The organism is Microbacterium sp. AC026 (assembly GCF_979258475.1).
Window position 1 is genome coordinate 3,277,404 of record NZ_OZ409857.1, and the last position, 54,232, is coordinate 3,331,635.

Sequence of the window (54,232 nt, forward strand, 5' to 3'; positions counted from 1 at the left end):
TTCGCACGCGGCCCCTTTCGTCTTCGTCGGTGGGTGTCAGGCGCCCTGCTGCCCGAGGACGTAGTCGAGAGAGCGGGCGAGCTGTCGGATGTCGTCCGGTTCGATCGAGACGAAGGTCGCGACGCGCAGCTGGTTGCGACCGAGCTTGCGGTACGGCTCGGTGTCGACGATGCCGTTGGCGCGCAGGGTCTTGGCGACCGCCGCCGCATCGATGCTGTCGTCGAAGTCGATGGTCACGACGACCGGTGACCGGTGCGCCGCGTCCGTGACGAACGGGGTCGCCACCGTGGACGCCGCCGCCCAGTCGTAGAGGATGCCGGACGACTCCGCCGTGCGGGCGCCGGCCCAGGCGAGGCCGCCGTTCGACAGGATCCAGCTGAGCTGGCTGTCGAGCAGGTGCAGCGTCGTCAGTGCGGGAGTGTTCAGCGTCTGGTTGAGTCGGGAGTTGTCGACGGCGTTCTTCAAGCTGAGGAACTCCGGGATGTACCGACCCGAAGCGGCGATGCGCTCGATGCGGTCGACGGCGGCGGGCGACACCGCGGCGAACCACAGGCCCCCGTCGGAGCCGAGGTTCTTCTGCGGCGCGAAGTAGTAGACGTCCGCCTGAGAGGCGTCGAAGTCGATGCCACCGGCCGCGCTGGTCGCGTCGATGACGGTCAGAGCGCCGTCGGCGACCACGCGCTCGATCGGTGCCGAGACGCCGGTCGACGTCTCGTTGTGCGGCCAGGCGTAGACGTCGATGCCGTCGACGACCTCTGCAGCGGTGCGCGAGCCCGGCTCGGACTTGCGCACATCCGGCGCCTCGAGCCACGGTGCGGCAGCGGCTGCGGCGAACTTGCCGCCGAACTCGCCGAACACCAGATTCTGGCTGCGGCGCTCGATCAGGCCGAAGGCGGCGGCGTCCCAGAACGCCGTCGAGCCGCCGTTGCCGACGATGATCTCGTATCCCTCGGGAAGGCGGAAGAGTGCTGCGAGCTGCTCGCGGACGCTGCCCACCAGGTTCTTGACGGGTGCCTGTCGGTGCGAGGTGCCGAGCAACGTCGGACCTGCGGCGAGCAGCGCATCGAGCTGCTCGGTGCGCACCTTCGAGGGACCGCAGCCGAAGCGGCCGTCAGCGGGCAGGAGGTCACGGGGAATCTCGATCGCCATGCGTTGATTCTACGGCGTGGGCCCCCGGTGCCTTCACCGCATGACGCCCTGATGTCCGCGCGGGAATGTAGGCTTGCCTAAGAAGACCCGGAGGGCCACATGACGGACTTGATCGACACCACGGAGATGTACCTCCGCACCATCCTCGAACTCGAGGAGGAGAACATCGTGCCGCTGCGTGCGCGTATCTCCGAGCGGCTCGGCCACTCGGGTCCGACGGTCTCGCAGACGGTCGGGCGCATGGAGCGCGACGGCCTCGTCGTCGTCTCCGAAGACCGCACCCTCGAACTCACCGACGCCGGTCGTCGCAAGGCGGTCAACGTCATGCGCAAGCACCGCCTCGCCGAGCGCCTCCTCTCCGACGTGATCGGCCTCGACTGGGCGTTCGTCCACGAAGAGGCGTGCCGCTGGGAGCACGTGATGAGCGAGCAGGTCGAGCGTCGTCTCGTCGAGCTGCTCGGCCACCCCACGGAGTCCCCGTACGGCAACCCGATCCCGGGCCTCGACCAGCTCGGCGACGCGCCTGCGCGCACGTTCGACGAGGGCGTCATCGGGCTCGTGCAGAAGCTGAACGCCGCTGGCGCTCCGATCGATGGCACCGTCCGCCGTCTCGCCGAGCCCGCTCAGGTCGACCCGGAGCTGCTCGAGCAGCTGCGAGACGCAGGCGTGGTTCCCGGTGCGAAGGGCGACTATCGCTTCAACGAGGGCTACGTGCTCATCCAGATGGAGGGCAAGGAAGACGGTCTGGAGCTCCCCGTCGAACTCGCCTCGCACATCTTCCTGGTCGGCGAGCCCGCCTGAACTTCGAGGCCGAAGGGCCCGACATCCGCGTGATTCCGCCTCTCCGAGGATTGCCAGGTTCGCAGGGTGACAGGATCGTTATCTTCCGGTAACCTCGGACGAGTCGTCGAAGAAGCCCGCTGACGACACCCGAGAGGATTCGCCTTCCAGGCTCGTCGACCTCCCGGTCAGACCGCACAACGTACCCGAGCTACATACGTGCCACGAGAGCAGAGTGCCGACGAGCCAGCGCTTCCCGAGCGTGCAGGCGCAGGAGGACTAAGTTTTGGCCAAAGACATCGAATCGCCCGAGAAGACAACTGAAGATCGAGCAGTCGCCCGCAGCTCTCGCAGCCGCGTCGACGCTCGCAAGGTCGTTAAGCCCTTGCGTTCGATCGCCATCTTCGGGGCCGTCGGTGCTCTCGTCGCTGCTGTCGCTCTTCCCGCCTACGCCGCATCGAAGCCGGCAGAGACCGCGGCGACCGTCCAGCAGCTCGCTGCTGTCGACGCCCAGTCTCTGGTCGTCGCGTCCGACGCGACCGCCGCTCCGCTGAGTCGCGGTACCTTCAGCGCCACGACTCCGGACGAGATCGAGAAGAAGAAGGCCGAAGAGGCCGCAAAGGCCCGCGCGGCCGCTGCTGCAGCCTCCGTCGCCTCTGCGTCGAACACCAGCTTCGACATCGGTCGCTACGCGCTGGTGTCGCCCGGTTCCGGCGAGGTCCGGTACCCGCTTCCTCAGGGTTCCTACAACGTCAGCCGCACCGTCGGCGGCGCTCACCAGGGCGCCGACATGCTCGCCCCGGCCGGCACCCCGATCTACGCTGCGGCTGCGGGCGTCGTCCGTGCCTCTGCCGAGAGCATCGGCGGATACGGCGTCGCCGTCATGCTCGACAGCGTCGTGGGCGGTCAGCGCGTGCAGACGACCTATGGTCACATGATCTACGGTTCGCGTCAGGTCCAGGCGGGGCAGACCGTCGCCGCCGGACAGCTCATCGGCTTCGTCGGCAGCACCGGACGCTCGACGGCCAACCACCTGCACTTCGAGGTCTGGGTCAACGGCGGCCTCATGGAGCCGATCGCCTGGCTCGGCGCCAACGCGGGCTGATCGCTCGCACCTTCATCTTTCCCTCGCGGACACGCCTTCGTGCGTTCACCCGCAGTTTGACCCTCCTGTGCTGCTGATGGGTTAGCCTGAACCCGTTGTCGCATAGTCGGGAGAAGCTGATGGAGCGAATACCGAACATCCGAACCATGGATGCCCTCGGTCGTCACGTCCTTCTGCATCGTCCGCAGGGACGCCACGGTCTTGCCGTGCGCATGAGGCGCTGTCTGTAGACAGCGCCTTTTTCATCCCCGCGAACGCTTCCGTCCTGTGCGGCTTCGTGTGAGTCGAGAGTGCCGGGAAGCCGTCCCGGCGGATCGAGAGGATGACGATGCGCACACTTGTACTGAACGCAGGATACGAACCGCTCGCGATCGTGTCGTTCAAGAGAGCCCTGGTCCTGGTCATGAACGACAAGGCGACGGTCATCGAACGTGTCGAGGACGACCCCGTCTGGGGCAGTCACGGCGTCTACGACCGTCCTGCCGTCATCGTCCTCTCGCGGTATGTGCGCATTCCGATCAGCAGACGGGTCCCGGTCACACGGCGGGGCGTCCTCCGCCGTGACAACCACCGCTGCGGCTACTGCGGCAAGGCCGCCTCGACCATCGACCACGTGATGCCGCGTTCGCGGGGAGGGGCTGATTCGTGGGAGAACCTCGTCGCGTGCTGCCTGCGCTGCAACAACACCAAGAGCGACCGCACGCCGCAGGAGATGCGCTGGGAACTGAGGTTCGCGCCTCGTCCTCCGCACGGGACGGCGTGGACGGTCCGCGGCACGGAGCGGAGCGACCCGCGATGGGAGCCGTACCTGGCCCTCGCCGCGTGAACGGAAGGCGGGGGCGGGGCTTCCTCTAGAATGGAATCCTCGCCCCCGTAGCTCAGCAGGATAGAGCAGCCCTCTCCTAAAGGGCAGGTCGCTGGTTCGAATCCAGTCGAGGGCACATCTCAGTCACGGCCGTTGCGCCACAGCTTCGACGGCCACCAGATCACTCGACCCAGGTCGTAGGCGAGTGCCGGCACGAGCAGCGAGCGCACCACGAAGGTGTCGAGCAGCACCCCGAACGCGACGATGAACGCGAGCTGCGCGAGGAACAGGATCGGGATCACCGACAGGGCGGCGAAGGTCGCTGCGAGCACGAGACCCGCAGACGTGATCACGCCGCCGGTGATCGAGAGTCCGCGAAGCACGCCTTCGCGTGTGCCGTGCTCGAGCGACTCCTCGCGCACCCTCGTCATCAGGAAGATGTTGTAGTCGATGCCGAGTGCCACGAGGAACACGAATCCGTAGAGCGGAACCGCAGGATCGGCACCGGGGAAGTCGAACACTCCGTTGAAGACCAGTGCCGAGACGCCCATCGCCGTGCCGAACGACAGCACCGTGGTGATGATGAGCAGCACCGGCGCGAGGATCGACCGCAGCAGCAGCATCAGGATCAGCATGATCACGAGCAGGACGACCGGGATGATCAGGTTGCGGTCATGGATCGAGGCGTCGTTCGTGTCGATCGCGGTCGCCGTCACTCCGCCGACCAGAGCATCGAGCTCGTCCAGCTGGGTGCGCAGGTCCCGCACCGTCGCGGCAGCCGCGTCAGAGTCGGCCGCGTCGGTCAGAGTGCCCTGAAGAAGAACGTCTCCGTCGACGACGGTGGGCTCGGGCACCGGGGTCCCGGGAGGGCCGACGGCGACCAGGCCGTCTTCCGTGACCGGCGCCGAACCGCTCGGCGAGTCAGCGGCCGTGACAGAGACCCCGTCGATTCCATCGTCGGCCAGCAGCACGTCGGCGGCATCCTGCAGCTCGTCCTCCGCGACGACCACGTACACGGGACTGCCGGAGCCGCCGGGGAAGTGCTCGCCCAGAGCCACCTGACCGTCGCGCGCCTCGGACGCGCCGAGCACGAGATCGGACTGGGGCACGCCGACGGCGTTCAGCTGCAGGACGCCCGAAGCACCGGCGAGCAGCACCAGGGTCGTCACGATCCAGATGACGCGAGGGCGGCGGGTGATGAGGTTCGCGAGCCGTGCCCACAGGCCCGTCTTGCGCATGCCGTGCTCGTCAGCGACGACCTCGGGCTCGAACTTCGGGCGACGGGGCCAGAACACCGCGCGGCCGAACAACAGCAGGAGAGCCGGCAGCAGTGTGAGCGCGGCGAGCATCGCGAACACGATGCCGATGGCGGCCACCGGACCGAGGGTGCTGTTCGACTTGAGGTCGCTGAGCAGCAGACAGAGCAGTCCGGCGATGACAGTCCCGCCGGAGGCCACGATCGGCTCGAAGGAGCCCTTCCAGGCCGCCAGCACGGCGGCCCCCTTGTCTCGGGTGACGCGCAGCTCTTCGCGGAACCGCGCCACGAAGAGCAGCGCGTAGTCGGTGGCCGCTCCGATGACCAGGATGAAGAGGATGCCCTGGGTCTGGCCGCTGAGCAGCAGCACCTCGAACTTCGCCAGCCACCAGACCACGAGGAGCGCGACGCAGAGTGCGAAGAGGCTCGTCGAGAGCACGACGATCGGCAGCAGGAACGAGCGGTAGACCAGCACGAGGATGACGAGCACCGCGAGCAGGGCCACGCCCAGGAGGAGGCCGTCGATGCCGGCGAACCCGGCGACGAGGTCGGCGCTGAATCCTGCGGGACCCGTGATGTAGACGGTGACGCCGTCAGGCGCGGCATCCCGCAGCTGAGTGCCGAGTGCATCGATCGCGTCGGCGAGTTCCGCGTCGCCCTCGATCGGGATGAACGCCTGGACGGCCTTGCCGTCGTCCGACGTCAGAGCGGGAGAGACGTCTTCGCTCACGCCCTCGACGGAGGGCGCGTCGGCCACCGCATCCGAGATGGTCTGGAGGTCTGACTCCGACAGCTCGTCATCGGCGACGAACACCGCGATCGCCGGAATGGCATCGCTGTCGTTGAACTCGCCGAGGAGCTTCTGCACCTGCGTCGCATCGGCCGACTCAGGCAGGTAGCTCGTCTGATCGTTCGATGAGACCTCGTCGACCTTGCCGAACAGCGGGCCGCCGAGCCCTGCGCCCACCAGCCAGATGAGGATGAGGGCGACGGGGATGAAGACGCGCGCCCAGGAGTGCCGACGCGTGCGCTCTCGGGTCGGCGGGGTGGGCGCGTGCTCAGGGGTGGACATCAGATTCCTCTCGGAAGGTGCAGGGGATCGGGGTGCGTCAGGAGACCCAGGCGAGGATGAGGATCATCGTCGCGAGGAACCCGGCGAAGTAGTTGAGGAAGATGAAGCGCCGCCACGCGCGGTTGGTCCCCGCCGATGTGTCGTCGGTGACGTTCCACCAGGGTGCGGCGTTGACGATGTACGGCAGCGCGAGGGCGGCGCCCAAGGGCGCCGGCCAGGACGTGAACAGCATGGCGATGCCGGCGAGTGCCCACAGCGCGATCGACAGCCGTACGGTCGCCCGTGCTCCGATCACGGTCGCGATCGAGCCGATGCCCCCTTCGCGGTCGGGTCCGATGTCTTGCACCGCTCCGAAGGCATGCGCGGCCATGCCCCACAGGAAGAACGCGAGCAGCACGATGACCGCTGTCGAGGTGACGGCGCCCTCGGCAAGGGTCAGCCCCACGATCGCCGGAGTGACGAAGTGCAGGCTCGAGGTCGTCGAATCCAGGAACGGCCGCTCTTTGAACCGGAGCCCGGGTGCGGAGTAGGCGATCACCGCGAACACGCTGATCGCGAGCCAGAGCCAGGATGCGGGATTCCCGACCGCCACGAGGTAGACCAGGAACGGGACGTTCGTCACGACCGCCGCCCACAGGGTCGCGCGGTGTATGCGGGGGGCGAGCAGCGCGCCCTCGATACCGCCCTTGCGCGGGTTGGCGAGGTCGGACGCGTAATCGAACACGTCGTTGATGCCGTACATGGCCAGGTTGTACGGCACGAGGAAGTAGAGGGTGCCGATGATCAGCGTCAGGTCGATCTCGCGCGTGCTGAGGAGGTAGGCGGCTGCGAAGGGGAATGCCGTGTTGATCCAGCTGATGGGGCGGGAGGAGAGGACGATCTGCCGGGCGTCGCGACCGGTGGATCCGCGGGTCGAGGAGCTCACGAGGGATCCTCCTCGGCGCTTCGGAGGCCGGCGCGCGCGCGTCGACGCGCGCGCAGCGCTGCCCACAGGGTCGGCAGCAGCACGGCCCCTGCGAGCGGATAGGCGAAGTCCTCGAGCGGTGCGAGACCGATGTGCACCCCGAGGAGGTGGTCGGGGGAGTAGTGGAACAGACCGGTGGCGATCATGACGGTGTCGAAGACGGCGGTGAGGAGGAAGAGCACGACGACGGTCGCGGCGATCGCGCCGAGATGGGCTCTGTTCCGACCAGCGACCACGGAGAGAACGACGGCCGCCACGACGGCGACGCCGACGAACCATGCGGAGAGCTCGATGTAGGTCACGATGCGACCTCCACCGGGCGTCGGCGCAGTCGGGTGAGGATCCGCACAGCCCCGGTGTAGACGACCATGGTGCAGACGACGAGGAAGAGCAGGAAGACAGGCTCTTCGATGGGGAGCTCGGGGGCGAGGACGATCCCCGTCGCGACGGCGGCCTCGCCCCGGAAGAAGATCCCTCCGACGATGCCGGCGACGTCCCACGCGAGGAAGAAGGCGAATCCGATCGCCGTGACGATCGCCGCGGTCACCGCGTCGCTCCAGAAGAAGAGCCGGAACCGCCGGTCGAGCAGCAGCATGCAGCCGAGCGTGATGAGCAGGAGCGCGAGGTACAGGAAGCCCATCAGGATTCCCCGCGGGTGGACCCTGCCGGGGCCGCGACATCGAGAGGGCCGCTGGAATGGTCGCCGCGGATGCGCTTGAGAACGATCTCCGCGCTGATGAGGCACATCGGCACCCCCACGCCCGGCGCGGTCGTGGCACCCGCGTAGTACAGGCCCGACACCTGGCGCGACTCGTTCTGAGCACGGAACATCGCGCTCTGGGACAGGATGTGCGCCGGCCCCAGCATCCCGCCGCGCCACGAGTTGTAGTCCTCGAGGAAGTCCGCGGGGCCCTTGGTCTCGCGCACCACGATGCGCTCACGCAGGTCGTGGATGCCGGCCCAGCTCGCGATCTGGTCGATCGCCGCATCTGCGGCCTGCTCGATCGCCGCGGAGCCGGCACCGTCGGAGCCGCCCGCTCCCAACGCCGTGTCGGCGGGGATCGGCACGAGCACGAAGAGGTTCTCGTGGCCCTCGGGGGCCACGGTGCGGTCGGTCGCGCTCGGACGGCAGACATAGATCGATGCGGGTGAGGGGATCTCGGGGTCGTCGCCGAAGATCGCGTCGAAGTTCGCATCCCAGTCCTCCGTGAAGAACAGGGAATGATGCGGCAGCTCGGGCACGGAACCACGGATGCCGAGCATCACCAGCACGGCGCCGGGACCGCTCGTGCGCTGCTGCCACCAGGAATCGGGGTAGGTGCGCAGGTGCGGCGGCAGCAGCGCCGTCTCGGTGTGATGGAGATCGGCGCCGGACACCACGATGTCCGCCTCGGCCCGGTGCGCGATTCCGTCGGCGTCGCGCCACTCGATGCCCGTGACGGTCGGAGCACCCGACCGGACGCCGGTGCTGATCGCCGTGACATCGGCATCCAGCACGATCTCGGCTCCGGCCGCCTCCGCGAGCTCCGCGATGCGCTCGACGACGCGCCAGAATCCGCCCTGGGGGTAGCTGACGCCCTCATCGAGGTCGAGAGCGCTCATGAGGTGGTACATCGCCGGTGCGGTGCGGGGGTCCGTGCCGAGGAACACGGCGGGGTACCCGAGCAGCTGCCGGATGACCGGGTCACGGAAACGCCGCGCCGCGAACGACTGCAGGCGCGTGCCCAGCAGGCTGAAGAGACGGGGAGTGCCCGCAGCACCTCCGGTGTCATCAGCGTGCGCAGCCTCGTGAACGGGTTGTAGAGGAAATAGCGCTCGGCCATCACACGGGCGTCGTGCGCCGAGTCGAGGTAGGCATCCAGGGCCTGTGCGGCGCCGGGCTCGCGTGACTCGAAGAGGCGCGCGACCGCGTCACGACCGGTGGGAACCGTGACGGACGGCGCCGTGCACCCGTCCGCGAGCGGCGCCCGGAATACGCGATACCCGGGATCGAGGAGGGTCAGATCGAGCTGCTCGTGGGTCGAGGTGCCCATCATCTCGAAGAAGTGATCGAACACCTCGGGCATGAGGTACCACGAGGGCCCGGAGTCGAAGCGGAAGCCGTCGCGCTCGATGGTGCCTGCACGACCACCGACACGGCCGTTCTTCTCATAGACGGTCACATCGTGGCCGTCACGGGCGAGCAGCCCGGCGACGGCGAGACCGGCGACGCCTGCGCCGATGACCGCTACCCGGCTCATCGGCTCCGCTCCATCGCGGTCACGAGCACCGAGCGCGCGGCCAGCATCGCCTTCACCGGATCGGGTACGCGCACCCGCTGCTCGTAGAGACTCGAGGCCGGAGTCTTCGCGACCCGGCGCGTGAGAGCGGCGAACAGCGCGAGTGCGCTGCGGACCGCGGCGCGAGAGTCCTTGGGCAGCAGCGGGATCGAGCGCGCCGCATCATCGAGCTGCGCCGTGATCGTGCGCACCCACTCGTCCCGATCGCCGTCGGTGAGGCGGCCGCCGTCGCCGAGGTAACCGCGCTGCAGTCGATCCGTGTCATCCGCGAGGTCGCGCAGGAAGTTCACGTTCTGAAATGCCGCACCGAGCTGCCGTGCTCCGTGCGTCAGGGTCTCGAGCTCTCTGTCGGTGCGCTGCTCGTCCCGCAGGAAGACGCGCAGGCACATCAAGCCGACCACCTCGGCAGAGCCGTAGACGTAGCGCTCATGAGCCGCCGCGTCGTAGGACGTGAAGTGCGACTCCGCGGCGATGTCGGCGGCCATCGAGTCGAAGAACGGCTGCGTGAGATCTTCGCCGATCCCGCACTCCCTCGCCGTTCGCGCGAAGGCGTGCAGGACGAGGTCCGTGCTGTACCCGACGCTCATCGCCCGGTGCGTCTCCGAGACGTACGACGCGAGCGCTCCGCTCTGCGCCGACTCGTCGAGCCCCGCCTGGGCGGCGACTCCGTCGACGATCTCGTCCGCGATGCGCACCATCGCGTAGATGTTGCGCACGTGCTGACGGTGTCTCTCGCCGAGCAGGCGCGTCGCGAGTCCGAAGGATGTCGAATATGTGCGGATGACCTCGGTGGATGCGGTGTCGGCGGCGCGGTTGAACCGCCCCAGACTCGCACCCGATGCGTCGTGAGGGTTCGGGGTCATGCGTGACGCCCTTCGAGGCGGGAGGTGGAGACGAGGATCGAGCGTGCGGCATCCGAGCTGATCTCGCCGGCGAGCTCCGCCTCGGACAGCAGCGCGTAGACCGCGTCGAGTTGATCGCCGATGAGGCCGATCACGAATCGCTCCGCTCCGCACTCGCGCAGCAGATCGCGCATCGAGGTGGCGTCCTGCAGGCTGAGGTCCGCCGAACCGAACCGCGGTTCGATGTCGTGCCAGGCGCTCGTCGACCGCGCGAAGGCGATGATGGCCGTCTCCTTGCCCTCTCTCAGGTCGGAGAAGGGGTCCTTGCCGTGCGTCCGGTGGTCGCCGAAGATGCAGAGCAGGTCGTCCTGAAGCTGATAGGCGAGACCCAGGTGGCGGCCGACGGCCTGCAGCGTCTTCTCGGCCGAGGTGGAGGAGTCGGCGAGGAGCGCCGCGGCGCGCAGCGGGAGCGAGAACGAATAGGTGGCCGTCTTGTAGACGCTCATCGACAGGACGGTGTCGACGTCGGAGGCGATGATCCCGTGGCTCAATGCGACGTCGGTGTGCTCGCCGGCCACCGTCTCGAGGATCGTCTGCTCGACCAGGTCGAGGAGGCGTCCTCGTGTGTGCGCCGGCACATCCGCCCGGGCGAAGCCCATGATCGCGGTCGAGAGCATCAGATCGCCCATCAGGATCGCGCTGGACCTGGCCCAGTGCAGCGCGTCCTGCTCGGAGGCGCCGGGTGTGCCGGCGGCGAGCTGCCCGATCAGGTTGGGTCGCTTGCGGCGGGTCAGGTCTCCGTCGATGACGTCGTCGTGAAGGAGGAAGGCATAGTGAAGGAGCTCGATATGGGTCGCTATGTCGACGGCCCCGATCATCGCGTCCTCGCCTGCGGTCGGGACGAGCGCGCGGTGGATGTCGAGCAGCAGCCGCGGGCGCACGAGCTTGCCGCCGAGAGCGTGGTCGGCGGTCGCGCGCCAGAGGGCGGCGAACTCGGCTCCGTACACCTCGGCGTTCTCGCAGTGAATGGCGAAGCGCTGTCGGAGCACCTCTTCGACACGGGTGCTCATGTCCTCTCGCGGCGCGGTCTGCGTCACGGTCGCGGTCATGATCACACCACCCCGAGGTCGCGCAGCCGGGGCAGCTGCTCCACGAGCCAGGGGCTGTACGCGAAGGGGGCGCCGATGACGGCGTCGGCGAACTCGGCCGGATCGACCCAGGCCCACTCGGCGACCTCGTCGGGATCGGGGGAGAGGGGGCCGTCTGCGATGGCGACGTGCACGGGGCAGATCTCGTTCTCGACGATCCCGCTCGCGTCGACCGCGCGATAGCGGTAGTCAGGCAGCACCAGGGAGATGTCGGTGAGACGGAGTCCGAGCTCGTCCTGCGCGCGTCGATGCACTGCCTGTGTCATGTCCTCACCCGGGCGGGGGTGACCGCAGAAGCTGTTGGTCCAGACGCCGGGCCAGGTGCGCTTCGTCAGCGCTCGCCGCGTGACGAGAAGACGCCCCTGCCGGTCGAAGACATGGCAGGAGAAGGCCAGGTGAAGAGGAGTATCGGTGGTGTGTACCGCGTCTTTCGCGCACACGCCTATCGCGACTCCGTCTGCAGAGAGGAGGGTGACCTCATCCAACGGGGAACCTCCTCGATTTTCGCTAGCTTAGCTAATAATCAACATAACACGAAACAATCGTGTGTAGCATGATGGCATGCACGACGGACCGGACGCCACCCCCGCGGAAGCGGTGCGTCCGATGTGCTGTCTCGCAAGGACCCGATCTCTCCGGATGGCCTCGCGCACGCGGCGATCTACGACGTCGAGTCGGCGGATCCGCGGAGCACTCTGATCGATCGATCAGGTGTCGACCCCGAGGACCTGCGCCAGATCGCGCTCGTCATGGGCGCCCTCGGTGAGCTCCGCGACGCGGAGCAGAAGCTGTCACTCGCCTCACGGCGCTACATGCGCCTGAACGACACGGACATGCGCGCACTGCATTACCTGATCGTGTGCGCGAACCGCGGGGCCACGGCCACTCCCGGGGGATCGCGACGCACCTCGGCATATCGACGGCGTCGACGACGAAGCTGCTCGACCGCCTCGAGAAGGGCGGACATATCCGGCGGGCGCCGCATCCGACGGACCGGCGCGCTCTCGCGATCACCATCACGCCGGAGACGCGGCAGGCGGCCATGGAGACGGTGGGTCGTCAGCAGGCCAAGCGCTTCTACTCGGCGGCGCGACTCACTCCGGACGAGCGTGACGTCGTCATCCGGTTCCTGTCCGACATGGCCCAGGAGATCACGCTCCGGGATGAGCCGTGGGCTCAACCCGGAGTCGCGACCTCAGACTGAGTCAGTGCGCGGCGTTGTACGCCTCGACGACCGGGGCGGGAATGCGGCCCCGCTCTGAGAGCGTGTAGCCGTTGTCGTTCGCCCAGGCGCGGATCGCCGCGACCTCGGGATTGCGACCCGCGCGCTTCCGGGGTGCTGCCGACCGCGACGAGGCCGCCGAGCCGGCCCGTCGTCCAGCCGAGATATACGGTTCCAATGCCGCGCGCAGTTCTTCTGCGTGCGCGGAATTCAGATCGATCTCGTAAGAAGTGCCATTCAGCGAGAAATGGACCGTTTCGCCTTCGCCCACTTCCAGGATGCTTCCGTCGATGTCGTCAACCAGCTGGTGCACAATTCTTCTTGCCATGGGAATACAGTACTGCCGAATATCCGAGCCCGCAGTGCTATTCGTGACCAGGGTCGATCAATTTCAGGCCGACGATGCAGCCGACGAGGCCGAGGAGCAGCAGAATCCGCGGCCAGGAGATGTCGCTGTCGCCGGTGATCATCGCCCACACCACTGTCAGAGTCGCGCCGATGCCGACCCACACCGCATAGGCGGTGCCGGTGGCGATATCACGCATGGCGAATGCGAGCCCGAGCATCGAGAGGATCAGACCGCCCGCGAATATGATGCTCGGCCACAGCTTGGTGAATCCCTCGGATTTGCCGAGCGCAGTCGCCCATACAGCTTCGAGGACTCCGGAGACGATAAGCACGATCCACGACATGACGGTCCTTTCGGACCAGTCTTTTCGCTCACCGGGTACTGGTCTGCCTCGTCCGGGGCCGGGGTTCACCGACCAGTATCCACGATAGCCCTGAGCGCTGGGCAGGGCCTGTGCAGCGCTGTGCCGCGGAGCGCCGCGCGACTCAGGGGAGCAGTCCGGCCCGCCGCGCCTTGGCCACGGCGGCATGGCGGGTCGAGGCGTCGAGCTTGGACATCGCCGTGCCGAGATACGCCTTGACGGTGCCCTCGCGAAGGCCGAGCTGCCCGCCGATCTCCGCATTCGTCGCGCCGAGGGCGGCGCAGGCGAGCACATCGGTCTCGCGGCGGGAGAGATGAACCGTCGGGATCGGCCCGGTGCCGGTGGAGACCGCGTCGTCCGCGAGCATCACGAGGCGCTGCTCCACCTGTGCGATGCGCGCCCGAAGATCCGCATCATCGACGGATGCCGCGATGCTGCGAAGCTCGGCGAAGCTCTCCCGCAGCTCTTCGCGATGGCGCGGGGGACGGATGCGGACGACGGCGTGACCGAGCGAAGGCGACGTTCCACCTCGTCGCGAACTCGGAGCTCCTCTGCGACGGACTGTGCGACCTGCATCGCCGGCGCCGTGGTCACGCCGCCGACGGGTGTCCGGTCCCAGGCCCCCGCGTACAGGACTCCTCGGGGACGGCCGCTCACGACGATCGGCAGGGCCAGCAGAGTCCTGAGGCCCTCGCCGAGCACGAACACGTCGTAGTCGTGCGTGATCTGCTGCGATGACCCGTAGTCGCTCGTCATGCGAGGGCGCAGCTCCATCATCGCCCGTCCGCCGAGACCGCGTTCGGGTCTGACGCGCAACCCGTCGAGGCTGTGCGTGCGGTTTCCGACGATGCTGGTGACGCTGACCACGCCCTCGTCGATCAGGCCGCCGAAGGCGACCGGGAACCGGGTGCGCTGCGCGAGCTCGCGCACTGCTCTGGCGACGAGCTCGGTCTCTGATTCCATCTCGCTCGATGTGCTCACGACTACCTACTTTCGGGGGTGACGGCGCTGTGTCCCCGTTTCGTAGCGTCGACCCTATCATTCGCCTGGCAATGCGGGGCGAGCCGCAGAACATGAGGCAAGGAGGCCCCATGACCGACCATCCGACGGCAGATTCGCCGGGAGCGATCGACTACATCGCTGTCGAGGAATCACCACGATTCCGCGAACTGAAGAAGACGCAGCGCTCATTCATCTTCCCGCTCGCGGCATTCTTCCTCATCTGGTATTTCGTCTACGTCCTGCTCGCCGCCTTCGCGACCGAATTCATGTCTCAGAGAGTGTGGGGAGATATCACCGTCGGGCTGCTCATGGGGTTGGGACAATTCGTCACCACCTTCGCGATCACGATGGGGTACGTCGCATTCGCGAACCGGAGACTCGATCCGATAGCGACCGAGATCCGCGAAGAGCTCGAGAAGGCGCAGGCTGACGCATGAACCGCATTCACGCCGCCGCGGGGGAGATCGCGGTGGAGAGCAATCCTGTTCTCAACATCTCGATCTTCGTCGCCTTCGTGGCGGTGACACTGTTCATCGTCATCCGTGCGAGCCGGAACAACAAGACGGCGGCGGACTACTACGCCGCGGGCCGCTCGTTCACGGGGCCGCAGAACGGTTTCGCGATCGCCGGCGACTATCTGTCTGCGGCATCCTTCCTCGGAATCTGCGGTGCGATCGCGATCAACGGCTACGACGGATTCCTGTATTCGATCGGATTCCTCGTCGCCTGGCTCGTCGCACTGCTTCTCGTCGCCGAGCTGATGCGCAACACCGGCAAGTTCACGATGGCCGACGTCCTGTCGTTCCGACTGAAGCAGCGGCCAGTGCGCATGGCGGCCGCGATCACCACGCTCGCAGTGTGCTTCTTCTACCTGCTCGCCCAGATGGCGGGAGCCGGCGGGCTGGTCTCCCTGCTGCTCGGAATCGACGGCCGACTCGGTCAGTCGATCGTGATCGCCGTCGTCGGCGTGCTGATGATCGTCTACGTCCTCATCGGCGGCATGAAGGGCACGACCTGGGTGCAGATCGTCAAGGCGTTCCTGCTCATCGGCGGTGCGATCGCGATGACGATCTGGGTGCTGGCGATCAACGGATTCAGCCTCAACACGCTGCTCGAGGCGGCTGTGGCGAATTCCGACAAGGGCGACGCGATCCTCGCGCCGGGACTGCAGTACGGAGCGAACCCCTGGGACTTCGTCTCTCTCGGCATGGCTCTCGTGCTCGGAACGGCGGGGCTCCCGCACGTGCTGATGCGCTTCTACACGGTCCCCACCGCCAAGGAGGCTCGTCGTTCGGTGGTGTGGGCGATCTGGCTGATCGGCGGCTTCTACCTGCTGACACTGGTGCTCGGCTACGGAGCAGGCGCGCTCGTCGGCGCGGACGTGATCGCGGCGGCACCCGGCGGGCCGAACTCGGCGGCGCCGCTGCTCGCCCTGTATCTCGGCGGGCCGGTCCTCCTCGGGTTCATCTCGGCCGTCGCCTTCGCGACCATCCTCGCGGTGGTGGCCGGACTCACGATCACGGCAGCAGCCTCGTTCGCGCACGACATCTATGCGAACGTGATCCAGAAGGGGAAGAAGGACTCGGCCGGAAACCCCGTCGAGCCGGATCCCAACGGCGAGGTGCGCGTCGCACGCCGAACGGTGGTCGTGATCGGCATCCTCGCGATCGTCGGTGGCATCGGTGCGCAGGGGCAGAACATCGCCTTCCTGGTGGCGCTCGCGTTCGCGGTCGCCGCCTCGGCGAATCTGCCGACGATCCTCTACTCGCTGTTCTGGCGACGGTTCAACACCCGCGGTGCAGTCTGGAGCATGTACGGCGGCCTCGCCGCGGCGATCATCCTGATCATCCTGTCGCCGGTGTTCTCCGGGTCGCCGACCTCGATGATCCCCGGGATCGACATCGTGCTGTGGCCGATGAACAATCCGGGAATCGTGTCGATCCCGCTCGGCTTCTTCCTCGGCTGGCTCGGGACGGTCACGAGCCGGACCAAGGAGTCGCCGCTCCTGGCGGCCGAGATGGAAGTGCGCTCGCTCACCGGTTTCGGGGCCGAGAAGGCCGTCGACCACTGAGCGGCCGATGACGCGAACGGGGACCCCGACGGCCTACTCGTCGGGGTCCCCGTGTGCGGTCAGCCGTGCGACTCGAGGTCGAGAAGGAACCTCTTGCGCTCGGGATGCGCGCCGTACTGACCCGTCGTGCCATCCGACCGCACCACGCGGTGGACGGGGACGACGATGGAGAAGGGACTGAGACGGCAGGCGGTGCCGACGGCCCGCGCGGCACCGGGGCGCCCGGCCAGCACCGCGACCTCCCCGTAGCTGATCGTCTCTCCCCATTCGATGGTGGTGATGGTCTGCAGCGCCGTGCGCGCGAACCCGTCGATGAGGCGCCAGTCGAGCGCCAGGTGATCGTGGAATAGCACCGGCGATCCACCGAAGTACGCGTCGAGGAGTTCGGTGACCTCGTCTGCCGCACCGGGGTCGGGTTCCGGGACGGCCCGGAGCTGGCTCGCGACGTTCTCGAGGAGCCAGGGAACCGATGGATCATTCGACTCCGAGAGGTCGAATCGGACGAGCCCCTCGTCGGAGAACACCGCGAGGGCGTCGCCGAACGGAGTCGGTGCGAAGTCATAGCGGAAGGTCATGCCTCCATACTGACCGGAGCGGGGGTGCGGGGGCGTCCCCACGAGCGCGACCGGGGAGACCGCACCGACTCGTCGCTCGGGTGCAGAAGCAGTCCGCAGGGTCGTCGCTCCGCCCTCGAGCGGGCGGAAATACGGTGAAACCCGCCCGGGATACCGCCTGCGGGGCGAGGCGCGCTTAGTGTGTGAGGTGTGTGGCGACGTGAAGGCAAGGCTGCGGATGACGCAGCGACCGATGCCGCAGTGACCCTCGGCGAATCGCACGAGCCGGTCTCCGGTATCGGCATCGCGCATGCGGCAGAGGCCGAGCGCACTCGGCTGCGTGCGGAAGCTGCTGACCTCGGCGGTTCATCGCCGCTCGTGAACTTCCGCGACACGGTCGAATCCAGCATCGACATCTCGAAGGCCCACCCCGGCAGTCTTCCCCAGTTCATCACCGGCAAATCGACCCTGCTGTCGAATCTCTATCGCGACGAGGTCGGTCTGCGCACTGCGAGGCTCGCCGCCGAGCGGATCACGGCGAAGAACACCGAGCTGCGCACCGTTCGCGGCATCGAGACGGTGCACCTCGCAGTCGGCGTCGCCGGCTGGCGCATCGGCGGGGCGGATTTCTCGGCGCCCGTGCTGCTTCGCCCCTCGCCATCCGTCGGCACCACTCCGACTTCGAACTCAAGCTGCAGGGCGCGTTCGAGGTGAACCCCGAGCTCGTGCGCATCGCGCGTGAGCACTTCGGCATCACGATCGACGCCGCGGCTCTCGCCTCCCTCGCCTACGACGGCGGGATCTTCAAGCCGCAGCCCGTGATCGACAGCCTTCGGGCCACGACGCGGTCGATCGACACCTTCACGGTGCTGCCGCGGCTCGTGGTCTCGACCTTCGCCGATGTCGGCGGTGCCATGTCCCGCGACGGCGGGAGTCTGGACCACGTCGTGCTCAACGCTCTGGCCGGTCACGTCGGTGACCGCGAGCAGGTCTCGGCCCGCCGACCCGCGCCGCACCACACCGGACCGGACGACCGGGCGCCGGCATCCGACAATCTGCTGCTCGATGCGGATGCCGAGCAGGAGGCGCTCCTCGCCAGGATCGCCGCCGGACATTCGCTGACCGTCGCGACGCTCCCCGGCACAGGCGGCACACAGACCGTGATCAACGCGCTCGGCGAACTCGTGCGGGCCGGCAAGAGGGTGCTCGTCGTCTCGGCGCGACGGTCGACCCTCGACGGCGTGCGGCACCGTCTTGCGGGCATCGGCCTCGACAGCCTGGCGGTATCGCCCGCGAACGTGCGTCGGGACCTCGTCCGCGCGATCGGCCGGAACGAGAAGGCGACGGCTCCGAAGGTCAGCGACGTCGATGACGCTCTCGTGCGTCTCCGCACGGTGCTCAGGGATTATCGCAGCGCTCTCACCGCTCCGGTCGCGGGGACGAACTCGTCGGTGCTCGACGCCACCAGGCATCTCACGAGGCTCGCCTCCCTGCCCACCCCGCCGTCGACCACGGCGCGACTCAGCGCCGAGACCCTCCGCCGTCTCGCTGACGATCGCTCGTCGGCGGCAGCGGCGCTCGCGCAGGCCGCGCGCCTCGGCGAGTTCCGCTTCGGACCCGACGACTCGCCCTGGTACGGAGTCACGTTCTCGAGCACCGAGGCTGCGAAGTCGGCGCACCAGCTGGCAGCGCGTCTGCACTCCGACAGCGTGCCGGCCCTCCTCGAGCGCGGGTATGCCCTCATCGCCCAGACGCATATGCGCCCGTTCTCGACGATCGACGAGCTCGGTGAGTACCTGCGGCTGCTGCAGGGCATCCGCGACTCTCTCGACCGGTTCAGCCCCACCGTCTTCGAGCGTCCGCTGGGCGAGCTCATCCAGGCTCACGGATCGCGCCGCGACGCGCCCGCGATGTCCGGGGCGAACCGGCGTCGGCTGCGTCGTCTCGCCAAGGAGTACGTGCGCCCGGGCGTCCATGTCACCGAGATGCACGAGTCGCTGCTGCGCATCCAGGCGCAGCGCACCCAGTGGCAGCGGTTCGTGGAAGCCGGAGTGGCGCCCGAGGTTCCACTCGGGCTCGCCGACGTCCACTCCTCGTGGCAGCGCGTCACGGCTGAGCTCGCCGAGCTCGATGTCGCGCTCGGCCGCAGGGAACCGCTGTCGACGCTCCCCGTCGCCCGCCTCGTGCGCACTCTCGCCGGTCTCGCGGCGAAGTCCGACGTCTTCGACAACCTCGTGGAGCGCGCGCAGCTGCGTGATCGGCTGGCCGACCTCGGTCTCGAGCCGCTGCTCGCGGAGCTGTCCGTTCGCCACGTCGCCGAGTCGCGCGTGGGTGATGAGCTGGAGTTCGCCTGGTGGCAGACACTGCTGGAGCGGGCTCTGCAGGAGGATCGAGCGCTGCTCGGTGCGAACACGGCGGTGGTCGACCGGCTCGAGCGGGACTTCCGTCTCGTCGACGAGGCGCACGCCGCGATGGCCGGTCCGTTGCTCGCCTGGCAGCTTGCGAACCAGTGGAAGATCGCCATCGTCGATGAGCCGCAGGAGTCGCAGAACCTGAGGCGTGCACTGAAGCAGCCGGCGACGACGACAGCCGAGATCGTGAGCTCCGCGCCCACCCTCGTCGGCGTGCTCGCGCCGGTCTGGATCTCGTCTCCCTACCTCGTGCCGCAGATCCCCGACTCCGTCGAGTTCGACACGGTGCTCCTCGTCGATGCGGCCGCGATCAACCTCGCCGAAGCGGCCCCGGCGATCCGCCGTGCCCGTCAGGTCGTCGCATTCGGCGACCCGGTCACCCAGCTTCCGACAGCGTTCCACGTCGCCGTGGACCCCGGCCCCGAATGGGAGCACGAGGTGCCCTTCGACTCCGTGTCGGTGTTCGAGCGCCTGTCCGAACTGCTTCCCGTGATGACCCTCACGCGCAGCTACCGCGCGGGCGGCGAGGACCTCGCAGAGCTCATCAACGACGCGTTCTACGGCGGCGAGATCGTCTCGCTGCCCTGGGCGGGCTCGTACCTGGGTCGCGGCAGCCTCACCGTCGACTACGTCGAAGGCGGCACCGGGGCGCCCGACCCCGTGTCGGGTGCGGTGGAGAGCCCCGAGGCAGAGGTCGCACGCGTCGTCACGCTGGTCGTGGAGCACGCCGTGCATCGCCCGGACGAGTCGCTCATGGTGGTCACCGCGAGCAGGCGTCACGCCGAGCGCGTGAGGGCCGCCGTCACCTCGGCATTCGCCGGGCGCTCCGACGTCGCCGACTTCGTCGGTCGCGACACGGCCGAGCCCTTCGCGGTGCTCACCCTCGAGGAGTCCGTGGCCGAGAGCCGCGACCGGGTGATCTTCTCACTCGGCTACGGCCTGACCAAGCACGGCCGAGTGCTCAGCGACTTCGGCGACCTGTCCACGCCGGATGGGGAGCGGCTGCTGACGGTCGGGATGACCCGCGCCCGCCGGTCCATGGTGATCGTCTCGTCGATCCGCCCCTCGTCGTTCGACGACGGCCGCCTCGAGTTCGGCGCCGCCACCCTGATGTCGATTCTCGGCGGCCTCGCCACCCGAGGACGCGACGCACGCCTGGAGGATCTCGCCGACCCGCTGACGCTCGCCCTCGCACGAGAGCTTCGCCGTCTCGGCGCAGCGGTCGACGTCGACTACCGCGGTCTGCTGCCGCTCGTCGCACAGCACAACGGCAAGGCCGTCGTCATCGAGTCCGACCCGGAGTCTCGGGGCGAGTCACTGCGCGAGGCCCTGCGGCTGCGCCCGAACGTGCTTCGCCGCCTCGGGTGGCATTACGTGCGCGTGCACGCCTTCGACCTCTACAGCGATCCCGTCACGGCGGCCACGCGCATCGCGGGAGTCTTGGGAATCTCGGCATCCGCGGCTCGAGCCGACAACGACACGCAGCCGATCGATCTCACCGACCCGCAGAATGACTGATCAGCCGGACTCCGGTGCCCCGCGGCAGAAGGTCGTGCGGGTCGCCGGATCGCGGCGTGCCCGGCTGACTCCCGTGCCGGGCACCGACACGGACCCGGATCGGGTCGTCCGGGAACCTCAGCGGACGACGGGCCCGAAGGGGCCCAACGACGACCGCCTGATGCAGGACGTGCCCCCGCACTACTGAGCACCAGCGGCTCAGGCGTGTTCGGGAGACGACGAAGCGCACGGCCCGAATCGGACCGTGCGCTTCGCGGTGCGGACTGCGAGTCAGCTGCGCGGCTTGTTCCCGGCGAGCAGGTCGCGGATCTCGACGAGCAGCTCGGCCTCGGTGGCGGCCGCCGGCTCTTCCTCCGGCTGCTCGGCCGCGGTGCCCTTGCGCGCCTCGACGTGGGCCTTGAACGTGTTCATCGGCAGCACGAACACGAAGTACACCACCAGAGCGACCGAGAGGAAGCTGATGATCGCCGAGATGAGATCGCCGATGGGGAACGTGACGGTATCTCCGTAGATGCTCTGCACCTGCGGTCCGAAGTTGCCCGTCGCATCCGCCTTGAAGAACAGCGAGACGAGCGGGGTGATGATGCTGTTCACCACGGCGGTGACGATCGCCGTGAACGCGGTGCCGATGACGACCGCGACCGCGAGGTCGATCACGTTGCCGCGGAGGATGAAGTCCTTGAAACCTTTGAGCATGGATGCCTCCGGGGAGTTGATGGGGTCAGGAAGAAGAGGTGCTGGTCGACGCGGGGGCCGGGGTCGTGGTCTTGGCCGGCTCCGCCTTCGATGATGCCGGGGCGGATGCGGAAGAGCCGGAGCCCGCTCGCGAGTCGGTGCGATAGAAGCCGGATCCGTTGAAGGTCACGCCGATGGATCCGTACTGTTTGCGCAGCTCGCCGCCGCATTCGGGGCAGACGGTGAGGGCGTCGTCGGAGAAGCTCTGCACGGCGTCGAAGGCGTGACCGCACGAACGGCAGGCATAGGCATAGGTGGGCATTGCGATCCTCGCGGGTCAGCGTCGCGTGGGCGACAGGTGGAGGGTCTGCGTGGGAGTCACGACGCCGGTGACCGGCTGGTCGTGAACCTCCCTCGGCAGGAAGTCGAGTACCTCGGAATCATAGATGACTGCGTAGACCGGAGGGCACTTCTCCATCGAACCGATGGTCTTGTCGAAGTAGCCGCGCCCCCAGCCCATGCGCATCCCGGTGCGGTCGACGGCCGCGGCGGGGATCACCATCAGGTCGACATCATTGACGGCGATCGGACCGAGCACCTCGCCGGTCGGCTCGGGAAGCCCGAAGAGGCCTTCCGCGACGTCGTCGTCATCGGTCGCCACGGCCCAGTCGAGAAGGCCGTCGGCCCGTGTCACAGGAAGCAGGACCCGGATGCCGCGGCGCACCGCGCCGGTGACGAACTCCCGGGTGCCCGGCTCGGTCGTGGTCGAGAGGAAGCATGAGATCGACCGGGCGCCGAGCGCGTCGACCAGCTCGTCGAGGCGCTGCGTGATGGCGGATGCCGCGGCCTCCCGCTGCGAGTCGCTCAGCAGCTGGCGGCGTTCGCGGAGCTCGGCGCGAAGCGCGCGCTTCTCATGCTCTACGTCGTGGGACATGGCTCCGAGTCTACGGCGGCATCCCCACTAGGCTGGGTGGATGGGTATACGGAAGATGAAGGCTGTCATTCCTGCTGCCGGTCTGGGAACGCGTTTCCTGCCGGCGACGAAGGCGATGCCGAAGGAGATGCTGCCGGTCGTCGACAAGCCGGCGATCCAGTACGTCGTCGAAGAGGCCGCCAGCGCCGGGATCGATGACATCCTCGTCATCATCGGCCGCAACAAGAACGCGATCTCCAACCACTTCGACTCGGTCCCCGAGCTCGAGGTCAAGCTGATGGAGAAGGGCGACACGGGGCGTCTCGAGCGCGTCATCCATTCGAGCGACCTCGCCGACATCCACTTCGTCCGTCAGGGTGAGCCCAAGGGACTCGGTCACGCGGTGCTGCGTGCCCGCACGCACGTCGGCGACAGCTCCTTCGCCGTGCTCCTCGGCGACGACCTCATCGACGAGCGCGACCAGCTGCTCACCGAGATGATCGCCGAGCACGAGCGCAGCGGCGCCGCGGTGATCGCCCTCATGGAGGTCGACCCCGCGAGCATCCACATGTACGGCGCCGCCGCCGTCGAGGACATCGAGGGATCGGACGCCGTGCGCGTCACCGACCTCGTCGAGAAGCCCGCACCCGAGGACGCGCCGTCGAACCTGGCGATCATCGGCCGTTACGTCCTGCCCGCCTCGATCTTCGAGGTGCTCGAGCGCACCGAACCCGGCAAGGGCGGCGAGATCCAGCTGACCGACGCGCTGCAGGAGCTGGCCACCAGCGCCGACGGCCCCGGTGTGGTGGGCGTCATCTTCCGTGGACGCCGGTACGACACCGGCGACCGCGTCGACTACATCAAGGCGATCGTCCAGCTCGCCTCCGACCGCGACGACCTCGGCCCCGAGCTGCGGCCGTGGCTCAAGGAGTTCGCGGAACGCCTCTAGGCGTCGACGCGGCGTCGGGAGCGCGCGGATGGATCAGGCGACGGGGATGCGGCATGGTCCCATCGAGTTGCGCCTCGTGCGCTCTCGGGATGCGAGGGCTCTTCAGCACGAGCTGTTGAGCAATCGCTCCTGGCTGCAGCCGTGGGAGGCCACCGTCCCGTACGGATCGGTCTCGTTCGACATGCGACTCAGCATCCGCCGTCTGCTGCAGCAGTACCGCGACGGCGCGGGCTATCCGTTCGTCATGGAGTACGAGGGTGAGATCGCCGGGCAGCTCAACGTGTGGGGAGTCGCCAGGGGGTCGTTGTGCTCGGCGACCATCGGGTACTGGGTGAGCGAGCGCTTCGCAGGCAAGGGCATCACGCCCACAGCCGTCGCGCTCGCGACCGATGCCTGCTTCACCGAGTATGCGCTGCACCGCATGGAGATCTGCATCCGGCCCGAGAACGTCGCGAGCCTGAGGGTCGTGCAGAAGCTCGGCTTCCGCTACGAAGGGCTGCGTCGCCGTTACATCCACATCGACGGCGACTGGCGGGATCACTACGCGTTCGCCCTCACTCGCGAGGATGTGCCGCAGGGCGTGCTGGCCCGGTGGCTGAACGGCGAGGTGCCTCCGGACGCCGCGACGATCCCGCCGTCGGACCGTTTCGCGCTCTGACACGCCGCTGACTTCAGAACTCCTCGCGACACACGCTCCGACTGAGCGTCGTGACCAGCGATGTTCCCGTACCGTTGTCGACATGGACGGGCCGGTGCTGAGCGGGGGAGTGATAGTCCTCGTCGCTGTGCTCCTGTGGATGCTCTACCTGCTGCCCTCCTGGCGTGGGCGCTTCCAGTACGACGCCGCGGAGCGCAACGCCGTCAGACTGAACCAGGCCCTTCGGGTGCTGGCCGAGACCAGCGAGACCCCCGGCGAGGTCCGTCTCGAACTCAACGCGCGGACTGCCCTCGCGCAGCAGAAGCTCGCGAAGCGCCTGCAGTCCGAGAAGGAAGCCGCGGAGCTCATGAAGCTCCGCGAAGAGCTGGCTGCCACGAGGGCTGATCCCGTCATGCGACAGGCCCGCGCGCGTCGCCGCGTGCGCATTGTCGCCACCTCGACCCTGCTTCTCGGTCTCGTCGTCACCGGGCTCGGCGTGTGGCAACTGATCGCGCTTCAGGCGCAGCTGCTGCTCTGGGTCGGCGGGTCGATCATCGTCGTCGCCGGCTTCGCCCTGCAGCGCATGTCGGCTGTCGCTGCCCGTGCCGCCCGGCGTTCGGTGCGCGTCGTCGAGCAGCCCGTGCAGAGGGCAGAGCCCGAACTGCACGATCAGGGCCCGGCGACATGGACTCCGCGTCCGCTGCCCGAGCCGCTGGTGTCGGTCGCAGGCTCGCGCGCGCAGGTGGCGAGAGCGGAGCTGGATGCGCAGGAGAAGCGCCGCGCTGCGGCTCGTCTCGCCGAGCTTCGTGAGCGAGCGGAGCGCATGGCGCCCGCCGCACCCGTGCAGATTCCCGCGGCCTCGCAGGCCGCCGCGTCTCCGTTCGCGAAGATGGGATACGTCGACGACGCGGAGATCGAGGCGCATGTGCGCGACCTCCTCGCGAAGCGTGCAGCGGGCTGATCCTCGCGGCACGAGAGGGTCTTCGAGCGTGATAGCGTAGAAGACGTCAGGGCCTATGGCGCAGTTGGTAGCGCGCCTCGTTCGCATCGAGGAGGTCAGGGGTTCGAATCCCCTTAGGTCCACCGACGAGAAAGACCCCCGAGCATCGCTCGGGGGTCTTTCTTCTGTCTACTGTGCGCGTGCGCGGAGACGGCGACCGATCGCGTGGTCGCAGAGGGCGGCGGCACCCGCGCCCACCGCGTAGGCGACGAGGTCGCGCGCATCGAATCCGACGCCCAGGACGAGTCGCACCGGCCAGAAGGCCTCGGACCAGATCGCCGGCAGACCGGTGAGCTGGAAGCACTCGATCAGCATGCACAGCGCCGCGGCGCTCGCACCCACGATCCAGACCGGGGCTCGTGGGAGCACGATCGCGATGACGACGTAGATCATCACCGCATAGAGGGCGTCGCCGAGTGCGTCCGCGATCGGACCACGACCGACGACGTGTGTGACGAGACCGGCCGCGACCACCAGGACGGCGATGACGACCAGTGCCCGGCGACGCGCACTGACGTGCGCGTCGCCGGGTGTGGCCGACTGCATCCGCCGCTCCCGCTGTCTCGCCTACTTCCGGTTCGCGCGGTAGTAGGAGAGCAGCGCCTTCGTGGAGGCGTCCTGCGCGTCGATGGCCGCCTCGTCCCCGCCGATGGCCGGAGCGATCTGCATCGCGAGCTGCTTGCCCAGCTCGACGCCCCACTGGTCGAACGAGTTGATGCCCCAGATCGTGCCCTGCGTGAACGTGATGTGCTCGTACAGGGCGATCAGCTGACCGAGCACCTGCGGTGTCAGCGCGGGTGCGAAGATCGAGGTCGTCGGGCGGTTGCCGGCGAACGTGCGTGCCGCGACGAGCGCTCCGGTGGTTCCCTCGGCCTCGACCTCTGCGGCGGTCTTGCCGAAGGCCAGAGCCTTCGTCTGCGCGAGGAAGTTCGCCAGGAACAGCTCGTGCACGTCCTGCCCGCCGTCGGTCAGAGGGTAGGCCGGGTTCACGAACGCGATGAAGTCGGCCGGAATCAGCCGGGTGCCCTGATGGATGAGCTGGTAGAACGCGTGCTGGCCGTTGGTTCCGGGCTCTCCCAGAACACCTCGCCGGTGTCGGTGGTGACCGGGGTGCCGTCCCAGCGGACCGACTTGCCGTTGGACTCCATCGTCAGCTGCTGCAGGTAGGCCGGGAACCGGCTCAGCTGCTGTGCGTAGGGCAGCACCGCATGCGACTGCGCGCCGTGGAAGTTGACGTACCAGACGTTGAGCAGGCCCATCAGCACCGGGACGTTGCGCTCGAGAGGCGTAGTGCGCACGTGCTCGTCGACCGCATGGAAGCCGGCCAGCAGATTGCGGAAGGTGTCGGGTCCGAGCGCGATCGCGAGCGACAGGCCGATCGCGGAGTCGACCGAGTAGCGGCCGCCGACCCAGTCCCAGAATCCGAAGGCGTTCGCCGGATCGATCCCGAAGGCCGCGACCTTGTCGAGCGCGGTCGACACCGCCACGAAGTGGTGCGCAACGGCGTCGGTGCGGGCGTCCTCGTCGTCGGAGATGGCTCCCGAGGCCTGGAGTCCGGCCCACAGCCAATCGCGCGCCAGGCGCGCGTTGGTGAGCGTCTCGAGGGTGGTGAAGGTCTTGGACGCGACGATGAAGAGGGTCGTCTCGGGGTCGAGGTCCGCGGTCTTCTGCGCGAGGTCGGTGGGATCGATGTTCGACACGAACCGCGCCTCGATCCCGGCATCCGCATAGGGCTTGAGCGCCTCGTAGACCATGACGGGCCCGAGGTCGGAGCCGCCGATGCCGATGTTGACGACGTGGGTGACGCGCTTTCCGGTGATGCCGCGCCACTCTCCGGAGCGAACTCTGGTGGCGAAAGTGCTGAGTGCGTCGAGCACGGCCTGCACGTCGGCATCCACGTCCTGTCCGTCGACGACGAGCGCGGGGGAGGAGTCGGCCGGTCGACGCAGTGCCGTGTGCAGCACGGCGCGGTCCTCGGACGTGTTGAGGTGGCTTCCCTGGAGCATCGCGGCGTATCGCTCGGCGACTCCCGTCTGCTCGGCGAGGCGCAGAAGCGCTGCGAGAACGTCGTCGGTGACGAGGTTCTTCGACAGGTCGACGTGGAGGTCTGCGAGCGGGAACGAGAATCGCTCCGCACGGTCGGCATCCGCGGCGAACCAGCCTCGCAGATCGGCGGTGATCGACTCGCGCAGCGCGGCGAGTTCGGACCAGGCGGGAGTGAGTGTCGGATCAACAGGAGCGGTCATGGATCCACGGTACTGCCGCACGCGACGTCGTGACCCCGTGATGACGTCCGGCCTCGCTCTAGGATGGGGGCGATGACCGACACGGCGCCCACGACGACCTCGGAGCGGAGGATGCGGCGCGAAATCGGCCGCCGGCTCGTGCGGGCTCCGCTCGCGTGGGGAGTGCTCCTGCTGGTGGCCGCGACGGTGTGGACGATCGCGGGCGACGACCTGAGCTTCTTCCCGTTCCTGCTCATGCTGCTCGGCGGCTGGAGCATCGCCTTCTCCTTCGTCAACGCGACGATGGACATGCGCCCGGTGCGCGCCGGCGTCGCCGTGCACCTGGGTGTCGCCGTGGTGCTGACGGCTGTGATGATCGTCGTGATCGACGCCGGGAGCGAGCTGCTCGCCGGCCTGCCCGAACCCGTGCGGGCGGTCATCGTCGTGCTGCAGATCGCCGCCGGTCCCGCCGCGGGATGGATCTGGCTGGGCCTTCTGTCGCGCGTCACAGACCGCATCGGACGGCGTGATGCCCTCAGGCGCCCGTCTCCTGTCGCACCCGAATGGGAGCGTGACGAGAACGGCGGCGGATCCCACGTCCAGTTCTCTGCCCTCGACCTGCGCATGCGGGCGCTGACGGTCGCCATCGTGGCGGTGGTCCTCGTCGTCGGCACCGCGGGCACCGTGCTGCTCATCGCATTCGACGACGCGGTGATGCACATGGGCGCCCGCCTCGCGATCATCCTCACGGGCGCGGTCGTCGGACTGCCGGTCTATCTGATGCTCCGCGCCGTGCTGAGGCGACGGACGCTGTCCTGCAGCGTCGCGTTCGGCGATGACGATCTGCGCATCCGCGCCGGAAACGCGACCCACCGCATCACCTTCCGGCAGCTGCAGCATCTCGTCTGGCGGACGCGATCAGACTACGCCCGCATCGAGGTGCGCGGCGCGGGCGTCGATCTCTCGCTGATCACCGGGCTCGCGAAGCCGCCGTCGGGCCGCACGGCCGAACTGCCCGCGCTTCCGCGTCGGGTCTTCCGACGACTCGAGCTCGCAGGGCTCGACGTGGAGCGTTCGCGCCGTGATGAGGTTGTGACGTTCTCGCCGCGCCAGAGCGCGCACGCGAGTACACGATGACACGCGCGTCGGGGTACGGTTTCCTTCATGGGAAGACTGCGATATGACGGCACTTCGGAGCCGATCCTCATCGACGACGAGACGCTCGCTCATCTGAAGGTCATCGTCGGCACGAAGCTCCGTCGCCAGGAGAGCTTCATGATGACCTGGCATCCTCGCGAAGGCGGCGACCCCGGCCGTCTCACCGTCTGGATGCACCCGGCGATCCCGCTGCAGTTCCTCTTCACCTCTCCGGACCCGCACAACATCGAGAAGGCGCGCATCGAAGAGATGATGCGCGCTCTCAACGCGACGGGCGAGCTCGTGATCGACGACTACGTGCAGCCGAAGGCTGACAGCGGGAGCGCGCCGAAGTCCTGAACTACTCCGCGGGGTATCCGTCTGCCTGGAGACTGTGGGCCAGGTGCACGGCATTGCGCACTGCCGTCGCCGTGGCCTGCGCGACCTTCTCAGGGGTCGTGGAGAGATCCTTGTAGTCGATGGTCTGCATCGCCTCGCCGTTCCAGTAGATCGACGACTGGGCGGGCAGCGAGTACCCGACGTCGTTCAGCGCCTGGAACAGGATCGCGGCGATGTGGTGGGCTCCATCCTCGTTGCCGACGATTCCGGCGATCGCGACCTTGTCGAACAGGATCGGTCGACCCGCATCGTCGGTCTCGCTCAGTTCGGCGTCGAGGCGTTCCAGCACCCGCTGCGCGACACTCGAGTGCTGGCCCATCCAGGTGGGGGTCAGGAACACGAGGATGTCGGCCGCCAGCACCTGCTCGCGCAGAGTCGGCCATTCATCGCCTTCGCCCATGTCGGTCTCGACGCCGGGACTGATCGAGTGATCGACGGCGCGCACCAGCTGGCCGGCGACTCCGTGCTCCGCGAGAGCTTGCAGGATCTGGGACCCCAGGAGGTCGCTGCTCGATTCCGCGGGAGACGGCTTGAGGGTGCAGGAGATGGCGAGGGCAGTCAGTCGTGTGCTCATCCCTGCACGCAATCACCCCCGCGGGCGATCGCCCAGGGGGTTCCGTCGCTGCCGCGTGTGCGCTAGGCGGTATCCTGGATGACGGCCGCTACGACAGGAGATCCCGTGATCCTCAGCTTCATCTTCTTCATGATCCTCTTCCTCGGAGGCATCTGGCTCATGGGGCTCGCGCAGTCGCTCGAGGACTTCCAGGCGATCGTCTTCATCGCCGGCCTGCTCATCGTGAGTCTGTCGCTCGCGTTCGTGATGCGCGCCAGCGGCTCGGCCACCCGTCGCAAGGACAACTGGTCGGGCAACGCCACCGAGTAGTCAGGCGCGTCTGGCCAGCCTCGCCTCGAGGTTGGCCTTCACCGCGGGCCACTCGGGCTCGATGATCGAGAACTCGACGCTGTCGCGCAGCGCGCCGTTGCGGTATCGGCTCATCGCGCGCATGACACCGTCCTGCTTCGCTCCCAGACGTTCGATCGCCGCCCGCGACTGGAAGTTGACCCACTGCGTCGTCAAGCCCACACGGAACACGCCGAGGTCCTCGAACGCGTGCCGGAGCAGCAGCAGCTTCGACTCGGCGTTGGTGCCGGTGCCGTGGGCCGACGGGCGATTCCAGGTGTAGCCGATGTGCAGCCGGGGGACGTCGGCCTCCAGGTCGTAATAGGACGTGAGGCCGAGGATCCGTCCTTCGGCGTCGAACGCGGTGAACGGGATCATCCCACCGGTCTCGATCAGGCCGATCCGACGGTCGATCTCGGCGGCGAGCCCGTCGGGGAGGGCACCGAGGTGTACCACGCCTGCTTCCACAGCTCACCCTCGAGCAGCGCATCGAGGAGGCCGTCGTGATGAGACGTCTCCAGAGGTCGGAGTTCGACGAGGCGGCCGGTGAGGGTGATCGGGGCCGGAGTGGTGCGGAAGGTCATGCAGCCATTCAATCAGCGCCGCGCCCGGCGCCATGTCACACGATCGGGGCGCGATGCTCCCACTGGCCCCGCCCCATCCTCGCGCCGACGTACGTGGTGTCCCCGACGCGACGCAGCAGCCGTCGATAGGCGGTCACGAGCTCGACGGTCACTCCCAGCTCGAAGGCGAGGCTGGCGGGGTGGGTGCCTCGCGCTCTCTCGGCCTCGGCGTACGCGTCGGCGTCGATCAGCAGTCGGGCCGCCCACTCGTCTGCTCGGCGCTCCTGTCGCGCGCGGATCGACGAATCCGCGGTGGGGGTGTGACCGAGCATCGCGTGCCCGAGCTCGTGCGCGATCACGCTGGATGTGGCCCTCGCGCTGAGACCGGGGGTGACCCGGATGGTCGCGGTGTGCGGTTCGTAGCCGCCGGGGCGCCGACCTCGACGTTCGATGAGGTGCAGCCCGTTCTCTTCGAGCAGGCGAAGGAGGGCCTCCATGATCCTCCTCGCCGGGTGGTCGTCAGTCGTAGAGATCGTCGGTGTCGTCAGCGTGCGCGAGAGGAGACTCGAACGCGACTTCGGATTCATCCTGGCGTCGACCACGGACATCGGTGCGGGGGTGCAGGGCGGTGATCGTGGCGCCGCCGCGGAAGCCCTCGGAACGGAGCCGCTCTTCGGCACGCGTGATCACCACGTGCGGTGCGATGTCGAGGGCCGCGCTGACCGCGTACAGGATGGGAACCGGGATCGAGCGCTTGCCCGTGACGTAGTTGTCGAGAGCGCTCCTCGCGATGCCGACCTCGCGCGCCATCGCGGCGATGCTGCTTCCGGCGGCGGCGATCTCGGCGCGGAGCTGGCGGCCTACCGCCGCATTGAACTGCTCGCCCGGTGTCTTCACGTGAGTCACGATAGCACCGGCATGAAGCCAGGATGCCGTCATACTGGTGCGCTGAACGCTTGTCGCACCCCGTATGCGGCGATACTGTCTATGAATGACGACAGATGTGCGACGTGCGGTGGCGAATGCGATCGAAGAAGAACTGCGTCGCGGGGGCCGGGACGCACCCTGGCTCTCCGATCGAGCGGGAATCGCCCGCGCAGCGCTCCGCAGGAAGCTCGCGGGTGAGGCCGACTTCACCGTTGCTGATCTGGCCGACATCGCGCAGGCGCTCGACATATCGGTCGCACGGCTCACGCCCTGACCGCACTAGCGTGGGGGTATGAAGACCATCCCCTTCGGATCCGCCACAGCCCCCGCCGTCGTCGCCGGAATGATGCGCATCGATGACAAGGATGATGCGCAGATCCGTGAACTGTACGACACCGCCCGCAGCGCCGGCATCGACTTCTTCGATCATGCCGACATCTACGGCGGCAGCATGCACTTCTGCGAAAGCCGCTTCGCCGATGCGCTGGGCCTGACGGCCGCCGAGCGCGACGAGATCGTGCTGCAGACCAAATGCGGCATCCACCCCGCCGAGGGCACGTTCGACTTCTCATACGAGCACATCGTCCGCCAGGTCGAGGGGTCGCTCGCGGCGCTTCGCACAGACCACATCGACGTTCTCCTGCTGCACCGCCCCGACACGCTGGTCGAGCCCGAGGAGGTCGCCAGGGCGTTCGACGAGCTCGAGGCCGCAGGCAAGGTCCGCTCGTTCGGCGTCTCGAACCACACGCCGCGGCAGATCGACCTCCTGCGCACCGCGGTCACTCAGCCCCTGGTCGCCAATCAGCTGCAGCTGTCGATCACGCACGCGCCGATCCTCGCGCAGCCGGTCGCCGCGAACATGGCAGGCGAGGACCAGAGCATCGTCCGCGACGGCGGAGGCATCGTCGAGTACTGCCGCATCAATGGCATCACGATCCAGGCATGGTCGCCCTTCCAGGGCGGCTTCTTCACGGGGGTGTTCCTCGGCAACCCCGAGTATGCCGAGCTCAACGCCGTGATCGATCGGCTGGCTGCATCGTACGCGGTCGCACCGATCGCGATCGCGACGGCGTGGATCACGCGTCACCCCGCGAAGATGCAGGTCGTGCTCGGAACCACGACCCCGCAGCGGGTGCAGGATGCCGCTGCCGGCGCCGACATCGAGCTCACGCGCGCCGAGTGGTACGAGCTCTTCCGCGCGGCGGGTCACCTGCTCCCGTAGCAGGCGCGCGAGACGCGGGCGTCGTCTACCCTGAACACATGCCGTTCCTGTTCTCGCTCCTCGTCATCGCGCTGATGATCGGCGCGCTGGTCGACATCATCCGCCGAGACGACGCGCAGGTGAGATTCCTGCCGAAGATGGCGTGGATCATCATCGTGATCCTCCTGCCGCTGATCGGCGGTCTGCTGTGGTTCGCGATCGGCAGGGAGTACTCGGAGGCGGGTCTGCGGCTTCCCCGGATGCGGCCGGCTGCGCGCCCTGCGACCCGCCGAGCCGAGCCACGCCAGGCCCCGCCGGTCGACGCTCGCAGCACGGAGCAGCAGATCGCGGATCTCGATCGTGAGATCGAGGAGTGGCGGCTGCGTCAGGAGATCGAGAAGCGTCGGCGAGACGGCGGCGACGCGTCATCGAGCGGGGCCGCGGACGCGTCGAGCTAGCCGACGCGCTCGAGATCGAAGGACTCCCGCAGGGCGTCTTCGAGGTGGGGATACGCGAACTCGAACCCGGCGAGCAACAGCTTCTCGGGGATGACCCACCGGCTCTTGAGGATCAGCTCGGTCTCGGTGCGGATGCCGATGGCGCCGAGCTCGAGCATCCACCGAGGCATCGGCGGACCGACGCGCACCTCCAGCAACCGCCGCACGGTGGCCATGAAGTCGGCGTTGTCGGTCGGATTCGGAGATGCGGCGTTCACGGGCCCGTCGAGGGTCGGCGTGACCTCGAGGAAATCGATGATGCGGGCGACGTCCTCGACGTGCACCCAGCTGAACCGCTGCCGTCCGCGGCGTGCGCCGGGGCGGTGGCCTGTGCCCGCGGCGCGGCGTGCGCGGCTGATCGGCCAGCGCCCGTCGTGCTGCGCCCCTCCGAGGCCGAGTCGTGCCAGGTTCTTCAGCGGGCCGAGCACGCCGCCGTGGCCGAGCACGATCGCACTGCGCAGGGCCACCCGCCGCGTCCGGGGAGGTCGTCCGCGAACAGCGCGCGCTCCCACGCCTTGGCCACCTCGACGGAGAACCCCGTGCCGATCTCGCCCGACGACTCGGTCATCGGACGCTCTTCGGCATGACGGTAGATGGTCGCCGTCGAGGAGTTGACCCACAGTGGGGGAGGAGTCGCGGCCTTCGCGATGGCGGAGCTCAGCGACGAGGTCGTGTCGAGCCGCGAGCGGAAGATCGCGGCGCGGTTCTCGGGCGTATAGCGGCAGTTCACGCTCTTGCCCGCCAGGCCGATCACGAGCGACGCACCGTCGACGGCCCGATCGATCGCCGCCTGGTCTCCCCAGGAGATGTCGGCGCCGGATCGCGAGACGGTGATCACCTCCCGCCCCGCTGACCGCAGACGGGGGATCAGGTACTGCCCCATGAAGCCGGTCGATCCGCCGATCACGACGGGTCCTGCGGAGAGGGGCATCGGATCCGTCACGGGGTCTCGCTCTCGATCGCGTACTCGAAGAATCCCGTGTACTCGTAGACGCGGCCGAGCAGCGGGGCGTCGATGGTCATGTTCACGTGGTGCCGCTCGCGCTGTTCGTCCCAGCGCTCGACGAGACCGATGCGCGGACTCAGGAAGGGCGGAGCGGTGATGCGCAGCCGCCCGAACCGCATCCCGACCCGGCGGATGGTCAGCACGACGGCACCGTCACGCACGTCGATGTCGAAGGTCGTGACGACCGTGCGACGGGGGCCGATCTCGTTGCGGAGGATGCGGTTCGCGCCGAGGGAGACGACGTCGGGCATGACCCAGGTGCGTCCTGGGAGATCGAAGTGCCTGACTGCCAGCGCCTCGCCCGCGACCGTGCGGTTCTCGATGCGGAACGGGACGTCGTGCTCCCATCCGGCGAACGCGACTCCGAGGGATTCCGCGATGCGGAACACCGGCCACAACCAGCGATGGCGCGAGCCCGCGCTCGTGAACACGCCCGTGCCGACTCCGACATGCCCGTCGGGGATGGTGCGGAAGTACCAGGCGGTCTTCGGGTGGATTTCCGAGATACGCTCGCCGAGCGCGCGCTCGTAGGGCGACCGTCGATCAGTGCCGGGTGCTGTCACACCCTCACCCTAGCGAGAGGTCGGACGCAGCAGTCGATCGAGCAGGGCGAGTGCCTCATGCTGCGGCGCGGTGTCGTCGAGGAGCCACTGCGTCTGCAGGCCGTCGGAGGCGGCCACGACCAGGGCGGCGACGGCCTCGGCATCGACGTCCTCGCGTATGAGACCCGTGTCCTGCTGCTCTCGCACGAGCGCGGCCATGTCCGTGCGCAACCGCGCGAAGCGGGTCGTCGCGAAGTCACGGGCAGCCGGGTGCCCTTCTTCGAGTGCGGTCGCGACGAGCATGGAGTAGAGCTGGACGAGCCCGGGGACCTCGCGGTTGGTGCGCGCGGACTCGATCATCCGCTCGACCGGCGTCGCCTCGGCCGGGAGGGCGTCGGGCTGCTGGCGACCGGGCGCCGTGCTCTCCTGGTAGACCGCGACGAGCAGCTCCTCCAGCGACCCGAAGTAGTGGGTGAGGGCCGCGTGAGTGACGCCGACGGCACTGGCGATGGAGCGGAGGCTCGTGCGGTCGGCTCCGCGTGCGGCGAAGACCTCGATGGCGCGATCGAGGATCTCCTGGCGACGGGCGATGCCCTTCGCGTAGGCACCGCGCTGCCGCGGGCGATCCCGATCCTGACTCATGAGGCGAGTCTACAGATTGAAAACTTCCGCGCGGAGGTATTTGGTGATAGCGTGCTCGGACAGACGGGTGAAGGCAGCCCGCACGTCACCGACGACCGAAGGAGACCCCGTGGCGATTCAGACTTCCATCCAGCTGTTCACGATCAAGGATCAGCTCGAGACCGACCTCGAAGGCTCGCTGAAAGAGGTGGCCGCCAGAGGCTTCACCGCCGTCGAGCCCTACGACTTCGTGCGCCGGGCTCAGCCGCTCGCCGACGCCCTGTCTGCGGCGGGCCTGACCGCTCCCTCCGGCCACGCGTTCCTCGCCTCCGAGTCGTTCGTCAACCCGGACGGCAGCGGGACCACTCTTCCGGTGCCGTCGCCCGCCGAGGTGTTCGCCGCGGCGAAGGTGCTCGGCATGGGCACCGTCATCGACCCCTACACGGAGCCGGCGCGCTGGGAGTCGATCGAGCAGATCGAGGAGACCGCGCGCCTGCTCAACGAGGCGGCCGCCGTCGGCGCGACCGTCGACGTGCGCGTCGGCTACCACAACCACGCCCATGAGCTCGAGGCCGTCTTCGACGGCGTCACCGGACTCGAGGTGCTCGCCGGCCTGCTCGACGAGCGAGTCGTGCTCGAGGTCGACCTCTACTGGGTCGCACGCGGCGGGGTCGACCCGGTCGCCCTGCTGCAGCGCCTCGGGGACCGCGTGATCGCGGTGCATGCCAAGGACGGCACGCTCGATCCCGCGCTCCTGAGCGCCTACCCGCCCGCCGATCAGGTGGCAGCCGGCGAGGGCACCGTGCCGCTCATCGAGGCCATCGCGGCCGCCCCCGCTCTCGAGCTCGCGATCGTCGAGTTCGACCACTTCGACGGCGACCTCTGGGATGCGGTCGAGCGCAGCCGCGTCTACCTCGACGAGAAGGTCGCCGGCTGATGGCGATCGGGAACGGACCCGTCGGCGTCGGGATCATCGGCGCGGGCAACATCAGTGACCAGTATCTGTCGAACCTCACGACCTTCCCCGACGTGCGCGTGATCGCCGTCGGCGATCTGCTCGAGGACCGCGCGAAGGCGCAGGCCGAGAAGTACGGCGTTCCTCGCGCGGGCGGTGTCGAGCTCGTGCTGAACGACCCCGAGATCGACATCGTCGTGAACCTGACGATCCCCGCCGTGCACGTCGAGGTGTCGGAGGCGATCCTCGCCGCCGGCAAGCACGTGTGGACGGAGAAGCCGATCGGCGTCAGCCGCGACGAGTCGCAGCGCCTGCTGCAGAGGGCGGAGGCCGCCGGTCTCCGTGTCGGCGTCGCCCCCGACACCGTGCTCGGACCCGGCGTGCAGACCGCGAAGCGCGCGATCGCCCGCGGCGACATCGGTCGTCCCCTCTTCGCCCAGACCGCGTTCCAGTGGCAGGGGCCGGAGATCTTCCATCCGAACCCCGCGTTCCTGTATGCCAAGGGTGCGGGTCCGCTGCTCGACATGGGGCCGTACTACGTCTCGGCGCTCGTGCACGTGTTCGGTCCGGTGGCGGCCGTCGCAGCCCTCGGACTCCAGGGTGCTCCGACGCGCACGGTGCAGGTGGGAGAGCTCGCCGGACAGGAGTTCCCGGTCGAGATCCCGTCGACGCTGAGCGTGCTGATGGGCTTCGAGCAGGGCGGACAGGCGCAGAGCCTCTACAGCACCGACTCACCTCTGCTGCGCCAGGGCATCGTCGAGATCACGGGCACCGAGGGCACGATCGTGATCCCCGACCCCAACACGTTCGGCGGACCGATCACGATCACGCGACCGCTGTCCCGCGTGTTCGTGCCGCCGGAGCCGACCGTGCAGGACGTCGTCGACGTCGAGCAGGAGGGCGTGCTCTCGGGACGCGGCGTCGGTCTGCTGGACATGGCGCGGTCGATCGCCGCCGGCCGGACGCATGTCGCCACGGGGGAATTCGGCTATCACGTGCTCGACACGCTGCTGTCGATCGAAGAGGCCGCCGAATCGCGCAGCTTCGTGCAGGTCGAGAGCACGATCGACGAGGTGGGCTCGCTGGATGCCGACTTCGATCCCTTCGAGGCGACTCTCTGAGGTCAGCCGGTGTGGCGGCGGCGGTGCGGTCAGCGCGCCTTCGTCGCCACATAGCGGTCGACGTTCGCGGGTGAGAGCACCTCGCGGGCGACCATGATCGCGGCGCCCAGCACGGCGGCCCGGTCACCCGCCTGCGACTGCACGATGGCGAGGTGCTGGGTCGCCAGGGGATGGATCGTCGATAGACGACCTCGCGCACCCCGGCGAGAAGGTGCTCGCCGGCGCGGGCGATGCTGCCGCCCAGCACGATGATCGACGGGTTGAGCAGATTGACGACGGTCGCGAGCACCTCGCCGACATCTCGGCCGGCCTGACGGGTCGCCTCGATCGCAGCGGCATTGCCCGAGCGGACGAGGTCGACCACATCTGCGGGACTGTGCGCCGCAAGCCCGGCCTCCCGCAGAGCTGCGGCCAGCGCCGACCCGCTCGCGAGCGCTTCGAGGTCGCGCTCGTCGCCGGGCTCCTCGTCGAGCCTGCGCCGCTCGGCACCTGGACGTGCCCCAGATCGCCGGCCGATCCCTGCGCGCCGCGCTGCAGCTGGCCGCCGGCGATGATGCCGGACCCGATGCCGGTCGAGACCTTCACGAACACGAGGTCGTCGACGTGCGGCCACGTGGTGGCCTGCTCGCCGAGCGCGAGGATGTTCACGTCGTTGTCGACGAGCACCGGCACGTCGAACGTGCGCTGCACGTAGGCGGGGATGTCGAAGCGGTCCCAGCCGGGCATGATCGGCGGGTTGGTCGGTCGCCCGGTCGAATGCTCGACGGGACCCGGCACGCCGATGCCCACCCCGAGCAGCGGGATGCCGGCAGCGCGGGAGGCCTCGAGGAGAGCGCCCGCATCGTCGAGGATCAGATCGAGGAGGCTCTCGGGCCCGTCGCCGATGTCGATCGTGCGGGTGCGCGAGTCGAGGATCACGCCGGCGAGATCGGCGACGGCACTGGTGGCGTGAGTGGCACCGAGGTCGACGGCGAGCACGACTCCGGCACGGGAGTTGAAGGCGAGTCGCGCAGGCGGTCGGCCGCCCGTCGAGACCGCCTCGCCTGCCGGTCGCAGGAGGTCGGCGGCGAGCAGGGCATCGACCCGCAGCGCGACAGTCGACCGCGCGAGACCCGTGATGGTCGCGAGCTCGGCTTTGGTGCGGGCGGTGCCGTCGCGAAGGATCTGGAAGATCTCGCCCGCCCCGGGATTCGCCGCCGCGGCGGTGCGGAGTGCGTCGACCATTGCGTCAGTAAACCACAGACTTGCGCCACCGCTCGGTCGACTTCCGATTCGTTACGAAGAACTTTTGACGAATATCTAGCAAAAGTCGAGGAGCCGTGTCAGACTCACCGCCATGACAACGGATGTCACAGACACCGGTCTCGGGACGATCCGAGTCGGCATCCTCGGCGGGGGATTCATGGCTCGCGTGCATCGCACAGCGGCCAGGGACGCGGGAGGCGAGTTCCGCGCCGTCGCCACCGGCTCCCTCGCGGGCGGGCGTCAGGCCGCGGACGAACTCGGCGCCGTGCGTGCTGAGGCCGATGCCGCCGCTCTCCTCGCGGCCGATGACATCGACGTCGTCCACATCTGCACCCCCAACGCCACCCACGCCGGCCTTGCGCTGCGCGCACTCGAAGCCGGCAAGCATGTCATCTGCGAGAAGCCCCTCGCCACGAACGCTGCGGACGCCCGTGAACTCGCACGGGTCGCCGGATCTCTCGGCCGCGTCACCGCGGTTCCCTTCGTCTACCGCTACCACCCGATGGTGCGGGAGGCGCGGGCCCGCGTCGCCCTGGGCGGCATCGGGGAGCTCCTCACCCTCGACTGCTCGTACCTGCAGGACTGGATGCTCCTCTCCACGGACGATGACTGGCGGGTGCGGTCGGCATCCGGCGGGGCATCCCGGGCGTTCGCCGACATCGGCTCGCACCTCTGCGACCTCATCGAGTTCGTGACGGGCCAGCGGATCCGGTCGCTGAGCGCCCGCACCCGCCGGGTGTTCGCCGAGCGAGCCGGACGGGCGGTCGACACGGAGGACATCGTCGCGATCCTCGTCGAGACCGAGTCCGGTGCCCTGGGCACCCTGCTCGTCTCGCAGATGGCCGCCGGACGCAAGAACGCCCTGACTCTCGAACTCCACGGGACCAGGCAGACCCTGCGCTTCGAGCAGGAGCGCCCGGAGGAGCTGTGGATCGGCATGAGAGAGGAGTCCCGGCTGCTGCTGCGGGACCCCTCCACCGCATCGCCCGACTCGGCTCGTCTGCAGCGGGTGCCCTCGGGGCATGCCATGGGCTATCAGGACGCGTTCAACGGCTTCATCGCCGACGTGTATGCGGCGATCGGCGGCGCGACCCCCGACGGGCTGCCCACGTTCGAGGACGGTGTCCGCTCGGCGGTGCTCACCGAGGCGGTCCTCGCCTCGGCGGCCGCGGACGGACGATGGACGGAGGTGGCGGCATGACCGCGACGATCACACAGCCGGTGCTCGAGGTCTCGGGCATCCGCAAGTCGTTCTTCGGAGTGGAGGTGCTGAAGGGCATCGACTTCGATGTGCGTCCGGGGGAGGTGCACGGACTCGTCGGCGAGAACGGCGCGGGCAAGTCCACGCTCATGAAGATCATCGCCGGGGTGCAGCCCGCCGACGACGGCGTGGTGCGCTACCGCGGCGCGGAGGTGCGGCACGCACACCCGCGGCAGGCGATGGACGACGGCATCGTGACCGTCTTCCAGGAATTCACGCTGCTGCCCGAGCGCACGGTCGCGCAGAACGTGTATCTCGGACGTGAGCCCCGACGCGGCGGCTTCGTCGATCAGAAGGCGATGATCCGTCGCACCGGCGAGCTCCTCGCCGACCTCGGCGTCTCGTTCATCGACCCGCAGGCCCGGGTCGGTTCGCTGACCGTCGCCGAGCAGCAGATCGTCGAGATCGTCAAGGCGCTGTCGTTCGAGGCGCAGGTCATCTCGATGGACGAGCCCACCGCCGCGCTGAGCGACCGCGAGGTCGAGCTGCTGTACGCGATCATCCGCCGGCTCACGTCTCGCGGGGTGGCGGTGATCTACGTCTCGCACCGGCTCAAGGAGATCTTCGACCTGTGCGACCGCATCACGATCCTCAAAGACGGCGCTCTGGTCTCGACCGATGAGACGAGCGCCCTGACGACCGACGAACTCGTGCGCCGAATGGTCGGCCGATCCATCCAGTCGTACTACCCGGATGCCGTGGCCGGCACCGTCGTCGGCGAGCCGCGGCTCGAGCTCGACGGCTGCGGCAACGCCTTCGTCGACGGCGTCTCGCTCACCATCCGCGCCGGGGAGATCGTCGGGATCGCCGGGCTCCAGGGGTCCGGACGCACCGAACTGGTCGAGGGGATCTTCGGCATCGACCCGTTCGTGCGGGGCTCGATGCGGGTCGACGGCTCATCGACGCGCATCACGAGCGCCAGGGCGGCGGTGCGCGCGGGACTCGCCCTCGTCTCGGAGGATCGCAAGGCCCAGGGACTGGCGCTCGGGCAGTCGGTGCTCGACAACACCCTGCTCGTGATCCGCAGCGTCTTCACCGCTCGCACCGCCTCGTCCCGTCGAGAGGTGCCCGGGGTGCTCAGCTCGCTGGAGATCAGCTCCCGCGGTCTCGACCAGGAGGTGCGCTTCCTCTCGGGCGGCAACCAGCAGAAGGTCGTGCTCGCCAAGTGGCTGCTCACACAGCCGCAGATCGTGCTCTTCGACGAGCCGACCCGCGGCATCGACGTCGGTGCGAAGTACGCGGTGTACCAGCTCATGCGCGACCTCGCGGCACAGGGCAAGGCGGTGCTGATGGTGTCGAGCGAGCTGCCGGAGGTGATCGGCATGAGCGATCGGATCCTCGTGATGCACGACGGCGAGCTGGTCGCCGAGCTGCCGGCGGGTTCCGCGGAGCACGAGATCCTCGGCGCAGCCACGGGCGCGACGGTCGACGGGGTGCACGATGAAGAGACTTCGGATCGACTCGACCGTCATCGTGCTCGGGATCCTCATCCTGACGCTCATCGTCGGCGCCATCCTCGTCGGCACCGTCGGTCGCAACTTCTTCAGCCCCGGCAACATCCGCGACATCCTCACCGGCATGAGCGTCCTCGGGCTCGTCGCGATCGGGCAGACCCTCGTGGTGCTCGGCGCGTCGCTCGACCTGTCGGTGACCTACGTCGTGAGTCTGTCGAGCCTCCTGGCGGCGACGATCATGAACGGCAACCCCGGGAACATCCCGGCCGCGGTCTCGATCACTCTGCTCGTCTGCGCCGGGATCGGTCTGGTCAACGGACTCATCGTCACCGTGCTGAAGGTCAACGGGTTCATCGCGACGCTCGGCGTGGGGCTGATCCTGCAGGGGATCCTGAACACCAACTTCGAGGGCTCGGCGGGCAGCGTGCCGTGGGAGTTCCAGCTCATCGGCGCCACCGGAGTCGGGCCCGTGCCGGTGTCGACGATCATCATGATCGCGCTCGCCGTCGTCGTCTGGCTGCTGCTGAACCGCACGCGCACCGGCGCCCACCTGTACGCGGTCGGCGGCGACCCCGAGATCGCGCGCCTGTCGGGGGTGCGCACCCGCCCGCCGCTGATCGCCGCGCACGTGCTGTGCTCCGTCTTCGCGGGCCTCGCCGGCCTGCTGCTCGCCAGCCGTCTCGGCGTCGGCAGTCCCACGGTCGGGCAGCAGGGCGGCTACGCGCTGCTGTCGATCGCAGCCGTCGTGCTCGGAGGCACCCTGCTGCTCGGCGGACGCGGTTCGATCTGGGGTGCGATCGGCGGTGTCGCGATCCTCGCGGTCGTCGACAACGTGATGAGCGTCATGCAGGTCAACCCGTTCCTGAAGGACGTCGTCCGCGGCGTGGTGATCGTCGCCGCGGTGGCCGTCTACAGTCGTCGGTCGATCGTCAGTCGCCGTCCGCGCTTCGGCGCCGGCGGCACGAGAACCGGGGAGACGACGCCGCCAAGGCGGCCGAGTCCGAGATGGCGGCCGCAGCATCCGAACTCGCCGATACGAGCACCGTGGCGGAAGGAGGCCGGTCGTGAACACTCTGCGCACACTCGTGAGCCCTCGGGGCGCGGTGTTCCTGCTGCTGGTGATCCTGCTCGTCGCCGTCATGATCCTCAACCCGAGCTTCGCGGAGCCGGGGCAGTTCATGAGGTTCATCCAGCGCGTCGCACCGATCGCCATCGTCGCGATCGGCCAGTACTTCGTCATCATCGCGGGCGAGTTCGACCTGTCGCAGGGCTCGCTGATCACCGCGCAGGTGATCGTCGCCGGCAACCTCGTCGGGCAGGACGACTCCCGCACCGTGCCCGTGCTGCTGCTCATGATCGTCTTCGGGGTGGTCGTCGGACTCGTGAACGGCGTCATCACCACGCTGCTCAAGGTGCCCTCCTTCATCGTCACGCTGGGCATGATGCTCGCCCTTCTCGGCGGCGTCATGTGGTGGACCGGGGAGCGGCCACGGGCAACCCGGCTGACAGCTTCCGCGAGATCGGTCGTGGCGGCATCCGTGACGTGCCGGTGCTCGAGTTCATCCCCTGGGCGGTGTTCATCCTGATCGGGTGGCTCGCGCTGGGCATCTGGATCACCAAGCGCCCGCTCGGCAAGCTCCTCATCGCGGTCGGCGACAACTCGACCGCGGTCGACTTCGCCGGCGCGCGCAGCGCCTGGGTGACGACACGGGCGTTCGTGATCTCGTCGCTCTCGGCCACGCTCTCCGCCGTGCTGCTCGTGGGGTACGCCGGGGTGCATCCCTCGGTCGGCCGCGGCTACGAGTTCGTCGCCATCACCGCCGTCGTCCTCGGCGGGGTCGTGCTCGGCGGAGGCCGGGGATGGATCGTCGCGGCGGCGGCGGGAGCCTTCGCGCTCGAGGCCCTCTTCATGCTGCTGAACATCGCGGGGGTCCCTTCGACGCTGCGAGACGCCGTGCAGGGCGTGATCATCATCGCCGCAGTGGCGTACTCCGCGGTCGCCTTCCGGGCACGGCGCCGGCGAGGCCCGCAGTCGTCTCCGGACGTTCCGCGCACAGAGACCTCAGAACCCGTAACAACCAGCACCATCCACACAGAAACCAGAGGAGATTAGCAATGCGACGATCGATGAAGATCGCCACCGCAGGGGTGGCTCTCTTCGGCCTCATCGCGCTCGCCGGGTGTACGACAGACCCGTCCGTGGCGCCGGCGGAGTCGGAGAACCCGGAGGAGTCGGCCGAGACCACCGAATGGTTCGACCAGGAGCTGTTCGACAAGCAGATGGAGGAGCGGGGTGTCGAGCCCCAGGGGCCGGCGACCGAGCCGTATCTCCAGCACATCAAGGCCGAGATGGTCGACACGTCGGAGTTCGCCAGCGAGGGGCCCAAGAAGGCCTGCTTCGCGAACGCCTCGATCTCGAACCCGTGGCGGCAGACGGGCTGGATCACGATGAACGAGCAGCTCAAGTCGCTGCAGGAGGCCGGTGCGATCAGCGAGATGGAGACCCGCGACGCGCAGGACTCGGATGACACGCAGATCGCCGACATCGACTACTTCATCTCCGAGGGCGGCTGCGACGTCTTCCTCATCTCGCCCAACAGCACCGCGGCGATGACGCCGGCCGTCGAGCGCGCATGCGAGACCGGCAAGCCGGTGATCGTGTTCGACCGCGGCGTCGACACCGACTGCCCGGTCACATTCATCCACCCGATCGGCGGATTCGCGTGGGGCATCGACACGGCCGAGTTCCTCATCGACAACCTCGAAGAGGGCGACAAGGTCGTGGCGCTGCGCATCCTCCCCGGAGTCGACGTGCTCGAGCACCGGTGGGCCGCTGCGGAGAAGCTCTTCGACGAGGCGGGGATCGAGGCCGTGGACTACTTCACGGGCGCCGACCCCGCGGAGATCAAGAGCATCATCAGCGACGAGCTCGCCAAGGGCGACGTGCAGGGAATCTGGATGGATGCCGGTGACGGCGCTGTCGCCGCGATCGAAGCCTTCGAAGATGCCGGCGCCGACTACCCGGTGATGACCGGCGAGGACGAGATGAGCTTCCTCCGCAAGTGGAAGGACACGGGTCTCACGGGCCTCGCCCCGGTGTACTCGAACTTCCAGTGGCGCACGCCGCTGCTCGCCGCGCAGATGATCTTCGCCGGCGAAGAGGTTCCGAAGGAGTGGGTGCTCCCGCAGAAGCCGATCACCGAAGCAGAGCTCGACGACTACCTCGCCGCCAACGAGGGAATGCCGGACGGGCACTACGCGAAGTTCGGCGGGGAGAACCTTCCCGGTTACCCGACCGTCTGGCAGGAACGCCAGATCCCGTAACCCGCGGTGATGCTCCCACCCTTCCCCTCTGCGCCTCGCGGATGGGAGGGTGGGAGCACTCGCGTCATCCCCGAAGGAGCAGGATGCCTCGCACGATCGCCGTCAACACGTGGGTGTGGACGTCTCCACTGACCGACGCGACTCTCGAGCCGCTCGCGCGGAAGGCGGCGGGGATGGGGTATCAGGCGCTCGAGCTTCCGCTCGAGAGCGTCGGGGACTGGGATCCGGCACGAGCCCGCGACGTGCTCGATGACCTCGGCCTCGCCGCGATCGTCGTCGGGGCCATGGGCCCTCGGCGCTCGCTGCTCGCGCAGGCCGGTGACGTCGGGGCCACGCAGGACTACCTGCGCTCGTGCATCGCGGCGGCCGCGACGCTCGGCTCCGCGGTGGTCGCCGGTCCCTTCTACGCACCCACCGGGGCTACCTGGCGGATGTCCGTCGAGGACCGTTCGCGAGTGGTGCGCGAGCTGCGCACGAACCTCGAGCCGGTCGCGGCCGAGGCGGCCTCCGCCGGGATAACCCTGGCCGTCGAACCGCTCAACCGCTACGAGACGAGCGTGCTCAACACGGTCGAGCAGAGCCTCGACGCGCTCGCACCGCTGCTCGGCGCAGGCGTCGGGCTCGCGCTCGACACCTACCACCTGAACATCGAGGAGAAGAAGCCCGCGGAGGCCATCCGCGCGGCGGGCTCGGCGATCGCGCACGTGCAGGTGTGCGGCAGCGATCGGGGCGCCGTGGGCGACGACCACACGGACTGGCCGGAGATCCTCCGGGCCCTCGACGATGCGGACTATCGAGGGCCGCTCGGGCTGGAGAGCTTCACGGGCGAGAACGCGACGATAGCCGTCGCCGCATCCGTCTGGCGACCACTCGCGGCGAGCCAGGACGAGCTCGCCGCCCGCAGCATCCAGGCACTGAGAGCGCTCGGCACCTGACCCGTCACGCGATACGAAGGAGTGTCCATGACCACGCACCCGGTCACCCTGTTCACCGGCCAGTGGGCCGATCTGCCGTTCGAGGAGGTCGCCCGGCTGGCGGCTGAGTGGGGATACGACGGCCTCGAGGTCGCAGCATCCGGGGACCATCTCGACCTGCGGCGAGCCGACGAGGACGACGCCTACGTCGCCTCGCGCCGCGAGATCCTCGACCGGCACGGTCTGCAGATCTTCGCGATCTCGAACCATCTCGCGGGCCAGGCGGTGTGCGACGCCCCCATCGACTTCCGTCACCAGGCGATCCTGCGCGACTACGTGTGGGGCGACGGCGACTCCGAGGGCGTGCGCGCCCGCGCGGCGGACGACATGAAGCGGGCGGCGCGGGTCGCGCGCAGGCTCGACGTCGACACCGTCGTCGGGTTCACCGGCTCATCGATCTGGCCCTATGTGGCAATGTTCCCGCCGGTACCGGCATCCGTCATCGAAGGCGGGTTCGAGGACTTCGCCGCGCGCTGGAACCCGATCCTCGACGTGTTCGACGGCGAGGGCGTGCGGTTCGCGCATGAAGTGCATCCCGGCGAGATCGCCTACGACTACTGGTCGTCCGTGCGGGCGCTGGAGGCGATCGACCACCGCGGGGCGTTCGGATTCAACTGGGACCCGTCGCACATGATGTGGCAGAACATCGATCCCGTCGGGTTCATCGTCGACTTCGCCGACCGGATCTACCACGTGGACTGCAAGGACACCCGGATGCGACCGCACAACGGGCGTGCGGGCGTGCTCGGATCGCATCTGCCGTGGGGCGACCCCCGACGCGGGTGGGACTTCGTCTCGACCGGCCACGGCGACGTGCCCTGGGAGGACGCGTTCCGCGCGCTCGAGGCGATCGGATACGACGGCCCCATCTCGATCGAATGGGAGGACGCGGGAATGGACCGACTGCACGGCGCGCCGGAGGCCCTCGCCTACGTGCGGTCGCTGCTCTGGCCCGCGCCCACGGCCGCGTTCGACGCCGCCTTCAGCAGTCAGCAGACCGGAGATCCCGCATGACCATCCAGCACACCGTCGTCTTCCGCCTCGTGCACGAGGCGGGCAGCCCCGAGGAGCGCGAGTTCCTCGCGACGGGCAGAGCGGTGCTCACGTCGATCCCCGGTGTCGAGGACTTCACGATCCGTCGCCAGGTGAGCCCGAAGAGCGACCTCGAGCATCAGTTCTCGATGGTGTTCCGCGACCGCGATGCGTACCGCTCCTACGACGCGCACCCCGCGCACACCGCGTTCGTCTCGGAACGCTGGGTGCCCGAGGTCGCGGCGTTCCAGGAGTATGACTTCGAGGAGTGACGACGTGACCGGCGGCGCGGATCAGACCGAGTCGCGCAGCTTCACCAGGCGCTCGTGGCCGGTCTCCTCGAGCTCCGCGATGCTCTCGCGCGACTTGAGGAAGTCCGAGAACGAGCGGTAGCCGAGGGCCTTCTCGCTGAACGACGGGTCCATGCGACGCATGTGCGTCTTCACCGCCGAGCTGTGCAGCCACTCGTCGGCATCGGCCTTGTCGTGCCCGAGGCGCAGCGCGCGATGCAGCAGCTCCGTCGCCTCGCCCTGCTCGGTGCCCTCTCCGTGCTCGTCGAGCTTCGCGGACGACGACGGTGCCGCAGCGGTCGCCGCCGCGGCGGCGGCCTTCGCCTTGGCGGCCTTCGTCGGCGGTCGCGACTTGGCCTTCGCGGCGGGCTCGGCGGCCGGCTCGGCCACAGGCTCGACGGCGACCTCGGGAACGGTGACGACGGGCGCGGGCGCGGTCTTGCTCGGGCGCACCACACCGGGAAGCGAGTCGTACGCCTCGAACTCGTCGCACGCGGCGGCGAGGGACTTCGCGGTGGACCCCGCGACGCCGACGCCGATGACGTAGCGACCCAGACGCTTGCAGCGCTGTGCGAGCGGGACGTAGTCGCTGTCTCCGGCGACGATCACGACGTGCGTGAGGTCGGGCAGACGGAACATGTCCTCGACCGCGTCGACGGCGAGGCGGATGTCCGCGCCGTTCTTCGCGTAGGCGGCGGCCGGGAACAGCTGCACGAGGTCGACGGCGCGGGCCACGAGCTGCGACCGGTAGACCGCGTTCACGGGCGACGACCAGTCGGCGTACGCCCGGGTGAGCACGAGCGTGCCGAAGGAGGCCGCGTAGTCGATGATCGCGCCGACCTCGATCATGGCGCGGGACAGCCGCTCCGTGACCTCCGGATCGGTCGGGTTCTCGGTGATCCGCTGGCGGTCCTTGCCATAGGCGTTCCGTCCGTGCACACGGTCGTACCAGGAGATGACGATGTTGTCGAAGTCCAGGTAGACGGCGACGCGGGCGTCGGTGGCCTCAGCCATGGTTCACTCCTTCGCGCGGGTAGCGCACGCCGATCTGCGCGCGGATCTCGTCGAGGGTGCCCATGATCGCGACGCTCTCGGCGATCGGCAGGATATCGCCCTCGAGCACGCCGTCGCCCACGAGGCGCTCGGCCGCGAGGGCCTGGTACTGCATGCCGCGACCGTCGACCTCCGACACGTACTCCTCGACGACCGTGCCGTCCGGCTGCACGACGCGGAACGTGGTGGGGGTGTACCAGACGCGGTCGAGGTCGATGCGCGCCGTCGTGCCGATGATGCTCGCGGCGTTGGGGCCGGCGGCACGCGACGACGAGAGCGTCGTCGAGATCGCTCCGCCGTCGTGGGTCATGACGGTGGCGACCTCGGCATCCGCTCCGGTCTCGATCAGGCGCCCGACGGCGTGGATGCCGGTCGGGGCGCCGAGGATGTCCCACACGAAGGAGATCGGGTAGATCCCGAGGTCGAGGAGGGCACCGCCGCCGAGCTCGAGGGCGTTGAGGCGGTGCTCGGGGTCGGAGGGGAGCAGCTGGGTGTGGTCGGCGCTCACGGCGCGGATCTCACCGAGGGTCCCGGCGGCGATGATCTCGCGGATGCGGGCCATGTGCGGCAGGTAGCGCGTCCACATCGCCTCCATCGCGAGCAGACCCCGGTCGGCGGCCAGACGCTGCAGGTCCTCCGCCTCCGAGCGGTTGAGGGTGAACGCCTTCTCGACCAGCACGTGCTTGCCGGCTTCGAGCGCGAGGCGGGCATTCTCATGATGCATCGGGTGCGGGGTCGAGACGTAGATGATGTCGACCTCGGGGTCGGCGACGAGCGCCTCGTACGAGGGATGCGCGCGCGGGATGTCGAAGCGGGCGGCGAAGGCGTCGGCCGATTCCTGCGAGCGCGAGCCGACCGCCACGAGATCGAGCCCGGCGGTGCGCAGATCGGATGCGAACGCGCCGGCGATGCCGCCGGTCGCGAGGATTCCCCAACGAAGACCAGTCATCATCTCAGCGTAGGGGTGGAGGCTGAGCACGGGGTGTTCAGACCAGGGCATCCGGGGGCGGCCGGAACGGATGCCGTTCAGACGAGCGCGAGCGCGCGGTCGAGGTCGGCGATCAGATCGCTCGGATCCTCGAGCCCGGCCGACAGGCGGATCGTGGCGAACTCGATCATGCGGTCACCACTGCGGTGCTCAGAGCGCGGGGGAGGAGGTCGAGGTCATGGTCCCATCCTCCGATCGGGCACCCACACTCGGGGAGGATGTGTCGCCGTGTTGCGATCCGTTTCGCTGCGCTTCCCCGCCGATTGGCCCGCTGCCGAGCCCGCTCATACTTTCGGGTGCATGACCGAACCCCTCATCATCGGCGCCATGGTGCGCACTCTCGGCGCGTATCCCTCCGGCTGGCGTCAGCCGGGCGCGCATCGCGACCCCTCGGCCGATGCCGAGATCCTCCGTCGCATCGCGCGAGAGGGAGAGGACGCGGGGCTCGACTACCTGTTCTTCGGTGATTGGCTGGCCACCGGGCCGGACCTCGAATTCCGCGACCCGTACCTGCTCGCGCGGATCGACCCGGTGAGCGCCGTGCTGTACCTCGCCGGGGTCACCTCTCGCATCGGCCTCATCGCGACGGTGAACACGACCTACGCCGATCCGTATGCGACGGCGCGCTCGCTCGCATCCCTCGACCTGCTGACAGGCGGTCGAGCCGGCGTCAACCTCGTCACCGGAGCCGAGCCACGAGCCGCGGGCAACCACGGTCGCGATGCGCACGCCGACAACGAGAGCCGATACGACCGCGCGGAGGAGTTCGTCGTCGCCCTGCGCCGTCTGTGGGACTCGTGGAGCGAGGACGCCTGGATCGCGGATGCCGCACGCGGCGTGCTCATCGACCCGGACGGGCTCCGGGGTGCGGACCTCCGGGGCGAGCACGTGCGCGTCTCCGGACCGCTGAACGTCGCCCGCCCCCGCAGGGGCGGATCCCTCTCGTGCACGCGGGCACTTCGCCGCGGTCGCGCGCGCTCGCCGCGACCGAGGCCGACCTCGCGCTCATCGCCGCCCCGAACATCGCCGATGCGATCGCCACCCGGCGGCAGCTGCGCGACATCGCGCTCCGATCAGGCCGCGCGCCCGAGGGGCTGGCGGTGATCGCGCCCGTGCTTCCTGTGGTCGCACCGACGGATGCCGACGCTCACCGCATCGTCGAACGGCTGCTCGCGCTCGTCCCGCTCGACGAGGGGCATCAGTCGTCCCGCACGGCATTCCCCGCGAACAGATCGGTCGTCGCGCTGGCCGACGCCCTGGGCGTCGGCGCCGACGAACCGCTGCGTTCCGCCGGCTTCGACGAGGTCGTGACCCGCGATCAGGCCGGGCGCCTCGGGGAGGCAGGGCAGGCGCTGATCGAGCGCCTGCGACTCATCGCCGGACTCCGCGTCGGGGATGACGGCGAGACGGCGCTGACCTGGCGCCACCTCGTCGCGGCCCATGCCGTGCCTGCCGCATTCGTGGTCGGCGACGCCGCGACGATCGCGGACCACTTCGAGACCTGGCGCGACCAGGGTGCAGCCGACGGGTTCAACGTGCTCTCCGCGTTCCAGCCCGCACAGTTCGAGGCCTTCACCCGCCTCGCCGCGCCCGAACTGCGTCGACGGGGCCTGCTCGGTCGCAGCGACGGAGCGCCCACCCCGCTGCGGGACCGTCTCGGCGTCGGCGTCGGCGTCGGCGTCGAGGTCGGCAGCGAGCAGCGTGCCGCATCATCGCTTCTCGTCCGCTGAACCGCGTCATCCATTACGTCGGATTGCGTCTGGTGACCCGTCATGACGTCTCGTGACAGGCCGGGTCCGCACATGACAGCCCCATTCGCGTCACGACCGTGAGAGTCCCTAGCGTGACGTTCACCCGCACACCGAACCACAGCATCCCGTCCAGGAGGACCCGCATGAACCGCCGTCTCATCCGCGCAGCCGCCGTCGCGCTTCCGCTCGTCCTCGCGGCGGGACTCGCCGCCTGCGCGTCCTCGCCGGCCCCGAGCGGCGCCTCCGCCGACGCGGGCGACCCCGTCACCGGGGGAACGCTGACCTATCTGGAGCACCAGACCTTCACGAACCTCTACCCGCCGCAGGCCGGGTTCTACCCGAACGGAGGCGTGGTCAACAACATCGCCGCGCGCCTGACGTGGCAGAACCCCGACTCGCTCGAGATCGAGCCGTGGATCGCCTCGGCCTGGACCGTGAACGACGACGCCACCGAGTACACGTTCGACCTGCGACCCGACGTCACCTTCTCGGACGGGACGCCGCTGGACGCCGCGGCCGTGGCGAAGAACTTCGACACGTACGGCCTCGGCGACCCCGAGCGCGGCCTCACGGTCTCCGAGGCGATCAACAACTACGCCTCGAGCGAGGTCGTCGACGACGACACGGTCACCTTCCGCTTCTCGGCCCCGGCCCCCGGGTTCCTGCAGGCGACGTCGACCATCAACTCCGGCCTGCTCTCGCCCGAGACGCTCGACGGCACCATCGAGGACTTCGGGGCGGGCAACGCCGAGGAGATCATCGGCGCCGGGCCCTTCACCCTCACCGACGAGAAGCTGGGCACAGAGTTCACCCTCACCGCCCGCGAGGACTACGCGTGGGCGCCGGAGAGCGCCGAGAACCAGGGCCGTCCGTACGTCGACGCCGTGCACGTGCTCGTCACCCCCGAGGACTCCGTGCGCATCGGATCGCTGCTCGCGGGTCAGGCCGACTACGTCCGCTACGTGCAGGCCTTCGACGAGGACCGGGTCGAGAGCGCGGGCTTCACGCTGTACGCACCGCAGACCCGTGGCGTGAACAACTCCATCTCGCTGCGTCCCGAGAACCCGCTGCTGAGCGACATCAGGGTGCGTCAGGCGCTCGTCGCCGCGGTCGACGCCCAGGAGGTCGTCGACACCCTGTTCACCGAGAACTACCCCGTTGCGACCTCGGTGCTGTCGCAGGAGGCGCTCGGATACAAGGACGAGTCGGAGCACTACGCATACGACCCCGACAAGGCCGAGAAGCTGCTCGACGAGGCGGGCTGGACGGCCGGGTCCGACGGCATCCGCGAGAAGGACGGCGAGCGCCTCGCGATCACCGTGTACGAGGCCGCACCGCAGCCCCTGTCGAAGCAGACGCTCGAGCTCGTCGCCCAGCAGCTCGCGAAGGTCGGTGTGGAGCTCACGGTCAAGCCGGCGGATGCCGGGTCGTATGCCGAGGACACCCGTGACCCGCTCAAGACGGGCTTCTACCACTCGATGGTCGGCCGCGCCGACTTCGACGTGATCAAGAGCCAGTACTACACGAAGAACCGTGACGCGCTGATCTCGAACGACGCCGAGCTCGACGCCCTGCTCGAGGCGGTCGCCTCGGAGCCGGACACCGAGAAGCGAGCGGCGGCCTCGCAGGCCGTGCAGGACTACATCGCCGAGCAGGCCTACGTCATCCCGCTGTTCGAGGAGCCGCAGGTCTACGGCGCCGCCACCTACGTGCACGGCGTGGACTTCGAGTCGGTCGGTCGCCCCACCTTCTCGGGCGTCTGGCTCGCCGAGCACTGAGCATGACTGAGACGGTGCACCGATGAGCTTCGTCCTCCGACGAGCCGGGCAGGCCGCGATCGTTCTGATCGCGGCCTTCACGGCCACCTTCTTCCTCCTGCAGCTGCTGCCGGGGGATGCGATCCTGATCAAGTTCTCCGACCCCAGCCTCGGGCTGTCGCCGGAGCAGCTCGACGGCATCCGCGCCACCTACGGCACCGATCTGCCGTGGTGGCAGCAGTACGTGCACGCAGGTCTCGGATTCGCGGCCGGTGACTTCGGCTACTCGACACAGTTCGGCACCCCGGTGCTGGAGATGCTCGCCGAGGCACTGCCGTCGACCGTGCTGCTCGCGTCGCTGGGACTCGTGGTCGCGCTGCTGATCGCCGTGCTCGTCGCAGGGCTCTCGTCTCTCGCACCGTTCGCGTGGCTGCGCGACGGCATCCGTCAGGTGCCGGGGCTGTTCGTCGCGGTGCCGGTGTTCTGGCTCGGCATCCTGCTGATCCAGGTCTTCTCGTTCGGTCTCGGGTGGGTGCCGATCGTCGGCGCCGACCCTGTCGCCGGGCTCGTCCTCCCCGTGCTGACCCTCGCCGTGCCGATCTCCGCTCCGCTCGCCCAGGTGCTGGTGCGCGCCATCGATCAGGTGCAGGCGCAGCCGTTCATCACCGTCGTCCGGGCCAAGGGCGCGCCGCCGTCGTGGGTGCTCACCCGGTCGGTCGCGCGCAACGCGGCCCTGCCGACGCTCACGATCGCCGGGGTGCTGTTCGGCGAGCTCGTGGGAGGGGCCGTGGTCACCGAGACCGTGTTCGGTCGCACCGGCATCGGCCGCCTCACCGAGCAGGCCGTGTCGAACCAGGACATCCCGGTGCTGCAGGGCGTCGTGCTGCTGTCGGCCCTCGGGTTCGTGCTCATCAGCTTCGCCGTCGACCTCGTCACCCCGCTGATCGATCCGCGCCAGCGCGCCCTCTCGAAGTCAGGAGCATCGGCATGACCGTCGCCGCCGTGGCCGCATCCGTCGACACCCCGCCCGAGACACCGCAGCAGGATGCCGCAACGCTCACCCGATCGCCTCGACGCGCGCGCGGACTGCTCGCTCTGCCGTGGGGGCTCTACCTCGCGATCGCCGTCGTCTCGCTCGCCGTGCTCTGGGCGCTGATCCCCGGGGTCTTCGCACCCGGCGACCCTCTCACCGGCACTCCCGCCGACAAGCTGCTGCCACCGAGCGCGGCGCACCTCTTCGGCACCGACACGCTCGGTCGCGACCTGTTCGGCCGCGTCGTCCACGGCGCCGTGCACTCGCTTTCGGGCGCGCTCATCGCCGTCACCGTGGGCCTCGCGCTCGGGACGATCCTCGGTGCGATCGCCGGCGCGATCGGCGGCGTCGTCGACGACATCCTGATGCGCGTCGTCGACGTGCTGCTCGCCATCCCCGGCCTGCTGCTGTCGCTGTCGGTGATCATCCTCCTCGGCTTCGGCACGGTGAACGCCGCCATCGCCGTGGGCCTCGGCAGCGTCGCCGCCTTCGCCCGACTCATGCGGTCGGAGGTCGCCAGAGTGCGCCGCAGCGAATACGTCGAGGCGGCGTACGGCAGCGGGGGCACCTTCTTCACGGTGCTCCGTCGCCATGTGCTGCCGAACTCGCTCACCCCGATCGTCGCGCTCGCCGCCCTGCAGTTCGGCACCGCGATCCTCGCGATCTCGACCCTCGGATTCCTCGGTTACGGTGCTCCGCCACCCACCCCCGAATGGGGGCTGCTGATCGCCGAGGGACGCAACTACATCGCGACCGCCTGGTGGCTCACGGCACTGCCAGGACTCATCGTGGTCGTCGTCGTGCTCAGCGCCAACCGCATCTCGCACCGCATCGGAAGGAACCCGCGATGAGCGTGCTCACCGTCGACGGCCTCGCCGTCTCGTACGCCACCAGAGCCGGTCGCCGGGAGGTGG

Annotated in this window: 53 protein-coding genes, 2 tRNA genes, 9 pseudogenes and 1 riboswitch (1 of these 65 running past the window's edge); of the genes and pseudogenes, 35 read left to right on the top strand and 29 right to left on the bottom strand. The window is 68.7% G+C overall.

Annotated features, from left to right (window positions below):
- Positions 1-36 precede the first annotated feature (36 nt).
- Positions 37-1,149, bottom strand: coding sequence for a phosphoserine transaminase (gene serC / locus ACZZ93_RS16610; protein ID WP_463499717.1), 1,113 nt, complete (start codon positions 1,147-1,149; stop codon positions 37-39).
- A 99-nt stretch (positions 1,150-1,248) separates the two neighbouring features.
- On the opposite strand from serC, the gene ACZZ93_RS16615 reads away from it, so the two are divergent.
- The 4 genes from ACZZ93_RS16615 to ACZZ93_RS16630 all read left to right on the top strand — a co-directional run bounded on the left by ACZZ93_RS16615 (position 1,249) and on the right by ACZZ93_RS16630 (position 3,975).
- Positions 1,249-1,950, top strand: coding sequence for a metal-dependent transcriptional regulator (locus ACZZ93_RS16615; protein WP_053097237.1), 702 nt, complete (start codon positions 1,249-1,251; stop codon positions 1,948-1,950).
- Positions 1,951-2,314: 364 nt separating this feature from the next.
- Positions 2,315-3,034, top strand: a complete 720-nt coding sequence (locus tag ACZZ93_RS16620) for a M23 family metallopeptidase (RefSeq protein ID WP_053099199.1) — start codon at positions 2,315-2,317, stop codon at positions 3,032-3,034.
- 328 nt (positions 3,035-3,362) lie between these two features.
- Positions 3,363-3,860 carry an HNH endonuclease gene (locus tag ACZZ93_RS16625; protein ID WP_053099198.1) on the top strand — a complete coding sequence of 166 codons (498 nt, stop codon included), beginning with the start codon at positions 3,363-3,365 and terminating at the stop codon, positions 3,858-3,860.
- 41 nt (positions 3,861-3,901) lie between these two features.
- Positions 3,902-3,975 (top strand) — tRNA-Arg (locus ACZZ93_RS16630).
- A gap of 4 nt (positions 3,976-3,979) precedes the next feature.
- On the opposite strand, the gene ACZZ93_RS16635 is transcribed toward ACZZ93_RS16630, so the two are convergent.
- The 8 genes and pseudogenes from ACZZ93_RS16635 to idi form a co-directional block, all read right to left on the bottom strand.
- Entirely contained in the window at positions 3,980-6,166 is a 2,187-nt protein-coding gene (locus ACZZ93_RS16635; protein WP_463511590.1) for an MMPL family transporter, read from the bottom strand.
- 37 nt (positions 6,167-6,203) lie between these two features.
- Positions 6,204-7,091, bottom strand: coding sequence for a prenyltransferase (locus tag ACZZ93_RS16640; RefSeq protein ID WP_463511591.1), 888 nt, complete (start codon positions 7,089-7,091; stop codon positions 6,204-6,206).
- Complete coding sequence (locus ACZZ93_RS16645; RefSeq protein ID WP_320490034.1) at positions 7,088-7,432, bottom strand: lycopene cyclase domain-containing protein; 345 nt, start codon at positions 7,430-7,432, stop codon at positions 7,088-7,090. Before ACZZ93_RS16645 ends, ACZZ93_RS16640 begins: the two co-directional genes overlap by 4 nt.
- Complete coding sequence (locus ACZZ93_RS16650) at positions 7,429-7,770, bottom strand: lycopene cyclase domain-containing protein (protein ID WP_295104009.1); 342 nt, start codon at positions 7,768-7,770, stop codon at positions 7,429-7,431. The genes ACZZ93_RS16645 and ACZZ93_RS16650 overlap by 4 nt, the downstream gene beginning before the upstream one ends.
- Positions 7,770-9,370, bottom strand: a pseudogene (crtI, locus tag ACZZ93_RS16655) (phytoene desaturase family protein). The gene ACZZ93_RS16650 and the pseudogene crtI overlap by 1 nt, the downstream one beginning before the upstream one ends.
- Positions 9,367-10,272, bottom strand: coding sequence for a phytoene/squalene synthase family protein (locus ACZZ93_RS16660; RefSeq protein WP_463511592.1), 906 nt, complete (start codon positions 10,270-10,272; stop codon positions 9,367-9,369). Before ACZZ93_RS16660 ends, crtI begins: the two are co-directional and overlap by 4 nt.
- A complete protein-coding gene (locus ACZZ93_RS16665) occupies positions 10,269-11,360 on the bottom strand; it encodes a polyprenyl synthetase family protein (protein WP_463511593.1) in 1,092 nt (363 codons plus the stop codon). The genes ACZZ93_RS16660 and ACZZ93_RS16665 overlap by 4 nt, the downstream gene beginning before the upstream one ends.
- Before the next feature lie 2 nt (positions 11,361-11,362).
- Positions 11,363-11,884, bottom strand: coding sequence for an isopentenyl-diphosphate Delta-isomerase (gene idi / locus ACZZ93_RS16670; RefSeq protein ID WP_463511594.1), 522 nt, complete (start codon positions 11,882-11,884; stop codon positions 11,363-11,365).
- Positions 11,885-12,258: 374 nt separating this feature from the next.
- On the opposite strand from idi, the gene ACZZ93_RS16675 reads away from it, so the two are divergent.
- Positions 12,259-12,603: a MarR family winged helix-turn-helix transcriptional regulator gene (locus ACZZ93_RS16675; RefSeq protein ID WP_463511595.1), complete on the top strand. Its 345-nt coding sequence runs from the start codon at positions 12,259-12,261 to the stop codon at positions 12,601-12,603.
- A 1-nt stretch (position 12,604) separates the two neighbouring features.
- On the opposite strand, the gene ACZZ93_RS16680 is transcribed toward ACZZ93_RS16675, so the two are convergent.
- The 4 genes from ACZZ93_RS16680 to ACZZ93_RS16695 all read right to left on the bottom strand — a co-directional run bounded on the left by ACZZ93_RS16680 (position 12,605) and on the right by ACZZ93_RS16695 (position 14,312).
- Positions 12,605-12,949: a histone-like nucleoid-structuring protein Lsr2 gene (locus ACZZ93_RS16680; protein ID WP_053097221.1), complete on the bottom strand. Its 345-nt coding sequence runs from the start codon at positions 12,947-12,949 to the stop codon at positions 12,605-12,607.
- Between the two features lie 37 nt (positions 12,950-12,986).
- Positions 12,987-13,313 (bottom strand): DMT family transporter, encoded by a 327-nt coding sequence (locus ACZZ93_RS16685; protein WP_053097219.1) that lies wholly within the window; start codon positions 13,311-13,313, stop codon positions 12,987-12,989.
- Positions 13,314-13,323: 10 nt separating this feature from the next.
- Positions 13,324-13,391: riboswitch (guanidine-III (ykkC-III) riboswitch) on the bottom strand.
- A gap of 64 nt (positions 13,392-13,455) precedes the next feature.
- Complete coding sequence (locus tag ACZZ93_RS16690) at positions 13,456-13,698, bottom strand: response regulator transcription factor (RefSeq protein ID WP_463511763.1); 243 nt, start codon at positions 13,696-13,698, stop codon at positions 13,456-13,458.
- Positions 13,698-14,312, bottom strand: coding sequence for a GAF domain-containing protein (locus ACZZ93_RS16695; protein WP_463511596.1), 615 nt, complete (start codon positions 14,310-14,312; stop codon positions 13,698-13,700). The genes ACZZ93_RS16690 and ACZZ93_RS16695 overlap by 1 nt, the downstream gene beginning before the upstream one ends.
- Positions 14,313-14,422: 110 nt before the next feature.
- Here ACZZ93_RS16695 and ACZZ93_RS16700 point away from each other — a divergent pair, with 110 nt between their 5' ends.
- Together ACZZ93_RS16700 and ACZZ93_RS16705 are read left to right on the top strand one after the other, a co-directional pair.
- Entirely contained in the window at positions 14,423-14,770 is a 348-nt protein-coding gene (locus ACZZ93_RS16700; RefSeq protein WP_053097216.1) for a DUF485 domain-containing protein, read from the top strand.
- Positions 14,767-16,404, top strand: coding sequence for a solute symporter family protein (locus ACZZ93_RS16705; RefSeq protein ID WP_056279927.1), 1,638 nt, complete (start codon positions 14,767-14,769; stop codon positions 16,402-16,404). Before ACZZ93_RS16700 ends, ACZZ93_RS16705 begins: the two co-directional genes overlap by 4 nt.
- A gap of 59 nt (positions 16,405-16,463) precedes the next feature.
- Here ACZZ93_RS16705 and ACZZ93_RS16710 read toward each other — a convergent pair whose 3' ends face one another.
- Entirely contained in the window at positions 16,464-16,979 is a 516-nt protein-coding gene (locus ACZZ93_RS16710; RefSeq protein WP_056279929.1) for a methylated-DNA--[protein]-cysteine S-methyltransferase, read from the bottom strand.
- Positions 16,980-17,219: 240 nt separating this feature from the next.
- On the opposite strand from ACZZ93_RS16710, the pseudogene ACZZ93_RS16715 reads away from it, so the two are divergent.
- Together ACZZ93_RS16715 and ACZZ93_RS16720 are read left to right on the top strand one after the other, a co-directional pair.
- Positions 17,220-20,887: pseudogene (locus ACZZ93_RS16715) on the top strand (AAA family ATPase).
- Positions 20,880-21,074, top strand: a complete 195-nt coding sequence (locus ACZZ93_RS16720) for a hypothetical protein (protein ID WP_053097209.1) — start codon at positions 20,880-20,882, stop codon at positions 21,072-21,074. Before ACZZ93_RS16715 ends, ACZZ93_RS16720 begins: the two are co-directional and overlap by 8 nt.
- Positions 21,075-21,157: 83 nt before the next feature.
- On the opposite strand, the gene mscL is transcribed toward ACZZ93_RS16720, so the two are convergent.
- Genes mscL through ACZZ93_RS16735 form a run of 3 tightly spaced genes read right to left on the bottom strand, consistent with a single transcriptional unit; the run spans position 21,158 to position 22,496 of the window.
- On the bottom strand, positions 21,158-21,583 hold the full coding sequence (gene mscL / locus ACZZ93_RS16725) for a large conductance mechanosensitive channel protein MscL (RefSeq protein ID WP_053097207.1): 426 nt from the start codon (positions 21,581-21,583) through the stop codon (positions 21,158-21,160).
- A gap of 25 nt (positions 21,584-21,608) precedes the next feature.
- Entirely contained in the window at positions 21,609-21,884 is a 276-nt protein-coding gene (locus ACZZ93_RS16730) for an FmdB family zinc ribbon protein (protein ID WP_053097205.1), read from the bottom strand.
- 15 nt (positions 21,885-21,899) lie between these two features.
- A complete protein-coding gene (locus ACZZ93_RS16735) occupies positions 21,900-22,496 on the bottom strand; it encodes a 5-formyltetrahydrofolate cyclo-ligase (RefSeq protein ID WP_053097203.1) in 597 nt (198 codons plus the stop codon).
- 40 nt (positions 22,497-22,536) lie between these two features.
- Between ACZZ93_RS16735 and galU the strand changes: the two genes are divergently transcribed.
- The 4 genes from galU to ACZZ93_RS16755 all read left to right on the top strand — a co-directional run bounded on the left by galU (position 22,537) and on the right by ACZZ93_RS16755 (position 25,144).
- The gene (galU, locus tag ACZZ93_RS16740) at positions 22,537-23,424 is read left to right on the top strand and encodes a UTP--glucose-1-phosphate uridylyltransferase GalU (protein ID WP_053097201.1); all 888 of its coding nucleotides are present in this window, start codon (positions 22,537-22,539) and stop codon (positions 23,422-23,424) included.
- Between the two features lie 46 nt (positions 23,425-23,470).
- Complete coding sequence (locus ACZZ93_RS16745) at positions 23,471-24,082, top strand: GNAT family N-acetyltransferase (RefSeq protein ID WP_053099195.1); 612 nt, start codon at positions 23,471-23,473, stop codon at positions 24,080-24,082.
- Positions 24,083-24,164: 82 nt separating this feature from the next.
- Positions 24,165-25,022, top strand: a complete 858-nt coding sequence (locus ACZZ93_RS16750; protein ID WP_372984223.1) for a hypothetical protein — start codon at positions 24,165-24,167, stop codon at positions 25,020-25,022.
- 49 nt (positions 25,023-25,071) lie between these two features.
- Positions 25,072-25,144, top strand: a tRNA-Ala gene (locus tag ACZZ93_RS16755).
- 46 nt (positions 25,145-25,190) lie between these two features.
- Here ACZZ93_RS16755 and ACZZ93_RS16760 read toward each other — a convergent pair.
- Positions 25,191-25,607, bottom strand: a complete 417-nt coding sequence (locus ACZZ93_RS16760; RefSeq protein ID WP_463511597.1) for a ribosomal maturation YjgA family protein — start codon at positions 25,605-25,607, stop codon at positions 25,191-25,193.
- A gap of 21 nt (positions 25,608-25,628) precedes the next feature.
- A pseudogene (gene pgi / locus ACZZ93_RS16765) lies at positions 25,629-27,307 on the bottom strand (glucose-6-phosphate isomerase).
- Positions 27,308-27,379: 72 nt separating this feature from the next.
- On the opposite strand from pgi, the gene ACZZ93_RS16770 reads away from it, so the two are divergent.
- Positions 27,380-28,423 (top strand): hypothetical protein, encoded by a 1,044-nt coding sequence (locus tag ACZZ93_RS16770; RefSeq protein ID WP_463511598.1) that lies wholly within the window; start codon positions 27,380-27,382, stop codon positions 28,421-28,423.
- Between the two features lie 27 nt (positions 28,424-28,450).
- On the top strand, positions 28,451-28,783 hold the full coding sequence (locus tag ACZZ93_RS16775; RefSeq protein WP_053097194.1) for a DUF7882 family protein: 333 nt from the start codon (positions 28,451-28,453) through the stop codon (positions 28,781-28,783).
- A gap of 1 nt (position 28,784) precedes the next feature.
- Here ACZZ93_RS16775 and ACZZ93_RS16780 read toward each other — a convergent pair whose 3' ends face one another.
- A complete protein-coding gene (locus tag ACZZ93_RS16780; protein ID WP_463511599.1) occupies positions 28,785-29,396 on the bottom strand; it encodes a flavodoxin family protein in 612 nt (203 codons plus the stop codon).
- 105 nt (positions 29,397-29,501) lie between these two features.
- Between ACZZ93_RS16780 and ACZZ93_RS16785 the strand changes: the two genes are divergently transcribed.
- Positions 29,502-29,705, top strand: a complete 204-nt coding sequence (locus tag ACZZ93_RS16785; protein WP_053097189.1) for a hypothetical protein — start codon at positions 29,502-29,504, stop codon at positions 29,703-29,705.
- Here the strand turns inward: ACZZ93_RS16785 and ACZZ93_RS16790 are convergent.
- The 3 genes and pseudogenes from ACZZ93_RS16790 to ACZZ93_RS16800 all read right to left on the bottom strand — a co-directional run bounded on the left by ACZZ93_RS16790 (position 29,706) and on the right by ACZZ93_RS16800 (position 31,183).
- Positions 29,706-30,307: pseudogene (locus ACZZ93_RS16790) on the bottom strand (GNAT family N-acetyltransferase).
- A gap of 35 nt (positions 30,308-30,342) precedes the next feature.
- Positions 30,343-30,783, bottom strand: a complete 441-nt coding sequence (locus tag ACZZ93_RS16795) for an ImmA/IrrE family metallo-endopeptidase (protein ID WP_082297859.1) — start codon at positions 30,781-30,783, stop codon at positions 30,343-30,345.
- 22 nt (positions 30,784-30,805) lie between these two features.
- Positions 30,806-31,183, bottom strand: a complete 378-nt coding sequence (locus tag ACZZ93_RS16800; protein ID WP_232224461.1) for a helix-turn-helix domain-containing protein — start codon at positions 31,181-31,183, stop codon at positions 30,806-30,808.
- A gap of 94 nt (positions 31,184-31,277) precedes the next feature.
- On the opposite strand from ACZZ93_RS16800, the gene ACZZ93_RS16805 reads away from it, so the two are divergent.
- The 3 genes from ACZZ93_RS16805 to ACZZ93_RS16815 are packed head-to-tail and all read left to right on the top strand — an operon-like array spanning position 31,278 to position 32,872.
- Entirely contained in the window at positions 31,278-31,487 is a 210-nt protein-coding gene (locus ACZZ93_RS16805; protein ID WP_056279941.1) for a hypothetical protein, read from the top strand.
- An 18-nt stretch (positions 31,488-31,505) separates the two neighbouring features.
- Positions 31,506-32,435 (top strand): aldo/keto reductase, encoded by a 930-nt coding sequence (locus tag ACZZ93_RS16810; protein ID WP_463511600.1) that lies wholly within the window; start codon positions 31,506-31,508, stop codon positions 32,433-32,435.
- 38 nt (positions 32,436-32,473) lie between these two features.
- Complete coding sequence (locus tag ACZZ93_RS16815) at positions 32,474-32,872, top strand: PLDc N-terminal domain-containing protein (RefSeq protein ID WP_463507732.1); 399 nt, start codon at positions 32,474-32,476, stop codon at positions 32,870-32,872.
- Here ACZZ93_RS16815 and ACZZ93_RS16820 read toward each other — a convergent pair.
- The 3 genes and pseudogenes from ACZZ93_RS16820 to ACZZ93_RS16830 form a co-directional block, all read right to left on the bottom strand.
- Positions 32,869-33,842 (bottom strand): annotated as a pseudogene (locus ACZZ93_RS16820) (epimerase). The gene ACZZ93_RS16815 and the pseudogene ACZZ93_RS16820 overlap by 4 nt on opposite strands.
- Before the next feature lie 8 nt (positions 33,843-33,850).
- Entirely contained in the window at positions 33,851-34,480 is a 630-nt protein-coding gene (locus ACZZ93_RS16825) for a DUF4166 domain-containing protein (protein ID WP_463511601.1), read from the bottom strand.
- A 9-nt stretch (positions 34,481-34,489) separates the two neighbouring features.
- On the bottom strand, positions 34,490-35,101 hold the full coding sequence (locus tag ACZZ93_RS16830) for a TetR/AcrR family transcriptional regulator (protein WP_463511602.1): 612 nt from the start codon (positions 35,099-35,101) through the stop codon (positions 34,490-34,492).
- 109 nt (positions 35,102-35,210) lie between these two features.
- On the opposite strand from ACZZ93_RS16830, the gene ACZZ93_RS16835 reads away from it, so the two are divergent.
- Together ACZZ93_RS16835 and ACZZ93_RS16840 are read left to right on the top strand one after the other, a co-directional pair.
- Entirely contained in the window at positions 35,211-36,017 is an 807-nt protein-coding gene (locus tag ACZZ93_RS16835; RefSeq protein ID WP_230100357.1) for a sugar phosphate isomerase/epimerase family protein, read from the top strand.
- A complete protein-coding gene (locus tag ACZZ93_RS16840; protein ID WP_463511603.1) occupies positions 36,017-37,156 on the top strand; it encodes a Gfo/Idh/MocA family protein in 1,140 nt (379 codons plus the stop codon). Before ACZZ93_RS16835 ends, ACZZ93_RS16840 begins: the two co-directional genes overlap by 1 nt.
- A 29-nt stretch (positions 37,157-37,185) precedes the next feature.
- Here the strand turns inward: ACZZ93_RS16840 and ACZZ93_RS16845 are convergent.
- Positions 37,186-38,380 (bottom strand): annotated as a pseudogene (locus ACZZ93_RS16845) (ROK family transcriptional regulator).
- Between the two features lie 112 nt (positions 38,381-38,492).
- On the opposite strand from ACZZ93_RS16845, the gene ACZZ93_RS16850 reads away from it, so the two are divergent.
- The 9 genes and pseudogenes from ACZZ93_RS16850 (at position 38,493) to ACZZ93_RS16890 (ending at position 46,718) form a co-directional block, all read left to right on the top strand.
- The gene (locus tag ACZZ93_RS16850) at positions 38,493-39,602 is read left to right on the top strand and encodes a Gfo/Idh/MocA family protein (RefSeq protein WP_053097173.1); all 1,110 of its coding nucleotides are present in this window, start codon (positions 38,493-38,495) and stop codon (positions 39,600-39,602) included.
- Positions 39,599-40,861, top strand: a pseudogene (locus ACZZ93_RS16855) (sugar ABC transporter ATP-binding protein); the annotation flags it as partial. The gene ACZZ93_RS16850 and the pseudogene ACZZ93_RS16855, both read left to right, overlap by 4 nt.
- A gap of 379 nt (positions 40,862-41,240) precedes the next feature.
- A pseudogene (locus ACZZ93_RS16860) lies at positions 41,241-41,960 on the top strand (ABC transporter permease); the annotation flags it as partial.
- Positions 41,961-42,180: 220 nt separating this feature from the next.
- On the top strand, positions 42,181-42,702 hold the full coding sequence (locus ACZZ93_RS16865; protein ID WP_463511604.1) for an ABC transporter permease: 522 nt from the start codon (positions 42,181-42,183) through the stop codon (positions 42,700-42,702).
- The gene (locus ACZZ93_RS16870; protein ID WP_463511764.1) at positions 42,666-43,229 is read left to right on the top strand and encodes an ABC transporter permease subunit; all 564 of its coding nucleotides are present in this window, start codon (positions 42,666-42,668) and stop codon (positions 43,227-43,229) included. Before ACZZ93_RS16865 ends, ACZZ93_RS16870 begins: the two co-directional genes overlap by 37 nt.
- A 14-nt stretch (positions 43,230-43,243) precedes the next feature.
- Positions 43,244-44,440 carry a substrate-binding domain-containing protein gene (locus ACZZ93_RS16875; protein WP_463511605.1) on the top strand — a complete coding sequence of 399 codons (1,197 nt, stop codon included), beginning with the start codon at positions 43,244-43,246 and terminating at the stop codon, positions 44,438-44,440.
- Positions 44,441-44,523: 83 nt separating this feature from the next.
- Positions 44,524-45,375: a sugar phosphate isomerase/epimerase family protein gene (locus ACZZ93_RS16880; protein WP_230100353.1), complete on the top strand. Its 852-nt coding sequence runs from the start codon at positions 44,524-44,526 to the stop codon at positions 45,373-45,375.
- Between the two features lie 27 nt (positions 45,376-45,402).
- A complete protein-coding gene (locus ACZZ93_RS16885) occupies positions 45,403-46,428 on the top strand; it encodes a sugar phosphate isomerase/epimerase family protein (RefSeq protein WP_463511606.1) in 1,026 nt (341 codons plus the stop codon).
- Positions 46,425-46,718, top strand: a complete 294-nt coding sequence (locus tag ACZZ93_RS16890) for a Dabb family protein (RefSeq protein WP_053097158.1) — start codon at positions 46,425-46,427, stop codon at positions 46,716-46,718. Before ACZZ93_RS16885 ends, ACZZ93_RS16890 begins: the two co-directional genes overlap by 4 nt.
- Before the next feature lie 21 nt (positions 46,719-46,739).
- Here the strand turns inward: ACZZ93_RS16890 and ACZZ93_RS16895 are convergent, their stop codons facing one another.
- Together ACZZ93_RS16895 and ACZZ93_RS16900 are read right to left on the bottom strand one after the other, a co-directional pair.
- Complete coding sequence (locus ACZZ93_RS16895; protein ID WP_053097157.1) at positions 46,740-47,750, bottom strand: NYN domain-containing protein; 1,011 nt, start codon at positions 47,748-47,750, stop codon at positions 46,740-46,742.
- Positions 47,743-48,738, bottom strand: a complete 996-nt coding sequence (locus ACZZ93_RS16900) for a Gfo/Idh/MocA family protein (RefSeq protein WP_053097156.1) — start codon at positions 48,736-48,738, stop codon at positions 47,743-47,745. The genes ACZZ93_RS16895 and ACZZ93_RS16900 overlap by 8 nt, the downstream gene beginning before the upstream one ends.
- Positions 48,739-49,104: 366 nt before the next feature.
- Between ACZZ93_RS16900 and ACZZ93_RS16905 the strand changes: the two are divergent.
- The 5 genes and pseudogenes from ACZZ93_RS16905 to ACZZ93_RS16925 form a co-directional block, all read left to right on the top strand.
- Positions 49,105-50,507 (top strand): annotated as a pseudogene (locus tag ACZZ93_RS16905) (NtaA/DmoA family FMN-dependent monooxygenase).
- Positions 50,508-50,671: 164 nt separating this feature from the next.
- The gene (locus ACZZ93_RS16910) at positions 50,672-52,306 is read left to right on the top strand and encodes a TIGR04028 family ABC transporter substrate-binding protein (protein WP_372984208.1); all 1,635 of its coding nucleotides are present in this window, start codon (positions 50,672-50,674) and stop codon (positions 52,304-52,306) included.
- A gap of 22 nt (positions 52,307-52,328) precedes the next feature.
- Positions 52,329-53,276 (top strand): ABC transporter permease, encoded by a 948-nt coding sequence (locus tag ACZZ93_RS16915; protein ID WP_053097150.1) that lies wholly within the window; start codon positions 52,329-52,331, stop codon positions 53,274-53,276.
- Positions 53,273-54,169, top strand: a complete 897-nt coding sequence (locus ACZZ93_RS16920) for an ABC transporter permease (protein ID WP_072591576.1) — start codon at positions 53,273-53,275, stop codon at positions 54,167-54,169. The genes ACZZ93_RS16915 and ACZZ93_RS16920 overlap by 4 nt, the downstream gene beginning before the upstream one ends.
- Positions 54,166-54,232, top strand: partial view of a dipeptide ABC transporter ATP-binding protein gene (locus tag ACZZ93_RS16925; protein ID WP_463511607.1) — the 5' portion only. The gene runs 1,562 nt beyond the window's last position; 67 of the gene's 1,629 nt are visible here — the first part of the coding sequence; the start codon lies at positions 54,166-54,168; its stop codon lies beyond the right edge, outside the window. Before ACZZ93_RS16920 ends, ACZZ93_RS16925 begins: the two co-directional genes overlap by 4 nt.

Excerpts from the sequence above, each read along its gene's own strand:
- serC (WP_463499717.1), bottom strand. The coding sequence starts at position 1,149 with ATGGCGATCGAGATTCCCCGTGACCTCCTGCCCGCTGACGGCCGCTTC.
- ACZZ93_RS16615 (WP_053097237.1), top strand. The coding sequence starts at position 1,249 with ATGACGGACTTGATCGACACCACGGAGATGTACCTCCGCACCATCCTC.
- ACZZ93_RS16625 (WP_053099198.1), top strand. The coding sequence starts at position 3,363 with ATGCGCACACTTGTACTGAACGCAGGATACGAACCGCTCGCGATCGTG.
- ACZZ93_RS16635 (WP_463511590.1), bottom strand. The coding sequence starts at position 6,166 with ATGTCCACCCCTGAGCACGCGCCCACCCCGCCGACCCGAGAGCGCACG.
- ACZZ93_RS16650 (WP_295104009.1), bottom strand. The coding sequence starts at position 7,770 with ATGGGCTTCCTGTACCTCGCGCTCCTGCTCATCACGCTCGGCTGCATG.
- ACZZ93_RS16660 (WP_463511592.1), bottom strand. The coding sequence starts at position 10,272 with ATGACCCCGAACCCTCACGACGCATCGGGTGCGAGTCTGGGGCGGTTC.
- ACZZ93_RS16665 (WP_463511593.1), bottom strand. The coding sequence starts at position 11,360 with ATGACCGCGACCGTGACGCAGACCGCGCCGCGAGAGGACATGAGCACC.
- ACZZ93_RS16680 (WP_053097221.1), bottom strand. The coding sequence starts at position 12,949 with ATGGCAAGAAGAATTGTGCACCAGCTGGTTGACGACATCGACGGAAGC.
- ACZZ93_RS16685 (WP_053097219.1), bottom strand. The coding sequence starts at position 13,313 with ATGTCGTGGATCGTGCTTATCGTCTCCGGAGTCCTCGAAGCTGTATGG.
- ACZZ93_RS16690 (WP_463511763.1), bottom strand. The coding sequence starts at position 13,698 with ATGCTCGCGGACGACGCGGTCTCCACCGGCACCGGGCCGATCCCGACG.
- ACZZ93_RS16700 (WP_053097216.1), top strand. The coding sequence starts at position 14,423 with ATGACCGACCATCCGACGGCAGATTCGCCGGGAGCGATCGACTACATC.
- ACZZ93_RS16705 (WP_056279927.1), top strand. The coding sequence starts at position 14,767 with ATGAACCGCATTCACGCCGCCGCGGGGGAGATCGCGGTGGAGAGCAAT.
- ACZZ93_RS16710 (WP_056279929.1), bottom strand. The coding sequence starts at position 16,979 with ATGACCTTCCGCTATGACTTCGCACCGACTCCGTTCGGCGACGCCCTC.
- ACZZ93_RS16720 (WP_053097209.1), top strand. The coding sequence starts at position 20,880 with ATGACTGATCAGCCGGACTCCGGTGCCCCGCGGCAGAAGGTCGTGCGG.
- mscL (WP_053097207.1), bottom strand. The coding sequence starts at position 21,583 with ATGCTCAAAGGTTTCAAGGACTTCATCCTCCGCGGCAACGTGATCGAC.
- ACZZ93_RS16730 (WP_053097205.1), bottom strand. The coding sequence starts at position 21,884 with ATGCCCACCTATGCCTATGCCTGCCGTTCGTGCGGTCACGCCTTCGAC.
- ACZZ93_RS16735 (WP_053097203.1), bottom strand. The coding sequence starts at position 22,496 with ATGTCCCACGACGTAGAGCATGAGAAGCGCGCGCTTCGCGCCGAGCTC.
- galU (WP_053097201.1), top strand. The coding sequence starts at position 22,537 with ATGGGTATACGGAAGATGAAGGCTGTCATTCCTGCTGCCGGTCTGGGA.
- ACZZ93_RS16745 (WP_053099195.1), top strand. The coding sequence starts at position 23,471 with ATGCGGCATGGTCCCATCGAGTTGCGCCTCGTGCGCTCTCGGGATGCG.
- ACZZ93_RS16750 (WP_372984223.1), top strand. The coding sequence starts at position 24,165 with ATGGACGGGCCGGTGCTGAGCGGGGGAGTGATAGTCCTCGTCGCTGTG.
- ACZZ93_RS16760 (WP_463511597.1), bottom strand. The coding sequence starts at position 25,607 with ATGCAGTCGGCCACACCCGGCGACGCGCACGTCAGTGCGCGTCGCCGG.
- ACZZ93_RS16770 (WP_463511598.1), top strand. The coding sequence starts at position 27,380 with ATGACCGACACGGCGCCCACGACGACCTCGGAGCGGAGGATGCGGCGC.
- ACZZ93_RS16775 (WP_053097194.1), top strand. The coding sequence starts at position 28,451 with ATGGGAAGACTGCGATATGACGGCACTTCGGAGCCGATCCTCATCGAC.
- ACZZ93_RS16780 (WP_463511599.1), bottom strand. The coding sequence starts at position 29,396 with ATGAGCACACGACTGACTGCCCTCGCCATCTCCTGCACCCTCAAGCCG.
- ACZZ93_RS16795 (WP_082297859.1), bottom strand. The coding sequence starts at position 30,783 with ATGGAGGCCCTCCTTCGCCTGCTCGAAGAGAACGGGCTGCACCTCATC.
- ACZZ93_RS16805 (WP_056279941.1), top strand. The coding sequence starts at position 31,278 with ATGACGACAGATGTGCGACGTGCGGTGGCGAATGCGATCGAAGAAGAA.
- ACZZ93_RS16810 (WP_463511600.1), top strand. The coding sequence starts at position 31,506 with ATGAAGACCATCCCCTTCGGATCCGCCACAGCCCCCGCCGTCGTCGCC.
- ACZZ93_RS16815 (WP_463507732.1), top strand. The coding sequence starts at position 32,474 with ATGCCGTTCCTGTTCTCGCTCCTCGTCATCGCGCTGATGATCGGCGCG.
- ACZZ93_RS16830 (WP_463511602.1), bottom strand. The coding sequence starts at position 35,101 with ATGAGTCAGGATCGGGATCGCCCGCGGCAGCGCGGTGCCTACGCGAAG.
- ACZZ93_RS16840 (WP_463511603.1), top strand. The coding sequence starts at position 36,017 with ATGGCGATCGGGAACGGACCCGTCGGCGTCGGGATCATCGGCGCGGGC.
- ACZZ93_RS16850 (WP_053097173.1), top strand. The coding sequence starts at position 38,493 with ATGACAACGGATGTCACAGACACCGGTCTCGGGACGATCCGAGTCGGC.
- ACZZ93_RS16875 (WP_463511605.1), top strand. The coding sequence starts at position 43,244 with ATGAAGATCGCCACCGCAGGGGTGGCTCTCTTCGGCCTCATCGCGCTC.
- ACZZ93_RS16880 (WP_230100353.1), top strand. The coding sequence starts at position 44,524 with ATGCCTCGCACGATCGCCGTCAACACGTGGGTGTGGACGTCTCCACTG.
- ACZZ93_RS16885 (WP_463511606.1), top strand. The coding sequence starts at position 45,403 with ATGACCACGCACCCGGTCACCCTGTTCACCGGCCAGTGGGCCGATCTG.
- ACZZ93_RS16890 (WP_053097158.1), top strand. The coding sequence starts at position 46,425 with ATGACCATCCAGCACACCGTCGTCTTCCGCCTCGTGCACGAGGCGGGC.
- ACZZ93_RS16895 (WP_053097157.1), bottom strand. The coding sequence starts at position 47,750 with ATGGCTGAGGCCACCGACGCCCGCGTCGCCGTCTACCTGGACTTCGAC.
- ACZZ93_RS16900 (WP_053097156.1), bottom strand. The coding sequence starts at position 48,738 with ATGACTGGTCTTCGTTGGGGAATCCTCGCGACCGGCGGCATCGCCGGC.
- ACZZ93_RS16910 (WP_372984208.1), top strand. The coding sequence starts at position 50,672 with ATGAACCGCCGTCTCATCCGCGCAGCCGCCGTCGCGCTTCCGCTCGTC.
- ACZZ93_RS16915 (WP_053097150.1), top strand. The coding sequence starts at position 52,329 with ATGAGCTTCGTCCTCCGACGAGCCGGGCAGGCCGCGATCGTTCTGATC.
- ACZZ93_RS16920 (WP_072591576.1), top strand. The coding sequence starts at position 53,273 with ATGACCGTCGCCGCCGTGGCCGCATCCGTCGACACCCCGCCCGAGACA.